The sequence below is a fragment of the Schaalia sp. JY-X169 genome, from assembly GCF_014069575.1.
Taxonomy (GTDB): domain Bacteria; phylum Actinomycetota; class Actinomycetes; order Actinomycetales; family Actinomycetaceae; genus Scrofimicrobium.
In genome coordinates this window covers 1034351-1092021 of record NZ_CP059675.1, presented here as the reverse complement: position 1 = coordinate 1092021, position 57671 = coordinate 1034351, and the positions used below count along the sequence as shown (strand labels likewise).

The 57671-nt window shown below is 58.9% G+C and carries 50 protein-coding genes (2 of these 50 running past the window's edge); 19 read left to right on the top strand and 31 right to left on the bottom strand.

The window, feature by feature from the left end; translation table 11 throughout:
* From argB to H2O65_RS04720, 5 genes are all read left to right on the top strand, one after another.
* Window positions 1-24, top strand: partial view of an acetylglutamate kinase gene (argB, locus tag H2O65_RS04740; protein WP_182142498.1) — the 3' portion only. The gene continues 888 nt to the left of window position 1, outside the view; 24 of the gene's 912 nt are visible here — the last part of the coding sequence; its start codon lies off the left edge, out of view; the stop codon is at window positions 22-24.
* Window positions 17-1207 (top strand): acetylornithine transaminase, encoded by a 1191-nt coding sequence (locus H2O65_RS04735; RefSeq protein WP_182142497.1) that lies wholly within the window; start codon window positions 17-19, stop codon window positions 1205-1207. The genes argB and H2O65_RS04735 overlap by 8 nt, the downstream gene beginning before the upstream one ends.
* 304 nt (window positions 1208-1511) lie before the next feature.
* Window positions 1512-2021, top strand: coding sequence for a hypothetical protein (locus H2O65_RS04730; protein WP_220458797.1), 510 nt, complete (start codon window positions 1512-1514; stop codon window positions 2019-2021).
* A 97-nt stretch (window positions 2022-2118) separates the two neighbouring features.
* Window positions 2119-3354, top strand: coding sequence for a hypothetical protein (locus tag H2O65_RS04725; RefSeq protein WP_182142496.1), 1236 nt, complete (start codon window positions 2119-2121; stop codon window positions 3352-3354).
* A 33-nt stretch (window positions 3355-3387) separates the two neighbouring features.
* Window positions 3388-4329 (top strand): DUF4349 domain-containing protein, encoded by a 942-nt coding sequence (locus H2O65_RS04720; RefSeq protein WP_182142495.1) that lies wholly within the window; start codon window positions 3388-3390, stop codon window positions 4327-4329.
* Here H2O65_RS04720 and H2O65_RS04715 read toward each other — a convergent pair.
* Window positions 4326-4841 (bottom strand): MarR family winged helix-turn-helix transcriptional regulator, encoded by a 516-nt coding sequence (locus H2O65_RS04715; RefSeq protein WP_182142494.1) that lies wholly within the window; start codon window positions 4839-4841, stop codon window positions 4326-4328. The two genes, H2O65_RS04720 and H2O65_RS04715, sit on opposite strands and share 4 nt — an antisense overlap.
* 192 nt (window positions 4842-5033) lie before the next feature.
* Here H2O65_RS04715 and H2O65_RS04710 point away from each other — a divergent pair, with 192 nt between their 5' ends.
* Window positions 5034-6356, top strand: coding sequence for an AI-2E family transporter (locus H2O65_RS04710; protein WP_182142493.1), 1323 nt, complete (start codon window positions 5034-5036; stop codon window positions 6354-6356).
* A gap of 292 nt (window positions 6357-6648) precedes the next feature.
* On the opposite strand, the gene H2O65_RS04705 is transcribed toward H2O65_RS04710, so the two are convergent.
* The 4 genes from H2O65_RS04705 to H2O65_RS04690 form a co-directional block, all read right to left on the bottom strand.
* Complete coding sequence (locus tag H2O65_RS04705; RefSeq protein WP_182142492.1) at window positions 6649-9810, bottom strand: error-prone DNA polymerase; 3162 nt, start codon at window positions 9808-9810, stop codon at window positions 6649-6651.
* Between the two features lie 80 nt (window positions 9811-9890).
* Window positions 9891-10517, bottom strand: a complete 627-nt coding sequence (locus H2O65_RS04700; protein WP_182142491.1) for a thymidine kinase — start codon at window positions 10515-10517, stop codon at window positions 9891-9893.
* On the bottom strand, window positions 10484-12193 hold the full coding sequence (locus H2O65_RS04695; RefSeq protein ID WP_182142490.1) for a hypothetical protein: 1710 nt from the start codon (window positions 12191-12193) through the stop codon (window positions 10484-10486). The genes H2O65_RS04700 and H2O65_RS04695 overlap by 34 nt, the downstream gene beginning before the upstream one ends.
* Complete coding sequence (locus H2O65_RS04690) at window positions 12190-12753, bottom strand: hypothetical protein (RefSeq protein WP_182142489.1); 564 nt, start codon at window positions 12751-12753, stop codon at window positions 12190-12192. The genes H2O65_RS04695 and H2O65_RS04690 overlap by 4 nt, the downstream gene beginning before the upstream one ends.
* A gap of 153 nt (window positions 12754-12906) precedes the next feature.
* Here H2O65_RS04690 and H2O65_RS04685 point away from each other — a divergent pair, with 153 nt between their 5' ends.
* Window positions 12907-13368 carry a tRNA (cytidine(34)-2'-O)-methyltransferase gene (locus H2O65_RS04685; protein ID WP_182142488.1) on the top strand — a complete coding sequence of 154 codons (462 nt, stop codon included), beginning with the start codon at window positions 12907-12909 and terminating at the stop codon, window positions 13366-13368.
* A gap of 14 nt (window positions 13369-13382) precedes the next feature.
* Here H2O65_RS04685 and H2O65_RS04680 read toward each other — a convergent pair whose 3' ends face one another.
* Complete coding sequence (locus H2O65_RS04680; RefSeq protein ID WP_259349585.1) at window positions 13383-13940, bottom strand: hypothetical protein; 558 nt, start codon at window positions 13938-13940, stop codon at window positions 13383-13385.
* 206 nt (window positions 13941-14146) lie between these two features.
* Between H2O65_RS04680 and lpdA the strand changes: the two genes are divergently transcribed.
* Window positions 14147-15523, top strand: a complete 1377-nt coding sequence (gene lpdA, locus H2O65_RS04675) for a dihydrolipoyl dehydrogenase (RefSeq protein WP_182142487.1) — start codon at window positions 14147-14149, stop codon at window positions 15521-15523.
* Window positions 15524-15548: 25 nt separating this feature from the next.
* Window positions 15549-17384: a 2-oxoglutarate dehydrogenase, E2 component, dihydrolipoamide succinyltransferase gene (sucB, locus tag H2O65_RS04670; RefSeq protein ID WP_182142486.1), complete on the top strand. Its 1836-nt coding sequence runs from the start codon at window positions 15549-15551 to the stop codon at window positions 17382-17384.
* Between the two features lie 140 nt (window positions 17385-17524).
* Here sucB and H2O65_RS04665 read toward each other — a convergent pair whose 3' ends face one another.
* The gene (locus H2O65_RS04665; RefSeq protein ID WP_182142485.1) at window positions 17525-18361 is read right to left on the bottom strand and encodes a hypothetical protein; all 837 of its coding nucleotides are present in this window, start codon (window positions 18359-18361) and stop codon (window positions 17525-17527) included.
* Window positions 18362-18987: 626 nt separating this feature from the next.
* Here H2O65_RS04665 and H2O65_RS04660 point away from each other — a divergent pair.
* The 5 genes from H2O65_RS04660 to H2O65_RS04640 all read left to right on the top strand — a co-directional run bounded on the left by H2O65_RS04660 (window position 18988) and on the right by H2O65_RS04640 (window position 24029).
* A complete protein-coding gene (locus H2O65_RS04660; protein ID WP_182142484.1) occupies window positions 18988-20217 on the top strand; it encodes an MFS transporter in 1230 nt (409 codons plus the stop codon).
* A gap of 23 nt (window positions 20218-20240) precedes the next feature.
* Window positions 20241-20948, top strand: coding sequence for a DUF4191 domain-containing protein (locus H2O65_RS04655; RefSeq protein WP_182142483.1), 708 nt, complete (start codon window positions 20241-20243; stop codon window positions 20946-20948).
* A 404-nt stretch (window positions 20949-21352) separates the two neighbouring features.
* Window positions 21353-22282 (top strand): ABC transporter substrate-binding protein, encoded by a 930-nt coding sequence (locus H2O65_RS04650; RefSeq protein WP_182142482.1) that lies wholly within the window; start codon window positions 21353-21355, stop codon window positions 22280-22282.
* A 14-nt stretch (window positions 22283-22296) separates the two neighbouring features.
* Complete coding sequence (locus H2O65_RS04645) at window positions 22297-23238, top strand: amino acid ABC transporter permease (protein WP_182142481.1); 942 nt, start codon at window positions 22297-22299, stop codon at window positions 23236-23238.
* Window positions 23235-24029, top strand: a complete 795-nt coding sequence (locus H2O65_RS04640) for an amino acid ABC transporter ATP-binding protein (RefSeq protein WP_310649246.1) — start codon at window positions 23235-23237, stop codon at window positions 24027-24029. The genes H2O65_RS04645 and H2O65_RS04640 overlap by 4 nt, the downstream gene beginning before the upstream one ends.
* Before the next feature lie 73 nt (window positions 24030-24102).
* On the opposite strand, the gene H2O65_RS04635 is transcribed toward H2O65_RS04640, so the two are convergent.
* The 4 genes from H2O65_RS04635 to glgA all read right to left on the bottom strand — a co-directional run bounded on the left by H2O65_RS04635 (window position 24103) and on the right by glgA (window position 27612).
* Window positions 24103-24993 carry an SPFH domain-containing protein gene (locus H2O65_RS04635; protein WP_182142480.1) on the bottom strand — a complete coding sequence of 297 codons (891 nt, stop codon included), beginning with the start codon at window positions 24991-24993 and terminating at the stop codon, window positions 24103-24105.
* A gap of 66 nt (window positions 24994-25059) precedes the next feature.
* Complete coding sequence (locus tag H2O65_RS04630; protein ID WP_182142479.1) at window positions 25060-25530, bottom strand: NfeD family protein; 471 nt, start codon at window positions 25528-25530, stop codon at window positions 25060-25062.
* Between the two features lie 60 nt (window positions 25531-25590).
* Window positions 25591-26388 carry an ABC transporter ATP-binding protein gene (locus H2O65_RS04625; RefSeq protein WP_259349584.1) on the bottom strand — a complete coding sequence of 266 codons (798 nt, stop codon included), beginning with the start codon at window positions 26386-26388 and terminating at the stop codon, window positions 25591-25593.
* Complete coding sequence (glgA, locus tag H2O65_RS04620) at window positions 26389-27612, bottom strand: glycogen synthase (protein ID WP_182142478.1); 1224 nt, start codon at window positions 27610-27612, stop codon at window positions 26389-26391.
* Between the two features lie 196 nt (window positions 27613-27808).
* On the opposite strand from glgA, the gene glgC reads away from it, so the two are divergent.
* Both glgC and serB read left to right on the top strand, forming a co-directional pair.
* Window positions 27809-29047, top strand: coding sequence for a glucose-1-phosphate adenylyltransferase (gene glgC, locus H2O65_RS04615; RefSeq protein WP_182142477.1), 1239 nt, complete (start codon window positions 27809-27811; stop codon window positions 29045-29047).
* Between the two features lie 26 nt (window positions 29048-29073).
* Complete coding sequence (serB, locus tag H2O65_RS04610; RefSeq protein ID WP_310649245.1) at window positions 29074-29937, top strand: phosphoserine phosphatase SerB; 864 nt, start codon at window positions 29074-29076, stop codon at window positions 29935-29937.
* On the opposite strand, the gene H2O65_RS04605 is transcribed toward serB, so the two are convergent.
* Window positions 29934-30443, bottom strand: a complete 510-nt coding sequence (locus H2O65_RS04605) for a histidine phosphatase family protein (protein WP_182142476.1) — start codon at window positions 30441-30443, stop codon at window positions 29934-29936. The genes serB and H2O65_RS04605 overlap by 4 nt on opposite strands.
* A gap of 44 nt (window positions 30444-30487) precedes the next feature.
* On the opposite strand from H2O65_RS04605, the gene H2O65_RS04600 reads away from it, so the two are divergent.
* The gene (locus tag H2O65_RS04600) at window positions 30488-30763 is read left to right on the top strand and encodes a hypothetical protein (protein WP_182142475.1); all 276 of its coding nucleotides are present in this window, start codon (window positions 30488-30490) and stop codon (window positions 30761-30763) included.
* Here H2O65_RS04600 and H2O65_RS04595 read toward each other — a convergent pair.
* Window positions 30760-32370, bottom strand: coding sequence for an ABC-F family ATP-binding cassette domain-containing protein (locus H2O65_RS04595; protein ID WP_182142474.1), 1611 nt, complete (start codon window positions 32368-32370; stop codon window positions 30760-30762). The two genes, H2O65_RS04600 and H2O65_RS04595, sit on opposite strands and share 4 nt — an antisense overlap.
* Before the next feature lie 117 nt (window positions 32371-32487).
* On the opposite strand from H2O65_RS04595, the gene H2O65_RS04590 reads away from it, so the two are divergent.
* A complete protein-coding gene (locus tag H2O65_RS04590) occupies window positions 32488-33135 on the top strand; it encodes a queuosine precursor transporter (RefSeq protein WP_182142473.1) in 648 nt (215 codons plus the stop codon).
* Window positions 33128-34564, top strand: a complete 1437-nt coding sequence (gene tgt / locus H2O65_RS04585; RefSeq protein ID WP_259349583.1) for a tRNA guanosine(34) transglycosylase Tgt — start codon at window positions 33128-33130, stop codon at window positions 34562-34564. The genes H2O65_RS04590 and tgt overlap by 8 nt, the downstream gene beginning before the upstream one ends.
* Before the next feature lie 35 nt (window positions 34565-34599).
* Here the strand turns inward: tgt and H2O65_RS04580 are convergent, their stop codons facing one another.
* The 18 genes from H2O65_RS04580 to H2O65_RS04495 form a co-directional block, all read right to left on the bottom strand.
* Window positions 34600-36687, bottom strand: a complete 2088-nt coding sequence (locus H2O65_RS04580; protein WP_182142471.1) for a cell wall-binding repeat-containing protein — start codon at window positions 36685-36687, stop codon at window positions 34600-34602.
* Window positions 36688-37120: 433 nt separating this feature from the next.
* Window positions 37121-37567: a metal-sulfur cluster assembly factor gene (locus tag H2O65_RS04575; RefSeq protein WP_259349582.1), complete on the bottom strand. Its 447-nt coding sequence runs from the start codon at window positions 37565-37567 to the stop codon at window positions 37121-37123.
* Window positions 37568-37580: 13 nt separating this feature from the next.
* Window positions 37581-38108: a Fe-S cluster assembly sulfur transfer protein SufU gene (gene sufU, locus H2O65_RS04570; RefSeq protein ID WP_182142470.1), complete on the bottom strand. Its 528-nt coding sequence runs from the start codon at window positions 38106-38108 to the stop codon at window positions 37581-37583.
* On the bottom strand, window positions 38095-39477 hold the full coding sequence (locus tag H2O65_RS04565) for a SufS family cysteine desulfurase (protein ID WP_182142469.1): 1383 nt from the start codon (window positions 39475-39477) through the stop codon (window positions 38095-38097). The genes sufU and H2O65_RS04565 overlap by 14 nt, the downstream gene beginning before the upstream one ends.
* 106 nt (window positions 39478-39583) lie before the next feature.
* Window positions 39584-40354, bottom strand: coding sequence for a Fe-S cluster assembly ATPase SufC (sufC, locus tag H2O65_RS04560; protein ID WP_182142468.1), 771 nt, complete (start codon window positions 40352-40354; stop codon window positions 39584-39586).
* Window positions 40355-40377: 23 nt separating this feature from the next.
* Window positions 40378-41553, bottom strand: a complete 1176-nt coding sequence (sufD, locus tag H2O65_RS04555) for a Fe-S cluster assembly protein SufD (protein ID WP_182142467.1) — start codon at window positions 41551-41553, stop codon at window positions 40378-40380.
* A 1-nt stretch (window position 41554) separates the two neighbouring features.
* A complete protein-coding gene (gene sufB / locus H2O65_RS04550) occupies window positions 41555-43000 on the bottom strand; it encodes a Fe-S cluster assembly protein SufB (RefSeq protein WP_182142466.1) in 1446 nt (481 codons plus the stop codon).
* Between the two features lie 51 nt (window positions 43001-43051).
* Entirely contained in the window at window positions 43052-43777 is a 726-nt protein-coding gene (locus H2O65_RS04545; protein ID WP_182142465.1) for a metalloregulator ArsR/SmtB family transcription factor, read from the bottom strand.
* Between the two features lie 179 nt (window positions 43778-43956).
* Window positions 43957-45663, bottom strand: a complete 1707-nt coding sequence (locus tag H2O65_RS04540; protein ID WP_182142464.1) for a CTP synthase — start codon at window positions 45661-45663, stop codon at window positions 43957-43959.
* Window positions 45664-45735: 72 nt separating this feature from the next.
* Complete coding sequence (locus H2O65_RS04535; protein ID WP_182142463.1) at window positions 45736-46671, bottom strand: copper transporter; 936 nt, start codon at window positions 46669-46671, stop codon at window positions 45736-45738.
* Window positions 46668-47885, bottom strand: coding sequence for a putative cytokinetic ring protein SteA (gene steA, locus H2O65_RS04530; RefSeq protein WP_182142462.1), 1218 nt, complete (start codon window positions 47883-47885; stop codon window positions 46668-46670). Before steA ends, H2O65_RS04535 begins: the two co-directional genes overlap by 4 nt.
* A complete protein-coding gene (gene recN, locus H2O65_RS04525; RefSeq protein ID WP_182142461.1) occupies window positions 47882-49558 on the bottom strand; it encodes a DNA repair protein RecN in 1677 nt (558 codons plus the stop codon). Before recN ends, steA begins: the two co-directional genes overlap by 4 nt.
* On the bottom strand, window positions 49548-50441 hold the full coding sequence (locus H2O65_RS04520; protein WP_182142460.1) for an NAD kinase: 894 nt from the start codon (window positions 50439-50441) through the stop codon (window positions 49548-49550). Before H2O65_RS04520 ends, recN begins: the two co-directional genes overlap by 11 nt.
* Complete coding sequence (locus tag H2O65_RS04515; protein WP_182142459.1) at window positions 50438-51301, bottom strand: TlyA family RNA methyltransferase; 864 nt, start codon at window positions 51299-51301, stop codon at window positions 50438-50440. The genes H2O65_RS04520 and H2O65_RS04515 overlap by 4 nt, the downstream gene beginning before the upstream one ends.
* On the bottom strand, window positions 51298-51465 hold the full coding sequence (locus H2O65_RS04510) for a hypothetical protein (protein ID WP_182142458.1): 168 nt from the start codon (window positions 51463-51465) through the stop codon (window positions 51298-51300). Before H2O65_RS04510 ends, H2O65_RS04515 begins: the two co-directional genes overlap by 4 nt.
* Entirely contained in the window at window positions 51458-53302 is a 1845-nt protein-coding gene (locus H2O65_RS04505) for an HAD-IIA family hydrolase (protein ID WP_259349581.1), read from the bottom strand. Before H2O65_RS04505 ends, H2O65_RS04510 begins: the two co-directional genes overlap by 8 nt.
* Window positions 53303-53385: 83 nt before the next feature.
* Window positions 53386-54174 (bottom strand): hypothetical protein, encoded by a 789-nt coding sequence (locus H2O65_RS04500; RefSeq protein ID WP_182142457.1) that lies wholly within the window; start codon window positions 54172-54174, stop codon window positions 53386-53388.
* Window positions 54175-55138: 964 nt separating this feature from the next.
* Window positions 55139-57671: the 3' portion of a cell wall-binding repeat-containing protein gene (locus tag H2O65_RS04495; RefSeq protein WP_182142456.1), read on the bottom strand. 737 nt of this gene lie beyond the right edge of the window; 2533 of the gene's 3270 nt are visible here — the last part of the coding sequence; its start codon lies beyond the right edge, outside the window; its stop codon occupies window positions 55139-55141.

Below are 57671 nucleotides of genomic sequence, written 5' to 3'. Positions count from 1 at the left end.
GAAGTGAGGACGGATGATGAGTGATGTTCTGGCTGGCTCGGACCTACTGACGAACAGTTATGGCGAGTCATTTGCACAGCTGGTGCGCGGCGAGGGTTGCCACGTGTGGGACGTCGACGGGAAGCGCTACCTGGACTTCCTTTCTGGCATCGCCGTCAACGCGCTGGGCCACGCCCACCCGGCATTCGTCGCTGCCGTCTGCGAGCAGGCTGCGACCCTGGCCCACGTCTCGAACTTCTTCGTGACGCCCCCGCAACTCAAACTAGCCAATACCCTGCTGCGACTGTCAGGAGCGGGCGAGGACGGACGGGTCTTCTTTGCAAACTCGGGCGCTGAAGCGAATGAGGCCGCCCTCAAGCTGGCCCGTTTGCACGGACAGGCCCAGGGCAAATCGACCATCCTGGCGCTGGGCGGTGGTTTCCACGGGCGCACAATGGGCGCGTTGGCGCTGACATCAAACCCGAAGTACCGGGAGCCTTTCGAGCCACTGCCCGGCGGGATTGAGCATATTGACCCGACAGTGGAAGCTTTGGAATCCGCCCTCGACGACACCATTGCTGCGCTCTTTGTCGAACCGATTCAGGGCGAGGTCGGCGTGAAGCCACTGTCGGAGGAGTTTTTGGTTCGGGCGCGCGAACTCACCGCGGAGCGGGGCGCGCTTCTGGTGATTGATGAAGTGCAGACAGGTATTGGGCGCGCGGGCGGATGGTTTGGCTTCCAGGCGGCAGGGATCCTGCCAGATGTTGTCACCCTGGCAAAGGGGCTTGGCGGCGGCGTTCCGATCGGTGCATGCATTGCCTACGAGCCCGCAGCAAGTCTTTTCTACCCGGGGTCACACGGAACCACCTTTGGCGGGAACCCCCTGTCCTGTCATGTTGCGCAAACCGTCCTCGACGTCATTGCTTCAGACAATCTGGTGGAGAACGCGCGGGTGCGCGGCGAGCAACTAACCGCTGCCATCCTGGAGCGCAGCCACCCGCTCATTCGCGGGGTTCGGGGCAAGGGACTACTGCTTGGCGTTCTACTAACTGAAGATGTGGCGCCCGCACTCGTCGCTGCGGCTCGAGAGCTGGGCTTGATCATCAACAGTCCCGCCCCGAATGTTGTTCGCATCGCTCCTCCCCTGATCATCGGAGACGAAGAGATCGAGGAGTTCCTGACACTCTTCTTTGCTGCAGCAGACAGGATTGTAGGAGACACACCCTAGGAGCTCCCACCACTGCAACACGCGGGACTAAGGCCCCTAGATTGAGGACGTTCGTCACACGACTGCGGTTCTAGGAGCAGAAAGGCAAATACCCCCACCCGTACTCGTTTAGCGATATTACGCCATTTGTGGGCGCACGTTGACTCTCTTGCGCGCGTTACAATTCGGTGACGGTTGGGACTTTCGCCCCCGAAAGGGCCTTCACGTGCGCGTTTCTTTCTCTATCCTTGTTGGACGCAACGTAACTCAATGTTCCGTGACCCCGCGGACTCGAGAAAAACCCAACGCCAAAAGGAATGCACACATGTCGCAACAGACAACCACCAAGAAGCCCGGACTCTACCGCACTATCTCAGCCTGGATCATGATCGTCATTGGCGCCCTCATGCTTATCGGTGGCGTCGTTGCATGGTTCGCCGTCTCCGCCAACCTGCGCGTTGAGAACATGACGGTTCCTGGCGACGCATCATCGAACGCTGGCAAGTCCGTTGCGGGACCGATGACTGCCTGGTCCATGCAGACAACCATCCACAAGCACGCCCTTGCCGCGACCGATGGCCTGACCTATGCGGAGCTCGGCGATTCCGTCAAAGCTGCCAAAGAAGAGTTCGGTGATGATTCGCCCGAGGCCGCGGCAGCACAGGGCCTTCGCAACACCGCAATGAACGCATCCTTCCTGCGCGGCTCACTCTTCACGTCAATCCTGGCGTTCGGTGTTTCTGCGCTGGCCGCAGGCACTGGCGTCATTGGCGTCTTGGGTGGCGCTGCGCTACTTCCCCGCAAGGAAGATGAGGCAAAGGCCCTCGAGGCCTAGTTTCTGGCCAGTTACCCCCAACCCTGTTTGAAGGGTTAGCATTTGCCCGGTCGATCCTTATCGGCCGGGTTTCTGCTCGCTGTAGAAAGAAAACCTCATGCCACGTCTTGTCGCGATTGACCTCGCCCGTTTCCTTGCCCTCATTGGCATGATGGCAGCACACCTTCTTGTTGGGTTTAATGAGGGCGGCTGGCTCGAACTGGCAACAGCAGGTTTTCCCTCGACGCTCTTTGCCGTCCTCGGAGGGTTTGGAGTGGTGTTTTCAACGCGTCGCTACCTCTCGGACGGGATGATCGGGAGGGCCATTGTTGGTGGTCTAACCCGCGGAGCCGTGGTGCTTGTAATAGGCCTCGTTCTGGATCTGCTACCAGAACACCCGATCGCAGTCATCCTGGTGTATTACGGGCTAGCGATCATGGTGGCGTCATTCCTGGTCCTCATACCGCAGCTACCACTCTTTGTCCTGCTGATTGTGGCTTCTGTCATCAGCCCCCTGCTTAACTTCTGGGTCGCCGGGGCCACAGAGGAGTTTGCCTCAGCGGGCACGCTCGACGACTCGGGACCGGGGCAGTTCCTCGTCACAGCGCTTTTCACTGGGACCTACCCTGCTCTGACATGGAGCATCTACCTCGGCTTCGGGATCGTCCTCGCACGCGCCATCCTGAACTCAGACACCCGCCCTCGGACTGCGCTGACGTGGGGAGGCGCAGCGGCTGGCGTCTGGGTCGTCGCCGAGGTCGTCAGTCGAATGCAGATCAGTCGAGTTGCCGAAGACCTCGCTACGCAGGGCTACGGCGGGGTTGAGGAAATCACTGAATCGCTGCGTGGAAGTTCCTTTGGAACACCCTATTTTGGGGGTTGGGATGCCCTGCTGATCGCGAGCCCCCATTCCGGCTCCACTGCGGACATCATGCGGACTGGCGGGGCATCAGTAGTCATCATCTGCATCCTCATACTTGCGTGCTCGAGAATGACCAACACTCCCGGACTTCTCAAGCCCGTCGCGAAGGTTGGAGCAACACCCCTAACCTCGTATGTCCTGCACATTGCAATGACCGCGTACGCCCTCGCTGCTCTAGGCGAACCGATGTACGGTGGCGACTACGGGAGGATATACAGCATGCTTAGCATCGCGTTCTGGTGGCAACTGGCAGTGATCCTCGCCCTCGGCATTGTTTTGACGATCATCGACAGGCGCGGACCCCTGGAAACACTGGTGTCATGGACGTCCAAGAGCATCGCCGCAATGGTGCCCGCCAAGACCGCGCAAGCAACCCAAGTCGCGGGCGGGACCGATTCATTACAGTTCGATTCCAACGGTGACAGCGCATAGGTTTTGGCCGGTCATTGCCCCTAATGTGGAGCCATGAAAAGCACATCTATTCGGGCAGCATCCCTGCCAGTCATTGCAGCGCTCACACTGGTCCTTGCCGGGTGCGGGTCGTCCTCGGGTGCAGACGGCACCGCAAGTTACGGGAACGTTGACATGGGTGCTGCCATGCCATCGGAACAGGCCGCGGCCGATATGGGTGCCGTAACCGAACAGGCACTTAGTGCGGAAGCCGGATCCCCTGCGGTTAACGCTTCAATCATCGTCAGCGGGGACGCTACCGTCATCACTGGTAACCCGCGGGATGCGGCAGCGAAGTTCACCGAACAGATTCTCGAGGTCGGGGGGCGCATTGAATGGAGCTCGACCTCGGAATACGACTCGCAACCCTACGCTTCGGTCACCGCGCGTATCCCCGCCGACAAGTTTGATGAGGTTCTGGCGGGCTTGGACCAGTACGGCACCGTGCAGAACACCTCGACATTCAACGAGGACGTCACCCAGCAGGTGACCGACTTGGACGCAAGAATCAAGGTACTTGAAGACTCAATCACCCGGCTTCAAAACCTCATGGATCAGGCAACTTCTGTCGATGAGCTCATCGCAGCCGAGAGTGGTTTAACTCAGCGCCAAGCAGAGTTGGACTCACTCACCGCACAACTTGAGTGGCTCGACAGTCAAGTTTCCATGTCCACCCTCAACGTTTCGTTCTCCACAGATGTTGATTCAACGGGCTTCTCGCTGGGGAAGGCGTGGCAGATCTTCCTGAAGTCGCTTGAAGTCGTGGGCTACGGGCTCCTCGTCGCACTACCCTGGCTGGTGATCGCGGCGATCATCTTCCTCCTGGTGCGCTGGATCCTCGCAAAGCGGCGGGCAAAGCTCGCGGCGGGTACTCCCAATGCGGACGAGGACGATGCTGCCAATAATGATCCGGAGACGCTCGATGTAGAAGTTGTGGAAGCCGAGGACGCGCCTTAGCCTCCGGAGGTCCCGCCCTGGATGTCGCGAGTACGCAGATCAAGGTGCTCAAAGGCCTCCACGATCTGGTCGATGTGGGCATCGGTTAGTTCGTCGAGCAGCAGCTCCCGAACGGTGGCCTGGTGGATCCGTGACGCCAACTCCGTGGCTTCAATTCCGGAAGGGGTCAGAACGGCCTCGTACCCACGGCGATCAGTACCACTGGGTCGCTTGTCCACCCACCCCTCTTTGATCAGCCCGCTAACAAGGTATGTCAGGCGTGATGGGATGAAACCAAGCCGTTCCGCTAACTCCCCCATACGCATTTTCTGCTCGGGAGATTCGTAGAGCATGAGGAGGATGTTGTAGTCGGACAGAGATAGGTTTGCGCCAGCCTTCAGCTGGGCCTCAAGGAGGCCTTGCAGACGAGTGCTGGCCTCAAAAAAGACGCGCCAAGCTAAGGAGCGCTTGTTGTCGCGATCCTCAATACCGTTAGTCGGTTCTATGGCCACTGCTTCGAAAAGGCCTCTCATCTTCCCTACCACATCGTGATTCCACGGCATGAACTAGGTGCCATTCTACGCGCTGGCAAGACCGTGGCTCTGTGGTAGCCACTACGTTCCAAGACGAAGCAGTTCCACACGGCCAGATGTCGGGGGGTGGACCTAGAATGTAGAAGGTGATCGATCGGTGGTCACAACGTCGGCAAAGATGGAGGGGGCCCAATGGGGTACAACATGAAGCCGAGGAAGGCTGTGTATCACTCCCCGAAGCGAACACGTCCCGAACCTGACGCAGTGCAAACGGTACCCGCTGGAAAACAAATCCCTAACTGGCTACGCAATGCAGGGGTCGGATCCTGGGCGATAATCGGCATCACGCTGGTTGTGGCCGGTGTCGTCTTCATTACTGCCAAAATCTCAGCCGTGTTCATCGCGGTGTTCGTTGCATTGGTCCTCACCGGTCTGCTCAACCCGTTGGTGAACCGCCTTAGTAAACACATGCCTCGGGGACTTGCCGTGGCAATCGCCCTCCTGGGCACGTTCCTTATCTTTGGCGGCATGCTCACCTTCGTTGTCACATCTGTAACCGGACAGTGGCAGAAGCTGGTTGAACAGCTGTCACATGGCGTCGACATGGTCGTAGATTTCATCGACACCTCTCCATTAGGCGTGTCCCTAACCAGCGACCAGGCCTATTCCTGGGTGAGCACGATGTTTGACCGCGGCGAAAAGTACCTGCTTGATAACTGGCAGAACATTGCCACCACGGCACTATCCAATGTTGGCGCTGTAACGCTCGCTATCACATCAGTTGCTCTGGCGATTTTTGTGACAGTCTTCTTCCTTCTTTCCGGCGCGCAAATGTGGCGCTGGTTCCTCAATCTTCTTCCTACAGATGCCCGGGCCAAATGGAATCATGGGGCTCAAGCAGGGTGGCGCACCTTCGCCGGATACGGCCGCGGAACGATCATCATTGCCTTCATTGATGGGGTCCTTGCGTGGATTTATCTGGAAATCCTGGGGATTCCCCTTGCGCCTGCCCTGGCTGTGCTGGTCATGATCGGTGCGTTGATCCCTATGGTTGGTGCCCCGGCGGCCATGGTTGTGGCCATGATCGTGGCCCTAGCAACAGAGGGTGTCATGAAGACCGTCCTCGTCGGGGTTGGTATTGCTTTGATCGGACAGTTCGAGGGTCACATCCTGCAGCCGTTCATCATGGGTAAGCAGGTGGCACTCAGTCCTGTCGTTGTTGGTATTGGTGTCATGGCGGGCACACTGGTCGCCGGCCTTCTCGGTGCCATCATTGCAATCCCCATCATCGCGGTGATCTGGGCCGTGTTCTCGTCTCTCTACCACCGTGATCCTCCGATAGAAGGGCCACTCCCCGATTTACCCAACAGGAATGGGACCGGCGCCCACGAGCATGACTCTGAGGATGAGGATGAGGATGAGGATGGCGTGCCTGCCATTAAGAAGATCCTTACCGACAAGCTGAGTATTGGTGGTAAAGACAAGGAAGATGAGGCCGGGGCTAAAGCAAGTTAGCACGGGCCCCCGTCCTGCCCCACGTCCCCGGCTCTGCCGGGCTGCCACCGCCGAACCCTGCCCCTGCCCATCCTGCCGCCGCTGCCCCCATTCCACCCGCCGCTACCCCCATTCCACCCGCCGCTACGCGAAATGTATACGTGGGGGTGGAATGCCCGTCTGGGGTGCGCACCCCGGACGCATATTTCGTCCCGACGTATACATTTCACGGGCATCGGCAGTGCCAACTGGCTGCGTCTGTTTCTATCAGGGTGGGGTCCGGCCTGAAGCCGAACATTCGTAGTCTCGAGCTCTAACGGAAGTCCCTCGACCTCGTCCTGAGGGGAACGTCTAGCGTCTCTAGACGGTCGGCAACTAGCGCCACCGCCCCATCACCTTTCTCGACACGTCCGCTGATCACCATGGCGTTTGCCTTAAGAGCAACCGAACGGTAGCGCCGCCACAGCCCTGGCGAACAGATAACGTTACCCAACCCTGTTTCGTCCTCCAACGACAAGAAAGTTGTCCCCCGAGCTGTTCCTGGGCGTTGTCTATGTGTTATCAAACCCGCCACAGAGATACGCCTATCACAAGGGGCATCTGGCAGGGCTGCCAAGGGAATGACCCCACGTTCATTCAAGTACTGGCGAGCAAAGTTCATGGGGTGTAGGTCTGGTGACAATCCCATACCGTCATAGTCCGCAACCAACTCCTCTTGAGCAGTCATCACGGGGAGGTTTGGGGCCTTCATCCCCAACTCGGTTCCAGGCAGAAATGGTTGGTGCCAGTCATCTGCAACCACAGCACCTGCAGCCCACAAGCCCTCACGTCGACTGATCCCAAGGTCCGCCAAAGCGCCTGCACTTGCGAGCTTCTCAACTTGAGATCGCGTGAGATTCGCACGCGCGGCTAACTCAGCGATGCTGGTAAAAGGTCCGCTTTCTCTAGCCTCGACAATCTGCTTAGCCCCACTTCCAAGGCCCTTTACTGTCTCTAATCCCAAGCGAACTTCAAGGTCGGGGTGGGGGTCAACCAGCGTTGTGCACTGCTTCGACATTCTTGTACTTGGCATCGGAGCGGTTTCAACCTTCGAGTGGGTCACACTAGGGGGTGTAACCGTAACCCCGTGCCTTCGAGCGTCCTCGACCAATGAAGACGGAGAATAAAAACCCATGGGTTGGCTTGCCAAGATTGACGCATAGAAGTGCTCAGGATAATGAACCTTCAACCAGGCAGAAGCGTAAACAAGGTAGGCAAAAGAGAAGGCGTGTGACTCGGGGAAGCCAAACTCCGCGAACCCTTGCAGTTGGGTAAAAACCTGCTCTTGCACCTCAAGTGACACGCCACGGGCACTCATTCCCTCAAACAGTTCTGGTTTCAATGCAGCCATTCGTTCAGCGCTTCGTTTAGCGCCAATGGCGCGCCTCAACTCGTCTGCCTGACCCGGGGTAAAACCAGCCACATCCACAGCTATCTGCATCAACTGTTCTTGGAAGAGGGGAACACCCAACGTCTTCTTGAGGGCGTCTTCCATGAGTGGATGCAGGTAAGTCACCTTCTCTTTGCCGTTCTTCCGGTTCAAGTAAGGATTTACGGCCTTACCTTGAATGGGACCTGGGCGAATAAGAGCAACCTCGATGACTATGTCGTAAAACTCGCGAGGCTTCAGTCGCGGCAACGTGTTCATCTGAGCTCTGGATTCCACTTGGAACACTCCAACAGTGTCCGCGTTGCACAGCAGGTCATAGACTCGCGGATCGTCCTCGGGAAGATTGTAGAGGTCCAGCGGGCGCCCGTTATGTTCCACACCCGAGGTATTGAGCCAGTCAAACGATCGACGCAAAGCTGTCAACATTCCCAGCCCTAGCAAATCAAACTTTACTAGCCCCGCGTCCGCGCAGTCTTCCTTATCCCACTGCAGGACGGTGCGTCCTTCCATTGCCCCCCACCTCACCGGACACACCTGTGACACGGGTGTCCGCGTCAAGACCATGCCGCCCGGATGAATCCCCATGTGACGCGGCATCTTCTGAAGTCTCTGCGCCACCTCTAGAACAGAATCAGGTGCAGAACTACCAGCCCTCTTGGACCACAGTTTCACCTGCCCTTCCGGAAATCCGAAAGCTCGTGCCGCATCCCTAATTGCTGATTTGGGGCGATAGGTGATGACGTTGGCAACCATTGCGGCATTGTGACGCCCGTACCGCTCATAGACATACTGGATTACCCTCTCCCGCTCTCGCGCTTCAATATCTAAGTCAATGTCGGGGGCTCCCGTGCGTTGCGGGGACAAAAATCTCTCGAAGAGCATCCTGTGCTTTACGGCATCAACCGCGGTAATCGACAACGCATAACAAACCGCGGAGTTAGCCGCCGAACCACGTCCCTGGCAAAGGATCCCACTGCGGAAGCAAAAGTCGACAATGTCTGTGACAATCAGAAAGTAACCGGGAAACTCTAACTGCTCAATAATCTCCAGTTCATGGTCAATTTGCTCCCAAGCTCGGGGGAAATCAGTTCTAGACCCGTAGCGTTCGCTTGCGCCCTGATACGTGAGATGACGCAGCCAGGTTTCCTCTGTGTGCCCATTGGGGACGGGATAATGCGGCAGGCCGGGTTCCAGGATGCGGAAGTCAAAAGTAAACTGCCGCCCCAGTTCCGCTGCATTTCTTACCGCCTCGGGGTGGCGCCGATGCAGGTAGAGCATTTCCTCATTTGAACGTAGGAAAGTCCGCCAAGCAGGAAGGTACGGTTCTGCTTGATCCAACGACAGATTTAGGCGTGTCGCACTGAAGACATCCGCCAGCTTTTGCTGCTCCGGGGTTGCACATCGCACTGCCCCCGTCGCTACTAGCGGTAAGTTACGTGCGTCCGCAAGCGTCGCCAATGCGTCCGCCAGTGAAGGTGGATTGTGGGGTTGGAGGCTGGCCTCCACCCCAACGTGTTCCGAGCCAACCGTGTCAATTAGCTGGTCTAGCACCCTGGCTGCTGCTGACATGCCACCGGCTGTTAGTGCGCGTCGTAGCGGTCCGTGAGCGGTTCCCGTCAAGATGAAGATGTCGTCATTGAAAGCATGGATCTCCTCAAGCGTGAGCGTGGCTTCACGCCTTCCTTCTTCAGCAAGGAAGTGGGTGCTAAGAATCTGGCAGAGGTTGTGGTAGCCCGTTTGCGAGGAGGCAAGAACGGGCAGACGCACGCCGAGGTCGTTATGATTTGCGGTAGCCTGCTGAGGCAGATCTTCAGGCAGCACACGATGGTCCAAGGTTAGTTCTGTGCCGTAAATGATTGGCAGTCCCACCTGTTCACCGGCGCGGGCTGTTTGCACGGCGGAGTACATTCCATCCACGTCAAGGACCGCGAGTCCCGACAGGCCCAATTTTTGGGCTTGGGTCACTAGCGCAGCGGGGGTATCGGTCCCTTCTAGGAACGTGTTTGCGCTGTGAGCGTGGAGTTCCGCGTACTCCGAAGTTTGCATCCCCCTATTCTATCGAACATATGTTCGATTCTAAAGTGTGGCCCGGTCCGAGGGCGCCACCGCGAACCGCCGGAGGCTAATCAGCCGAGGGCGCCACCGGATTCTTCCAGGTAGCACCCGGCACAGAGTGATTCGTAGGTGACGCCATCCCCATCGATGGACACCTGATCCCCATCGAAGATGAACTTTCCACCCACTTGACGTCCGTTGAGAATGGCCTTTTTCCCACAGCGACAAATGGTTTTCAGCTCTTCCAGAGTGTTCGCAATGGCCAACAACCTTTGCGAACCTGGGAAGATCTGCGTTTGAAAGTCTGTCCGCAGTCCATAAGTCAGAACTGGCACGCCATCAATAGTGGCTATCCGCAGAAGATCTTCAACTTGGTCCCCCGTGAGGAACTGGGCTTCATCTACGAGCAGCGCCGCGACCGGGGCGATCTCTGGGAGCACTGAGACGAGGGCGTCTGGATCTTCACCGCGTGCGTGCCTTGCAAACAGATCCCGCACGTTGTCACGGGGAGTTATGAGGAAATCCACCTCCCTGGTTACACCAAGACGGGAAACCACTTGGGAATCCCCTTTGGTGTCTACGGCAGGCTTCGCCAGAAGAACACGTTGTCCCCGTTCTTCATAGTTGTACGCCACCTGCAGTAGTGCTGTGGATTTGCCCGAGTTCATTGCCCCGTAGCGAAAATACAGTTTTGCCATTTTTCCTCCGTAGGCGAGTTTAGCTGCGCAATCTCATTCATTGGGTAAATCCCTTCTACCCACCACTGTGAACCTCTTTGGACTAGTAGAAGATCTGGACATTCCCGACGTGCAACACGCAGGTAGCATCGCGGTGAGTGTTCTTCACTTTCCGGCTTCCACCATCTTCCCCTCACCATCCACAACCCCCGCACGGCGCTCACAGGGTAGTCCCCTGCCTCAAGTTCAGGATGGTCACAACTAACAATCAGAGTTGTGGGGTTCCCATTTAGCAGTCCCCGACGATTAACCCAGATTCGTCCAAGCGTGCGATCACTTCTTTGCCCCATGAGTAATGCCGTGGGTGGCTTTACAAACAAGACGATTGGAAGCGAGCTAACCGCCCCATCCCACTCACCTTTTCGCGAAGTCACTACCCCCTTATTGTCATCACCGGAACTCTGCTCACTGCCCCAAGAAGTGAAGAAGGTTCTGGAGCGAGGGTCAAAACCCCCTTGAATGGTTGGTGTCACCGCAGCGTCTTCCCCCAGAAGTGATTGCACCTCTTCCACGGCCCGTGTTGCTTTACGACGGGTTTGCCCCCCACCCCACAGCGGGTCTGATTCTGGAACCGAGACGGGGTGGAGCGCAGCGACCCGGATCCACTGAACGGCCTGTTCTTCCCCACTATCGAGGGAGGACGTTAACCCTCCTGACATTCCTCTCAATTGCCACGTGATCCTCTTTCCTACCTGCGAGGGCGACATTGCATCAAGTAGTGTCCATGTCCTCTCATAAACACCACCCCCCACCTTTTCAACAGTGACCCTAATGGTTGAGGAGTACAAACCCTGGTGCACCAGGGCATCAGAGAGACTATTGGCAACCCTACGAACTGCCACGACACTTTGCTCCACCGTGAGGGCCGGCGGATCAAGTTCCACCTCTGCCACCACCTCACCACCAGTGCGCAAGGAAGCCTGCGGCGTCATCCCGGTTCCACAAATGAGATCCCATAAAATCTGTCCGCTGGCCCCAAATCTGGTGATAACCGCGGCCGCCCCCAAGCCACGCAGATCGCCTACATCACGCACACCCAGGGCCTTCAGGATTGGTAGCTCTTTGACAACACTTGCTTTGGAGCGAGGCGGAAGGTCTTCAACTACCTCTTCTAACACGTGTGAATCCAGGAATGCACGCGTTCCCTCCGAAGGGATAATCAGTCCCCGCCGACACGCCAATAGAACCCCCGTGAGGGTATCTGCGATCCCTACTTGACATTCCGCACTGGTTTGAAGAACAACTTGCTCAATGAGCTCGCCGGCCAGCTCAGCTTCCCCACCTGCCCATTTTGCTGGACCCCGCACAGGGGCGAACGCCAATCCCGGCCTGACCACAATCACTTCCGGAATGAAATCATCCACCACCTTCAAGACTGCTTCAAACGCCACGGTTTCCCTGCCCGGATCGGGCGGAAAAATCAGCAGTTCGGGACAGCAGTACTGCGCCATCACCTGACTCATCCCCACCTTTACACCACATTCTTGTGCTGCAGGCGTGACAACTTGAACCCGGAAACGGTCCACAACAGCCGCCGGAGCTCCGGGAGGAACCTCTACCACCAGGGAACTTAGCTCCCAGTTCGGTACCCACAGGGCAATGTAGCGAGGAGAATCCACAGCAATTCCACCACTCACGATGCTTCCTTCCGTTTCCTCAAAGGAGAAGGTGGCGTGGAAAGAACCGACCCACCCCGCGTCTCTTCCACGGATTCACCCGAGTCAAAGTCTGCAAGGGGAGCACTGACTGTCAACCAGGGGTGCATGGTCAAAATCGTCGCTTCAACAGCGCGAGCCCGGGCCGCCAAAGCACGCTGATGTCGCGGCGCCACCTCTACATCCCCAACAGCAACAAACGAAAACCCCTCTACCAGGCTGCCAATGACCTTCAATCCCCATTCGCCCACGGAACGGATGAGGACAATACGACTGAGATCAACCCCAAGCGCTTCAGCACCTTCCCACGCAACATCTTGAACCCCAACTACCGCAACAAACTGCTCCGGTTTCATCAACTTGGCAAGCGCCCTGACCACGCCTTCAATAGTCCCGTCCGTGTGGTAGACCCCGCGCCCTAAACCACTGCTATCACTAATGTTTGCAGCAACACCCGCAACATCCTGATGCATCTCTACCTGCGTCAAAACCGCCCGGGCACGACGTAACCTTTCTTCTTGCTGCACCGCTATCTTTGCCACAACCCACCCCCTAGTCGAACATATGTTCGATCATAAAGGTCCCCTCCGACATCTGCGACCCCCTCTGAGAAATCCGTGAAGTGCCGCGAATCTCACCCCCGAAAAACTCGCCGGACGTCCTCGTCCCCAACCGCGAGGTGGAAGAATGGCGCGGTGCTCCACATTGCCTTCTTTGAACCCCGCATTCCGGGAAACACCGGTGCCGCCATACGACTAGCCGCCTGTACTGGCGCCATGCTGCACCTGGTTGAACCCCTAGGTTTCGACATGGAAGACACAAAGCTGCGACGTGCCGGACTTGATTACCACGACCTTGCCCACGTCAAAACCCATCCCGACCTCGACTCTCTTTTGGCTGAAATACCCGGTCGCACGTGGGCTTTTACCGGTCGAACAACACGCACGTACACAGATGCGAAGTACGAGGACGGTGACTGCCTCCTCTTCGGCCCCGAACCGGATGGCCTACCCGGGTGGGTTATGGAAGACGACCGTATCCACGCCCTCGTCCGCATCAATATGCTGGAAGGTGCGCGCTCTCTGAACCTCGCGAATGCAGCCTCAATCGCAACTTACGAGGCGTGGCGCCAACTCGGTTTCACCGGGGGCAAGTAGAGACACAACTACAACTAGAGGCTACGACGTGAGGCCTTCTCAATTCCTTCGGCAAGTTCAACAATTCGCCGTGGATTTGACCACCACATCCACACAAAGCCAACTATCGGCAGCACCAAGGGGATAAACCAAGCCTCTACCCCAAACCCTTCCCACGGGGACCACAGCGCGGGACCTCGCTGACTCCCCACACCCAGCAGACCAACGATTACCGGCCCCGCCAGGGACACGCTGATGCACGCCCACGCGACCTTGCGCATCCGTCGCCCGTTGTGAGTCAATCCCACCGCTGCACCCACGTAGACCGCCCCGGCAAACACCGTTACCAACCGTGGACCAAGCGGCGGCGCAGAGTCAATAAATAGTTGAAACAGACCAATACCAACACAGCCGATCCCCGCTAGCCAGAATGCAGCCATGACAAGACGTCCCAACCCGTGGGAAGCTCCCCGATTATCGGCCAACCGTGGCGGCGCCGTCGACACACTGCCGGACAATGCGTGATCCGACTCGATGTCGCTCACAAGGTCGTCATCACCCAAACTGGGGACACCTGATGCATGGTCAGTCATTACGCCAGTCTACTTTCGAAAGAGTTCCCAAGGATCGCAATGATACGTCCTCGTCTTCCATAGCCCTGAAGACACCCCTAGGACCCATGTCCCAGAAAACGTGTCTGGTCTTGCAGCCTCTTTCCTTCGCGAGGACGTCGTAGCGTGGAACAATAGGGATCAACAACCATGGCGGTTGAAAGGCGATGCCAAGGAGTTGAGAGCACTTGAGTGAGTCAATCTACGACGTTGTAATCCTAGGGGCCGGATCGGGAGGCTACGCAGCAGCACTGCGGGCCGCTCAGCTGGGCCTCAAGGTAGCTTTGATCGAAGGGGACAAGGTCGGCGGCACATGCCTGCACCGCGGCTGTATCCCAACGAAGGCCTACCTGCACGTTGCTGAAACAGCAGATGCAATCCGCGAATCTGCACCAATCGGGATCGATGCGACACTGAACGGTATCGACATGGTCAAGGTGGGTGAGTACCGCGATGGCGTCGTCAACAAGCTGTACCGCGGTGTTGAAGGCCTGCTGGGTTCCCGCAAAGTTGAGGTCATCATCGGGTGGGGGCGCGTAACCAGCCCGACCACTGTAGAGGTCAACGGTGAGACCATCACGGGAAAGAACCTGATCCTCGCAACCGGTTCGTACTCCCGCACACTTCCGACGCTTCCCATTGAAGGGCGAGTCATCACGTCCGAGCAGGCGCTGCAGATGGAATGGATCCCCTCTCACGCAATCATCCTGGGTGGCGGTGTCATCGGTTCGGAGTTTGCTTCGGCATGGAAATCCTTTGGCTCCGAAGTGACAATCGTTGAGGGCCTTCCCCACCTTGTCCCTAATGAGGATGAGATCATTTCGAAGAACCTAGAGCGCGCATTCCGCAAGCGCGGCATCAAGTTCCACCTCAACACCCGTTTTGCTGGTGTAACCCAGGACGAGGGCGGTGTGCATGTCTCGACCGAAGACGGGAAGACCATTGATGGCGACCTCCTCCTCGTTGCCATTGGTCGCGGTCCCGTCACCCAGGATCTGGGCTTCGAAGCGATCGGGGTAACTCTGGATCGTGGCTTTGTCATCACAGATGACAAGTGCCGCACCGGCGTTCCTGGCGTCTACGCAGTTGGCGATATTGTTCCCGGACTGCAGTTGGCTCATCGCGGCTTTGTGCAGGGCATCATGGTGGCAGAAGAAATCGCGGGTTTGAACCCTGAACCGGTTGATGAGAACACCATTCCGCGCGTCACTTTCACCGAGCCTGAAATTGCTTCGGTCGGTCTCACAGAGGCACAGGCAAAAGAGCAGTACGGCGCCGACAAGATCAAGACCGTTGATTACAACCTGGCCGGAAACGGAAAGTCCAACATTCTTGGCACTGCGGGTCTCATTAAGCTTGTGGGTGTCGAGGACGGTCCGATCGTTGGTTTCCACGCTATTGGTTCACGCGTATCCGAGCAGATCGGTGAGGGTGAGCTGATTGTCGGATGGGAAGCCTATCCTGAAGACGTTGCGAAGCTCATTCACGCACACCCAACACAGAATGAGGCGATTGGCGAAGCCGCAATGGCTCTTGCCGGCAAGCCTCTGCACGCACACGACTAGAGACACAAAGAGGAAAAGGATAGAAATGGCACAGTCCATCAAAATGCCGGCGCTAGGTGAATCAGTCACCGAAGGTACCGTCTCGGCGTGGCTTAAGAACGTGGGCGACACTGTCGAAGCCGATGAGCCGATTGTTGAGGTTGCAACTGACAAGGTCGATTCGGAAGTTCCATCCCCCATCGCGGGTGTCCTCCTTGAGATTCTTGTTCAGGAGGACGACACGGTAGAGGTCGGAACAGAGATCGCACGTGTCGGAAGCCCAGACGAGGCCGGTTCGGGTGACACTTCGGAACCCGCGGCAGCGCCAGAACCTGCTGCGGTCTCGACGCCCGAACCCGCAGCGACTGAGGAGACTTCAGCTCCACAAGCTGGCTCTTCAGTCGAGTCGACTGGGGACATCACCGAGGTAAAGATGCCCGCTCTTGGCGAATCTGTTACCGAAGGCACTGTGTCCGCCTGGCTCAAGGAGGTCGGTGACAAGGTTGATGCTGATGAGCCTATCGTTGAGGTTGCAACTGACAAGGTGGATTCAGAAGTTCCTTCGCCAGTAGAGGGATACTTGGTAGAAGTGCTTGCTGACGAGGACGATACGGTTGAGGTCGGCACCGTCATCGCTCGTATCTCTTCGACACCTGGCGGCTCGGCGCCGGCAGCACCTGCAAAGGCTGCGGCTCCGGTCGCTCAGGCAGCTCCGGCAGCACCTGTTGCTCCTTCTGCGCCACCAGCACCCATGGCGCAGCGTCCACCTGCCCCTCCTGCTCCTCCGGCTCCCCCAGCACCTCCGGCCCCTCCTGCACCGGCACCGGCTCCCGCTCCCGCTCCGCCAGCGCCCGTTGATGCTGCGGAACGCCCAAGTGACGCGCTGACCCGCGCAGCAAGTTCAGGAACCGTCGTGCCGGACGCTCCGGGTACACCCGCAGGTGCTGGCTATGTCACCCCAATTGTTCGTAAGTTCGCCAAAGACAAGGGCGTGGACTTGGCGACTGTGACGGGGACAGGCATCGGCGGAAGGATCCGCAAGGAAGATGTGGTTGCCGCCGCAGAGGCCGCAGCTACAGCAGCACCCACTGAAGCACCATCAGCACCGGTGGTAGATGCCGGTGTCTCAGGGAAGATTGAAATCTCTCCTGAAGCAGCCGCGCTGCGGGGCACAACTGAGAAGATGTCACGCCTACGGCAGACCATCGCACGTCGCATGCTTGAGTCTCTGCAGTCATCTGCACAACTCACCACGGTCTTCGAGGTTGATGTAACCCGTATCTGGAACTTGCGCGCGAAGTACAAGGGCCAGTTTGAGCAGGTACACGGCACTCGCCTCACCTTCCTTCCGTTCTTCGTCAAAGCAGCTACAGAAGCACTTGCTGCACATCCAAAGTTGAACGCAACAATCAACGGCAACGAAGTCACCTACTTTGACCATGAGAACGTAGGAATTGCCGTTGACGCTCCGAAGGGCCTGATGGTCCCGGTCATCAAGAACGCCGGTGAACAGTCGATAGCTCAGATTGCAGAATCGATCAACACGTTGGCTTCCGATGTTCGCAATGGAACTGTTGGGCCGGATCAGTTGACGGGTTCAACATTCACGATAACCAACACGGGTTCTGGTGGCGCACTGTTCGACACCCCCGTGTTGAACATGCCAGAGACTGGAATCATGGGGGTTGGCACAATCGTCAAGCGCCCGGTCGTGGTCAAGGACAGCGATGGTGGAGAGTCGGTTGCGATCCGCTCGATGGTCTACCTGTCAATCACTTACGACCACAGGCTGGTTGATGGTGCCGACGCTTCCCGTTTCCTGACTTCCGTGAAGAAGCGTCTCGAAGAGGGCAACTTCCTGCCTGACCTGCAACTCGGGTAGTGAAAGCGTGGGCCGGTTGATTCTGATGACTCAATCGGTGACATAACATAAGGGGCCGGTACACAACTTATTTTGTGTACCGGCCCGCTGTGTATCCGGACCGCTGCACACCACATACGCGTGCGCTCCCGGCTACTTCATCATCCTCCCTCGACAGAGAGGATCCGAGGCGGAGCCGTTTGCACATCGAGGTGGACGACTGCGGGAGTCAGAACTCGAGGCGCCTCCCCCGCCTGCTGGGGAACCGCCGCGACTGTGGCAACTACCGATATAACGTCTTCGACACAGCGTAGAGAGTTGACTTCAACCAAGTAGGTCGGGGAAGCAAACTCTTCGCCGGTTTCAGTTCGTCGAACAATGTCGGCCGCATCAATCAGAGCCAAGTCCCACCTCTGGACACGCACCAACTCAGTGAACGCCCCCTGTTCGAGGGCGTCTCCACGAGCGTGCAACAGGTCGGCAACCAGGGTGGCTGTCTCTTCTAGTGAAGGACATGGCGGAGCATCCTCGACAGGTTTCGACGCACTTTGCGGTTCAGCCCCGCGAGACCCAAACGCATTGTCTAAGACTGGGTCCACCGCTGAGTGCAATGCCCCGACAAGAACCAGCAGGAGCGCTGTAAGAGTGGTGGCGACCAGTATCGGGCGTCCTCGCAGGCGGCCCCTGGTCTGTCTCCCCCTCCCGAGCCTTATCTTCGGCAGCTCGATCGTGTCAACATCACGCTGGCTCTCCTCAACCTCTACCGTACCGCCAGCACTCTTGTCCGACTCCGAACCGCCAGCGCCCCTGTCCACCTCCGGTCCGCCCTCGTTCTCAGTTCGAGCTCCCGCTACTCCTACGGGCTCGCTCCGACTCCCAGTTCGGCCCACGGTCCCCCAGTCTTCCGGGGTGTGACCCCAGGCTGGAGGCGAAAGGGGCACTGGCGACAGGAGCAGGACCGGCGGTCCAGCCGGGACCTCGGCCACTGCCCAACTCACAACGAGAGTTCCCGGTACTCCAGCCCCATCAAACAGAGCTCTGATCGAACCACCCCAGTCATGGACTTCCTGCCGTGTGGGAGGTCTGTGCCGCCCACTCGGGAAGTGAAGAAGTGGAGAGACCCACCCAGCTCGTGTTTCAGTGTCAAAACGGATGCGGGCCAGCCCAAACTCACTACCCGGGGGACATTTCAAGTCTGAGAGTGCCTCCCAGACGCCGAGTGTGTGCGAGGAGGACTGAGAAGAACCAGACCGGACTGGCGGAAACTCAAGCCACCTCTCGAAATCCGCCTTCCCGGTGGCACGTTCCCCACGAATGCCTATCCGGACCCAGACGACCCCGACCGGGGTAACCGCGTAGGGTTCACGAACCACCTCCTCTCCAAACATGCTCCAATCATGACTACGTTGCACACCGCGCGCCTCACGGCGCGAGCCAAACTGTGGACAACGCCGCTTCTCGCGCATTGGGGATACCCAATGGCTTGAAACTCACAGCTCACGAGGCTTCCTCAGGGCAAAAGTGCCAACTAGAATGTCTTCGGCGTCCTTTGACGCCCGCCTGCTGCGCCGCCAGACTCTTTAGAGAGCGGCCCCTGTAGGCAAGCACTCACTCAAGGAACACCTTGTCTCAGAACCCTTTGCGCGCGCTGCGCGACTACCGTGACCTGCCCCCTGCTTTCGGAACAGGCAAAATGATCTCCGCGGCTCTAGCCCGCGCTCCTTTTGCCATGCTGCCTCTCGGCATCATGACGGCCTTTACATTCTCTACCGGGGACATCGCAGTTGGCGGCCTCGCGACCGCCTTCTTCTCCATTGCGGTCGCAACCTGCTCACCACTCATCGGACGTGCGGCTGACATCTGGGGTCAACGCAGGGTTCTGCTCACAATCATGCCGATCAACGCGGTAGCACTCCTTGCTCTCTACTGGGCTGCCCTCAATAGTCCTTCCACAGCAACCATCTACCTAATCTGCTTGCTTGCGGGGCTTACGGCCTCGCCCATCGGCTCATTCACAAGGGCCCGGTGGGTGGCGATGCACCCCAAGCCACGCACTCTGATGGCAGCCTTCTCTTACGAATCAATGGCAGATGAGTTCGTCTTCGTCCTCGGACCCGCATTCGTGGGCATTGCCGCCACAGCCGCGGCCCCATCGGCCCCACTTCTCATCGCCTTCATCGTTCTTGTTCTAGCGGGATTTCCATTTGCGTTCACTGCTCCCACCGAACCGCTCGATGCGGTGTCTGGCGACGCGCCAGGAACTTCCCGCCCGTCGATTGGAAAGATCCTCGTCGCAGTTAGCCCAGCCATCATTGCTCTGATTTCCGTGGGAGCATTCTTCGGCTCATCCCAGGCAGCCGTAACAGTGCGCGCGGAAGAGCTCGGCAGTGCGGGCAGCGCCGGCCTGGTATACGCGGCCATGGGAATCTCTTCTGCGCTAATGGCGTTGTTGGTCGTTGTCCTCCCTGATCGATTCAAGCTGTATGCCCGCTTCATCACGTTCTCTGTAGCGGTCAGCGCGCTCACCATAATCACGTCGTACGCGCCGTCTCTGCCTCTGACTGCCCTAGCCCTGTTCGTCGCCGGCGCATTTGTCGGACCGACGCTAGTCACTGCGTTTACCCTGGCCGAAAAGCTCACGCCCGAGGGCGGAGTGGCTGTGGCCATGACCCTCATGTCGTCATCTGTCACCGTTGGGGTCTCTCTTGGAGCCGCAATCGGCGGCAGAGTTGCCGAATCCTCTGGTTCACACAACACATTCCTCCTCAGCGCAGGAGTCATTCTTGTTGCGGGTGTAATAGGACTAATACTTAAACTAAAATCGTCAACATCAGGGCGGGACCGGGTCGCCTAATCACCTTGTAGGATTGGTTCATTATGGCAAAGAAAGAAAAGACGCCGAAAGCTGCTGGCGCCCCCAAGAAGAAGCGCTTCTACCATACGCTCGTAGACGCGTATAAAGTCGTCAAGCGAACCTACTCGTGGATAGGCATCGCACTCATTGTACTGCCCATCATCATTATTGGGCTTGGCGTCCTCTTCGGAATCCTCTGGGACCGGCCGATCTTTCTTCCAATCACTGCGGTCCTTCTTGCAGGTACTTTGGACATGGTCCTTCTTGCGTACCTGATTCGTCCCGCAATGTACCGGCAGTTGGATGGCCGCGTTGGTTCGGTTTACGCGGTAATCAGTCAGATTCGCCGTGGATGGATTATCGAGGAAGAGCCGGTTGCTGCCAATAAGTCCCAAGACGTCGTTTGGCGGATCGTAGGGCGACCTGGAATTGTTCTTATCTCCGAAGGACCGTCCAGCCGCGTCCACCAGTTGTTAGTTACCGAGAAGCGGCGCATTAGCCGTTCCATATCTAACGTTCCAATCATCTTCATTGAGGTTGGCAGGGATGAAGGTCAGGTGCCTCTACCCAAGCTCAACCGCAAGATCAATAGCTTGAAGAAGGTTCTCACAAAGCAGGAAGTGCCGGCTGTTGCCAACCGCCTCACTGCGATCGGTAACCGCGGCATTCCGATTCCCAAGGGTGTTGATCCCACGAACACGCGTGCAAACCGGAAGGCACTTCGCGGGTAGTTCGGCCTTCCGTCACCAAGCAGTTGAGTAGCAAGAGGACCCTCGCGTATGCGGGGGTCCTCTAGTGTTTTCGGGTGCCTTCCGCGCATGACTGCACGGCGCACATATCGCCCCCACCTAAGGTTGCCGGAGTCGCCCAAGGTTGCCCGTAATTCGCAAGATCGGCGGCAACCTTAGGCGATCCCGGCAACCTTAGCGGTGGGGCGGCCGGAGGCGGGGGCCGAGGCGAGGACGGCGGCGGGCCTGAGGCGGGGGCGGCGGCGGCAGGCGGGGGCGGCCGGGCCAGTGTTCCCCTTCCCACACCCAGATAGTGAGACCCGATTATGTATATTATTCAACCTCGTGCATACTTTCATTTGTTCTTGTAGTTCAACTACCGACGCGCAACACCTTGGAGGCACCCAATGCGCAAGTTCCTCTCGCTGACCGCTACCGCTGCTGTCGCAGCCCTGGCCCTTGCAGCCTGCTCCGACCCTGGCACCTCAGCACCCGAAGAAGACACCACAACCCCCGAGTCCGGCGCGGCAGCCGAAGGCTTCGACGTCACGACAATCGAGCCCGTAGCCGACATCGCAGCGATGGTGCCCGACACCCTAGTCACCGCCGACCAACTGACCAACGGCGCGTCAACCGACTACCCACCCGGTGAGTTCCTCCTGGCAGACGGACAGACCCCAACCGGCTACGACGTTGACATCGTCAAAGCTCTTGCCGCAGTCATGGGTCTCTCCGATGGCGTTACCAACACCGCCGAGTTCCCCACCATCATTCCTGCGCTGGGGACCAAGTTTGACATTGGTGCGTCCTCGTTCACGATCACACCGGAACGCATCGAGCAGGCCAACATGGTTTCCTACCTCGAGGTCGGGTCGGCATTTGGCGTGGCGACAGGAAACCCAAATAACTTCACCCCCGAGGATCCCTGCGGCTTCTCAATAGGCGTGCAGAACGGCACTTTCCAGCAGGAGTACGCCGAAGAGCTGTCCGCCCAGTGTGAAGCAGAAGGCAAGGAACCAATCACCATCCAGCCCCTGTCTCTGCAATCAGACATCACCACCAAGGTTGTCGGTGGTCAGTATGACGCAACCTTCGCAGATGCCCCCGTCATTGGGTTCGCATCCGTACAGTCCGGTGGCAAGATCGAGCAGATTGGCGACGTCATCGAGTCGGCTCCCCAGGGGATCGCCATTGCAAAGTCTGACGAGCAGCTCACTGCAGCCATCCAAGCAGCAATGCAGCACCTGATGGATGAGGGCTACCTTACGCAGATCCTCGCCGTCTACGGTGCTGAAGGCTCAGCCCTCACCCAGGCCCGAGTCAACCCCGAGGTTTAGAAAGCAACTATTCAATGAGCCCCTCAACCGGACCCGTTGACCTCATCCACGCCCGGCCGGTCCCCCGGCCGGGTCGCTGGCTGGGAGCAGCCGTTGTCGCTGTCCTAGTGGCGATGGCGATCAACGCCCTCATCACCAACCCAGCATGGCAATGGCACCTAGTTGGCCAGTGGATCTTCTCAAAGTCCATCATGACGGGTGTTCTCTACACCCTGCTACTCACCGTCGGCGCCATGCTGCTTGGCACAGTCCTTGCAATCACCATGGCCGTGATGCGCCAGTCCACGAACCCCATCCTGCGCTACGTCGCGACCTTCTACATCTGGTTCTTCCGTGGTACACCGGTCTACACGCAGCTGATCTTCTGGTCGCTGCTTCCCGTCCTCTACCCGCAACTCTCCATAGGTATTCCCTTCGGCTATGAGTTCGTTCAGTTCAACACGCTGACCCTCATCACTCCCCTGTGGATGGCCGTCCTCGGCCTCGGTTTCAACGAGGGCGCCTACCTAGCAGAGATCATTCGCGCGGGCATCAACTCCGTTGACAAGGGGCAACGTGAAGCAGCGCAGGCCCTGGGAATGTCCAACGCCCAAATCATGGCGCGCATCATCCTCCCTCAAGCCATGCGCGTGATCATGCCGCCGCTTGGCAACGAAACGATCTCGATGCTCAAGACCACCTCCCTGGTCTCCGCTATCCCCTTCACGTTGGAACTGACCTACCAGGCTTCAAACATTGGCCAACGCCTCTTTGCCCCCATCCCACTGCTTGTGAGCGCGGCGATCTGGTATCTGGTGATCACTTCCATCCTCATGGTTGTGCAGCACTACATTGAGTCCTACTACGGTCGCGGATTTGATTTCGAAACCGGTGAAAAGAAGCTCACCGCCAAGCAGAAGTCAATTTCCGAGGCCGATCCCGGCCAATCCAACATGTTCCTGGACGTGACACCATGACAAAGGCACCAGACGGCGAACCCATGGTGAAGGCACGCGGCGTGCACAAGTTCTTTGGGGACCTGCACGTCCTCAGGGGCGTCGACCTCACCGTTAAGCCGGGCGAAGTGTGCGTCATCCTGGGTCCCTCAGGGTCCGGCAAATCCACACTTCTGCGCTGCATCAACGAGCTTGAAACCATCTCAGCCGGCCGCATCTGGGTAGATGGCGAGTTGATGGGATTCCGCACCACCACTGGCAGAGAGGGGCAGGAAATCCTGCACCGTCTCAAGGACTCAACCATCGCCAAGCAACGCAGTCGCATCGGCATGGTTTTCCAGCGCTTCAACCTGTTCCCGCACCGCACCGCCCTCGAAAATGTCACCGAAGCACCGATCAACGTCAAGAAGGTGCCCAAGAAGGCTGCCAGGAAGCGCGCTTCCGAACTCCTGGAACGCGTTGGCCTTTCCGACCGGAGCGACCACTACCCAAGCCAGCTTTCAGGTGGACAACAGCAACGCGTGGCAATTGCTCGCGCAATGGCGATGGATCCTGAACTGATGCTGTTCGACGAACCCACCTCCGCCCTCGACCCAGAACTTGTTGGCGAAGTTCTGGCGGTTATCCAGGATCTGGCTCAATCAGGAATGACCATGGTTGTCGTCACCCACGAGGTCGGGTTTGCACGCCAAGTCGCCGACCAGGTGGTGTTCATGGACGAGGGCGTCATCGTTGAGCGCGGCACGCCCGAACAGGTCATCGATAACCCTCGCGAGGCCCGCACCCAGGAGTTCTTCTCCAAAGTTCTCTAAACCAGACAAACGTGGGGGTTGTGTTGACCAAGAAAATGCTCAACACAACCCCCACATCACTCGGAAGTAAGTGCTACTCCGACTTTGTCTTACCGCTGAACCCCTCAGTCACCGCATTCAGCGCCGCGGTGAGCTCCGTTGGGAGAACCCAAATCTTCGAGGCCGTACCGTTGGCAATGTTGGGCAGTACCCTCAGGTACTCATATGACAACAGATCCGGGGTGGGCCTGCCCTCATGGATTGCCGTAAACACTGTGTCAATAGCTTTCGCTTCACCGTCTGCCCGGGTCACGGCCGCTTCGGCAGCGCCTTGGGCCTGAAGGATAGCCGACTGCTTCTCACCTTCTGCGCGCAGAATCTGCGACTGGCGCACGCCCTCGGCCTGCAAGATGGTGGCTCGCTTGTCGCGATCGGCGCGCAACTGCTGCTCCATGGCTTGCTGAATGGTTGGAGGCGGATCAATGGACTTCAGTTCAACACGGTTGATGCGAATCCCCCACTTGCCCGTCGCCTCATCAAGGACGCCACGTAACCGCGCGTTGATCTCATCACGGCTGGTCAAAGTCTGTTCCAGATCCATTGAACCAATGACGTTACGCAGGGTAGTGATCGTCAACTGCTCGATCGCAGTAATGTAATCAGCGATTTCATAGGTGGCGGCCATCGGGTCATTGACCTGGTAGTAGATCACCGAGTCGATCGACACCACGACGTTGTCCGCAGTGATGACCGGCTGCGGTTGAAAAGTTGTCACCTGTTCGCGCAGATCAACGCGTGCGGCAACCCGGTCCACGAATGGGATCAGCAGGTGCAGTCCCGCATACATGACAGAGTGGAACTTCCCGAGGCGTTCAACCACAAGCGCCCTCGACTGAGGAACGACCTGGATCGCCCGGACAACAACAATGACGACCAGGAGAATGAGTAGTAGTAGAACGATGGTTACCCAAAGTGATGAGTCCATTTTTTCCTTCCGCGCTCAATGTGAACGCTGCAACTTAGACACGGCAGGGACGGACCCCGCCGCCAATTAATCGTTGGGCGGCTCGCGGTCCGGAGGGGTTGGGACAGGTTCGTCAGAGGGCCCAACAACCGCCGTAGCACCCTCGATGCCAACTACGGTCACCTGGCTACCAACCGGGAACACCCTCCCGTCAAAGCTTCGAGCTGACCAGATGCCACCCTCGAGGCGAACTCGCCCCTCACTTCCCATAAGCGGAGCCGTCACAACCGCACGCTTGCCAACCAAGCCCTGGGCGTTTGTTGCGATGTTTGGGGTTGACTTCTGGAGCAGATTACGCGCCCACGGCCTCACAAAAGCAAGGAGCAGAATAGAAACGCCGACGAAAACGCCAAGCTGTATCCAGAATGAACCACCTACTGCCCCCGCACCACCAGCTGCGAGAGCCGCCAAAGCCAAGGTGAGGAAGAACAAGTCAACCGTTGCCAACTCAACGATCCCAAGGAGAAGTGCTGCACCAATCCAGATTAACCAGCCCATGCCTACCCCTCACCGTGCGTTGAACGTACTCTCCTTAGCCTACCGCACCCGAAAAGACGCCTAGCGGGCGCGGGCCCACCACCGTTCGTCCTCGTGCGTCACCTCAAGGGGCAAACCAAACGCCTCAGAAAGCCCCTGCGACGTCAAGACCTCACTGATCGGACCGGCTTTCATGACTTCCCCACCAACGATGAGGGCGGCGTGGGTGAAGCCCGGCGCAATCTCTTCAATCTCATGGGTGATGAGCAAGACCGACGGGGCGTTGCGCCCCGCCATGATCTCAGACAGGGCCAAGACCAATGTCTCACGCGCTCCCAGATCAAGGCCCGCGGTTGGTTCGTCAAGAATGACAATCTCTGGGTCCGGCATCAGAGCTCGAGCAATCGACACCCTCTGCCTCTCGCCCTCGGACAGCGTGCTAAATCGACGGTCAGCAAGATTGCCGACCCCAAGCGCAGCCAACAGATCGTTCGCACGTTGCCGATCAGCGTCCTCGTACTCTTCCCCAAACTGGACCGTCTGGCCCCAACCCGCGGCCAAAACAATGTCGGCGGCGGTATCAGCCCCTGAGACTCGGTCGCGGGTCTCTTGTGAAGCGACCCCAACGCGAGACGCAATGTACGTTGCGTCTTCACCCGAAGTATCAACGCCGAGGACGCTCGCGGAGCCAGTGGTTGGATAATCACGAGCCGCGACTAGGCGAGCCAACGTTGTCTTACCCGCGCCGTTTGGCCCCAGCAGCACCCAGTTCTCACCGGGTTCCACCTTGAAACTTACGTTATTGAGGATTTCGGTTCGACCCCGCTTGAAAGAGACTTCCCGAAGATCGATGAGGGGCTGCATATTTGGTGAAACCACCTATTTCACTAGCGTCTTGTACAGTTCTACAGTTTGTTCGCCGATGGCCTGCCAGGAGAACTTCTCTCTGGCCCGCTCCAGTCCCGCCTGCCCCATCTTCTTGGCGAGGGCGGGATTCTCGAGGAGTTCCGTCAGTTTCTCAGCAAAATCCGCCTCAAACTTCTGCGGATTAAGCGGAGTTCCCGTCCCATCCTGCATCTGTTCGATAGGTACAAGGTACCCCGTTTCACCGTCCACGATCACATCGGGGATCCCACCCGTCGCGGTCCCCACCACGGGGAGCTCCATCGCCATGGCCTCAAGATTGACGATCCCTAAGGGTTCATAGATCGAGGGCGTAGCGAAGACATCAGACCCGGAGAGGATCGCTTTTACTTCCTCATTGGGCAGCATTTCGGAAATGTTGATGACGCCCGTGCGCTTCTCCTGCAGCTTCTTGACGAGGCCGTCGACCTCCGCGGCAATTTCCGGGGTGTCCGGGGCCCCTGCAAGAAGGACGATCTGCACGCCATCGGGCAGTAGTTCGCATGCACGAAGGAAGCCGGGCAGTCCCTTCTGCCTTGTTATCCGCCCAACGAAAACCACAGTGGGACGGTCCGGGTCCATCCCGTGCTTCTCCCGAATCGCGGCTGCCCGTTCAAGTGCTTCCTCGCCCACGGGCCTGTGCCACTTGTTCAAATCGATTCCGTTGTGGATGACATGGACACGGCTCTCCTCAACCTCCGGGTACGACTTGAGAATGTCAGCCTTCATGCCGTTAGAAACCGCGACGATAGCATCAGCATTCTCATACGCGACCCTCTCAACAAAGGAGGAAACGCGATACCCGCCACCCAACTGTTCAATTTTCCACGGCCGCAGTGGCTCCAAGGAGTGGGCCGAAATCACCAAGGGGATGTCGTAGAGGAGTTTGGAAAGATATCCGGCCATGCAGGCATACCACGTGTGAGCGTGGACCAGGTCCGAGCCCTCCACGCCCTCGAGCATTTCAAGGTTCACCCCGAGAGTCTGGATAGCGGCATTGGCTTCCGAGAGTTCAGGAAGGTTGGCATACCCGATTACCCCCGCTTCCGACCCGACCTCACCCGGGGTGCGCGGTCCATCGAAGGCCTCCACACGTAGGTCGACAAGGTTGCGAAGAACACCTGCCAACTCTTCGACGTGCACACCTGCACCGCCGTAAACAAAGGGGGGATACTCACGGGTTAACAAGTCTACGCGCATTGCTGAAATCCTTAATCCGGCGGGACGGGCCACACCCTTGGGCCCAGCTACCAGCATACCTAGCGCCGCCCTCGAAACCGTGAAATACCGAGCCGCGAAAGAAGAAATGCCGAGTTGCGAAGGAAATGGGGTCAAGAAGTCTTGCGACACTGCAAAAATAGCTCCCAGGTCTGAAACAGACGGTAGGCTATGACACATGGCGATGAAGCGAACTCTGGCAATTGTGTTGGCAGGCGGCGAAGGCAAACGGCTGATGCCCCTTACTGAGGACCGCGCGAAACCAGCGGTCCCCTTTGGCGGTAGCTACCGCCTCATTGACTTCTCTCTTTCAAATATGGTCAACTCCGGCTATCTGAAGATAGTGGTCCTCACGCAGTACAAATCCCACTCCCTAGACACTCACATCGCGCGCTCGTGGCGCCTGTCGGGCCTGCTGGGTAACTTTGTGGCACCAATGCCGGCCCAGCAAAGACGCGGGCCCCACTGGTACCTCGGCTCAGCGGACGCGATTTACCAGTCCTTGAACATTGTTTACGATGAGCGCCCCGACTACGTCGTTATCACCGGCGCCGACAACATCTACCGTATGGACTTCAGCCAGATGGTGGAGTACCACATTGCTTCCGGCGCACCCGCCACGATTGCGGGGATCCGCCAGCCCATCGAACTTGCCGATCAGTTTGGTGTCATCAAAGAGAAAGATGGCATGGTCGATGAGTTCCTGGAGAAGCCGAAGAACGCTGAGGGCCTAGAGGACGACCCCAGTGTCGTCCTCGCATCCATGGGCAACTATGTCTTCAACACTTCGGCGTTGATTGAGGCACTGCGGAAAGATGCCGCAAACCCCGACTCAAAGCACGACATGGGCGGGGACATCGTCCCCTACTTCGTCGACCGTGGCGAATGCGCTGTCTACGACTTCAAGGACAACGTGGTGCCCGGGTCAACAGAGCGCGACCGCAGCTACTGGCGTGACGTCGGCACACTGGACGCCTACTACGACGCAAATATGGACCTCATCAGTGTCGTCCCAATCTTCAACCTCTACAACTACGACTGGCCATTGCTAACCGGCCAAGCCGACGCGTTGCCACCGGCAAAGTTTGTTCACGGCGACCAGGGTTCACGCATGGGTCACGCTGTCGACTCGCTGGTTTCCGAGGCCGTAATCGTCTCGGGCGCCGAAGTCTCCCGTTCGGTGCTCTCCCCCAAGGTGGCTGTCCACTCGTGGGCGCAGGTCTCCGACTCGGTGATCATGCACAACACCATCATCAACCGCAGGGCACGCATCAACCGCGCCATTGTGGACAAGAATGTTGTGGTCGAAGAGAATGCGTCGATCGGATTCGACCGGGAACTGGACCTGAGCCGCGGGTTCACCGTTACTGAGTCCGGCATCACAGTCGTCCCGAAGGATGCCATCGTCACCGCATAATCAGTTGAACTTTGTAACCTAGGACCATGAGTCCACAAGAAGCGGTCGTTCCCGCAGCACATAGCGGGGCGGCCGCTTTTCCTTGCCCCCAGTCCTGGCTTTTGTACGAGGGCGAAGTTCCCCTTGCACTTTCTAAGGTCGCCGCCACGGGGCGAGGCTGGTGGTCTGTTGAGGCATCTGCCCTCGAACAAATCCACGTCCCCGCTGAACGGCTGGAACCCGTCGGGAAGTCGTGTGTTGGGCCCGAACTGGCAGATACCTTCCCAACCCTGGTCATGACCGATGCGGACTCGACCCTCCTTGAGGGTGAGGTCATCGATGAGTTGGCGGAACTTGCCGGGGTACGCGATGAGGTCGAAGCAATTACCGCAGCTGCGATGCGCGGCGAAATCGACTTTTCCCAGTCTTTGCGCCGACGTGTCAATCTGCTGGCCGGATTGCCTGCAACAGCGATCGAGGACGTCGGGGCAAGTCTCTCCCTTATGCCCGGGGCCGGTGACCTGATTATCTGGGCACATGAGGTGGGCGCAAAATTCGGTGTAGTCTCGGGTGGCTTCGCGGAGGTGTTGGGCCCTCTGGCTGATGCCCTCGGCATCGATTTCCTCCTGGCCAACCGCCTTGAGGTTGACGGCGGCGTGCTGACCGGACGCACTGTTGGCCCAGTGGTAGATGCGCGGGCCAAAGTTGACGCACTCAACACTTGGAGTGGCGGGCAGCCAGGACTCGTGGTCGCGGCCGGGGATGGCTCTAACGATATTGCCATGCTTCGTAGTGCGGGAATGGGCGTGGCGTTTTGCGCGAAACCTGCTGTGCGTGAAGCGACTTCAAGCAGGCTTGACCTGCGAAGACTCGATGCAGTGGTCGGGCTTCTGGGCCACAGTCTTCCCTAGTGGCGGACGTGGACGAAGTCCGCCAGGATCGCACAGTGGGAATGCCACTCTTTCCAATCGCGCTCCCACTCCACAATCGCGGCAGAACCAGTCGGCATTCCCACCTCGACCTCGGATGCCTGCCCATCCTTGGTAAGTAGCACCGCAAGTGATGACACGGTTGGCTCGTGGCCAACCAGGATGGAAGTGATCCCGTTCGACCCCATGCGCACCGCTTCCATCATCTGCATTGATGAGCCACTATAAATGACTTCATCCGTGATAACTTCCGGCATCGTTTCTTCCGTGAGCCCGGCGCCCTTGGCCATGTTCTGCCAGGTTTCCTGCGCCCTGAGGGCAGGGGAAACGAACACCGTGTCTGCCGCCTTGATCACTGCGGATAACTTGCGTCCCAGTTCCTGGGCCTGGGCACGCCCCGAATCTGCGAGTGGGCGTTTGGCGTCTGTTCCTGGAGAATAGGAAACGGCTTTTGCGTGGCGAACTATAACGACTCTGTGTGTGGACATGACGCTATTGTAGTGGTTGGCATCCGTTGGGAAGGAAGTGCGCGATGGCTCTGGGCCGTGGACCAAAAGACCTGGTGTGCTCTAATCGGGGATGCGAAAATGCGGCAACCTTTGCGATCACCTGGTCTAACCCCACGCTACCGTTCGGGCGCCCCAAAAACTGGTTGACCTGCGATGAACACCGCGTCACCCTAGAGAAGTATCTGGGCTACCGTGACTTTCCGCAGAGCACAAGGCCGCTCGCGGAGTTCCTGGCTTCCCAGCAGCCACTAGAGTCGAAGTCCACCGGAATAGGACTGGACGAGGACGAAACGCTCTAGCGCACCTCCACCAGTTCCAGGTAGCTGTCATCCCACAGGTCTTCGTCGCCATCCGGCAGAAGCAGGACACGGTCCGGGTGCAGCGCCGACACCGCTCCAGGGTCGTGGCTGACGAGGACAACTGCGCCCTCGAACGAATCCAGCGCAGCAAGCACCTCTTCGCGTGATGCGGGATCCAGGTTGTTGGTCGGCTCATCAAGCAGGAGTACGTTGGCGGCTGAAACAACCAGGGTGGCAAGCGCAAGCCGTGTCTTCTCCCCACCGGAGAGAACCCCTACCGGTTTCTGGATGTCGTCGGCGGCGAAGAGGAACTGCCCCAGGACGGACCGCAACTGCGTGTCATCCAGCTCGGGGGCCGCAGAACGCATGTTTTCTTCCACGGTCCGCTGCGGATCCAGGGTTTCATGCTCCTGAGCGTAATACCCAAGCTTCAACCCGTACCCGGGCACGACCTCGCCCAAATCAGGGGTTTCAAGGCCGGCAAGAATGCGCAGAAGTGTGGTTTTACCCGCGCCGTTCTCACCGAGGATAACGACCTTCGCCCCGCGGTCAATCGCCAGGTCAACGTCGGTGAAAACCTCTAGGGAGCCGTACGACTTCGAGAGGTGTTCCGCCGTCAAAGGCACCTTGCCACAGGGGGCAGGGTCTGGGAAGCGAAGCCTCGCAACCTTCTCAGCTGCCCGTTCCTGCCCGGCTGCCTCGCGAAGTTCGGCAGCTCTGCGCAACATCTGCTGGGCGGCCACCGCCTTGGTTGCTTTTGCCCGCATCTTGGTGCCCTGAGCTTCCAGGACCTCTGCTTTACGCAGTGCATTCTGGCGTTCTTTACGACGGCGGCGCTCATCGTCCGCCCTCGTCTTCAGGTAGGCATCCCAGCCCATCCGGTAGATCTCAATCTCCGCGCGGTTGGCATCCAGGTAAAACACCTGATTGACGACGTCTCTAACCAAACCGACGTCGTGACTGATGACAATTAGTGCACCCGAGTATGTTTTCAGCCAGTCCCGCAGCCAGATGATGGAGTCGTGATCCAAGTGGTTGGTTGGCTCATCTAGAAGCAACGTGTCTGCTTCAGAAAAGAGCACCCGTGACAGTTCAACGCGGCGGCGCTGTCCGCCGGAAAGAGTGTGGAGGGGCTGGGCAAGGATGCGTTCATCCAGCTTGAGGGCAGAAGCGATTTGGGCCGCTTGAGCGTTGGCTGCCCAACCGCCCTTTTGGGTGAACTCCTCGTCAAGGCGCACGTAGCGTTCCATTGCCTTGACCTGTTTGGCGCCGGTGGCTGTGGACATTTCACGTTCAGCCTTGCGGATACGGTTCAGAAGTGCGTCAATGCCTCGGACGGAGAGAATACGTTCCTGGGCGGTTTGCTCCAGGTCACCCTCAGTTGTGTCCTGGGGCAAGTAGCCGATCTCACCTGTGCGACTGATTTTCCCTGTCGACTCAGCCGACCCGTTGTCCGGTTCACCCGCAAGAAGGCGCATCATGGTGGTTTTTCCTGCGCCATTTCGACCCACCAGGCCAACCCGTGCACCAGCGCCCACAGAAAAAGAGACCTGATTAATCAGTTCTCTAGCACCAATACGGAGAGAAAAATCTTGGACGCTTATCACCACGTGATTCTACCGAAGACATGTGGCCGTTCAGACGCGTCTTCCCTCACAGCCCTTGTTGGTTCCATGGTGGAACCAGGCACAATGGGACACGTGCAAGAAGACTCTCACTCCAAGATGACCACCGCAGATGCGTTCACGATCATCGCAGTCACCTTTGTTGCGATGCTCTTGATCTCTAATATCGCGGCGACCAAACTGTTCGGGATCACCGTTGGGCCAGCCCATTTCATCTTTGATGGCGGCGCGCTGCTGTTCCCCTTCACGTATGTTCTGGGTGACGTCCTCGCCGAGGTCTACGGGTTTGCGAAAGCGCGTATGGTCATCCTCATGGGGTTCGCGGCCTCGGTCCTGGCCGCCGGTGTCTTCCTGATTGTCCAGGCCATGCCGCCCGCCGAAGAGTACGCCAACCAGGAGGCGTTCGAGGCCGTCCTCGGCTTCGTCCCCCGAATCGTCGCCGCTTCCCTACTGGCGTTCTTAGTTGGGCAACTACTCAACGCCTACGTCCTCGTCAAAATCAAGGAACGCTACGGTCCGAAGCGCCTCTGGGTCCGCTTGCTCGGCTCGAGCATCGTGGGGGAAGCCGCGGACACAATAGTATTTTGCACAGTTGCCTTCCTCGGCGTGCTAACCGGCGCCAACTTCTGGAACTATGTCCTGGTGGGATTCGTTTACAAGATGGCCTTTGAGGTGATCCTGATCCCAGTTTCCTACTTTGTGATCGCAAGAGTGCGTCGCCTCGATGAAAGGGCCCAAGTTGCCTGAGTGGATTTCCAAACCCGTTGACCAGGTTCCGTCCCGAGGCTGGCCGGGCCCTCTCGCCCCATTTCCGGGGCGACACACTGCCGGCGGCACCGGCGCATCTCCGCAGGGCCCGACACCTGACGCGTCGTCCCGACCGGACCGCGGATTCGACATTGAAGCGGATTCGCAGGAGGGGCGCGGGCTTGGCCGAGCAGGCGTAATCCACACGGCGCACGGCGACATCCGCACCCCGGCATTCATCCCGGTTGGCACCAAAGCGGACGTGAAGGGGCTTGTCCCCGAAATGATTGCTGGCACCGGCGCTCAAGCCGTCCTCGCCAACGCGTATCACCTATACCTGCAGCCCGGCTCGGACATTGTGGACGAGGCCGGAGGGTTCGGCGCCTTCATGCATTGGCCCGGACCAACGTTCACGGACTCCGGAGGGTTCCAAGTTCTGTCTATGGGGGCGGGCTTCAAGAAAGTCCTCACCGCGGAGTTCGCCGGCGGTTCGATGAGCTCCGAGGGGGCTTCCGCCCTCGCCGGCAACGGTGGACAAGGGCAGGTTCCCGCCGAGTTTGTGCGACGTCAACGCGAGGCCGTGAAGCAGTCCAAAGCCGTAGTTGACGATGATGGGGTTGTCTTCTCTTCCCACATTGACGGCAGCAAACACCGCTTCAACCCGGAGGTTTCCCTGCGTATCCAGCATCAACTGGGCGCCGACATCATGTTCGCGTTTGACGAGCTCACATCCCTGTCTCATCCGCGTTCCTACCAGTTGGAGTCGCTGGACCGCACGGAAGCGTGGGCTCGCCGCTGCCTAGTCGAACACAAGGCTCTAACTGAGGCTCGGACTCACCGTCCCTACCAGCAGTTGTGGGGCGTCATCCAGGGTGCCGACTATCAGGACTTGCGGATCCGCGCCGCCGGGACCCTTGGGGAAATGGAAGAGGACGGTCAGAGCTTTGACGGCTTCGGCATCGGTGGGGCACTACGAAAGGACCAGTTGGGCGAGATCGTTTCCTGGGCGACCTCGGAACTCCCCGACAACAAGGGACGCCACCTGCTGGGCATTTCGGAACCCTTCGATTTGTTCGAGGCCGTTGACGCCGGGATCGACACATTTGACTGTGTGAACCCATCCCGAGTAGCCCGCAACGCCGCAATCTACACGCCGCAGGGTCGCTTCAACCTGACGAATGCTCGCTACGCCCGTGACTTTGCCCCACTCGTTGAGGGATGTGGGTGCTATACCTGCCAGAATTTCACGAGGGCGTATGTGCGTCACCTCTTCAAGGCCAAGGAGATCCTAGCGGCAACCCTCGCGACCATTCATAACGAGTGGTTCACCGTGCGTCTGGTTGACGCGATCCGCACCGCCCTCGTCGACGGTCGCCTAGGGGACTTTCGCGAGGAGATGCTGGGGACGTTCTACGGCCGCGGCGTCTAGCACCCGCCCACCCGCACCCGAAGGCAGCTCGTGACTCAGTAGGTCGGGGCCGCCGGGTAACCCAGGTACTGCTCAAGGGTGGTTATCCCCCGGTTCCGCATGTTCGTCGCGACCTCGACGCCGACGTAGCGGAAGTGCCAGGGCTCGTAGATGTATCCAACGATGTGCTGTTTGCCCTGGTCGTAACGCAGAATGTATCCGTACTTGTGCGCGTTGTTTCGCAGCCACTGTCCGGGCGCAGTTCCGCCAAAACAGGAACCCTGACAGTAGCCGTGCGCGTAGATGTCTGCGGCAAGGCCAGTCTGATGTTCCGAGTAGCCGGGGCGAGCTGAGAACGTTTCGGCTGCAGCCCGCCCGCTGCTTCTCACATAGCTGTCAAACAGGTACTGCTGCGTCGTGTAGCTCCTGTACCCACTCATCAAGTACAGGGAATAGCCCGCACCACGAGCTCCAGCCACCATGTTCTCCAAAGCCTTACCAGCCACGTACTTCATCGGATGGTTGTTGCTATTGGGCACATTCGGGTGATAGAGGTCCGAGGGCGCAAACCGCAGCGGCTTCAAGGGGTTCTTCTTGTTCACCAAGACAAGAGTTGAGTTGGGGTCAGTCACTGACGCCGGATCGAAAACGGTCACCGCTTTGCTAGCAACCGTTGTGGGGGCCAGTCCCGACAGTCTTCCTGTTACCCGTACGGAGACGGCCTTTCCACCGTCAGCCTTCACCAGTCTGTAGGTTGTGGCAGTCGCAGAAGGTATCGCGGATCCACCCCGATACCACTGGTAGGTGTACGAGGACGGTTGCGGAGACCAAGCCTTAGTTGACGCAGTCAGAGTTGACCCCACCTTGGCTGTCCCCGAGATTGTTGGAGCCGGAGTGCTGGCGAAGCACTCCAGTCCCTGCAGGACGCTGTCTGAAAGCACCGCGGGCCCGCCGAGTGTGACACTGCTAGAGGCACCCAACCTCTTCGACTGCTGGGAAACCGCTGGTGGAACACACTGTTGTTTGGACAGTGCTAGGGCAGACTTTGTCGCACCCGCAGCAGCTGCTCCGGCTATTGCATCCGGGAAGTTCTGACCACTGGCCCAGTAGATTGCCGGGGTCCCTGTCGTGAAGTGCGCTTTGATGAGGAGTGCAGAAGTTTCATATCTATCGGCACCCCCGTAGCGCACGGTGTTGACTGCAGTAGATCTCACCAGCGCGCTCACCACTGCATTCGATACGGCTCCGGTTCCGCCGGCAATGTGAATCGTGGTTGCCCCACTCCCCCGCAGCACGGTTTGCGCCGGGACCAGTCCCGTTCCAGTAGCGGTTGGCACCAGCACAAGTGGTGCGTCAAGGATGCTGGCGACGGGGCTGGCTGACAGCGCATCCGCGTACTGCGCTCCAGTAGCAACTACGATGTCTGAGGACCCTTCGGGCCAGCCAAACTGAGCGATCTTCTGGGCAGTTTCGTAGCGGTTGGCTCCACCCAACCGAGTCACACTCTTTGCCAGGACCTGCAGTTCGTTCACGACTGTGGCGCTGACAGCTCCTGTTCCACCAACCACAATCACCTGAGCCGGCTGAAGACGGCGAATCTCTGCTGCGGCTCCTGGGTCAAGGCGCGACGCGGGGGTGAGGAGCAGCGGTGCTTGGAGCTTCGCAGCCAAAGGTGCCGCAGCCAATCCGTCCGGAAAGGAAGCACCAGATGCAATTACCACTGTGTCCGCGCCATCTGGATAGGTGGAGGCCGAGAGCGCAACCGCAGTTGCGTAGCGGTTCTGGCCGAAGATGCGGTGCAAACCCGGCGCCGGCGGAAGCGCGCTCTTCCCCGAGGTTTCTGAAGCCTCCACTGGCTCTGATGGCTCCGGAGCAGGTTCTGGCACTTCCGCACCGCCACCATCTGGAGGGCCGTCGCCCTCGCCGTCGCCCTCGCCGTCGCCCTCGCCGTCGCCGTCGCCCGGCACTTCCGTACCCGGACCACTGGTATCGGGCACCTCCACGTCGCCCTCACCGGGATCCCCGGAACCGGGGGTCTCTTCTTCGACCTCGACGGGGTCTCCCGTAGCGGGCGCCTCGACCCCGCTACCTTCCAGGTCCGCTCCAGACGCAGCCGTAAGGAAGCCCGAACTGAACACGAGCACTAGTGCTAGCAACCCCGCAGAAACACCACGCCATGAATGTGAGGTAGATCTCGTCATAAGGTTAGGGTATCAAAACATGGTCCTACACCTGCTACCGGAGCGCGTTCCGCCTAACGGAGCGCGTTTGGTCCGATTTTAGGACATATTACGTCGTTATCTTTGTCAAACACGCTCCGTTAGACAAAACCCGCACCCGAACGCAGCAGGCGGGGGCGTTTGAGCAGGCGTTGGGCTACGCCAATGTTGCGGCCCCCGATGCCCAAGGTCGCCAAAGTCAGCGTAGGTCGCCGACAATTCGCCCAAACAACGGCGACCTGTGTCGACATCGGCGACATTGGCTTGGTTTGGTGTCGACATCGGCGACATTGGCTTGGTTTGGTGTCGACATCGGCGACATTGGCTTGGTTTGGTGTCGACATCGGCGACGTTGGTTCTAAATGTTGAAGCCGATTGCCCTCAGCTGGTCGCGACCATCGGGCGTAATGCACTCGGGGCCCCACGGCGGCAGCCACACCCAGTTGATGCGGACCTCATCCGTGAACGATCCCAAAACCATTTGCGCCTGACGTTCAATAACGTCAGTAAGAGGACATGCCGCTGATGTCAGCGTCATGTCGATGTCTACGGAGTTGTCCTCGTTGATCTTCACGCCATAAAGCAGGCCCAAGTCAACGATATTGATCCCCAGTTCCGGGTCAATGACATCCTTGAGCGATTCAACAACATCTTCCGCAGGATACGTGCCATTCTCAATAACCGTCACGCCTGCTTGGTCCGGGCTCGGCTGCGGTTCAAAGGGTTTGAACTGCTGAACAGGTTGTTCCTCTTGCGGGATCGGACGTGCTGCCATGGGGTTGTTGGCGGCGTTGTAGTCGGACATTTTCGCCTCCGTCTCAGTTCGTTGTTTGAGTCTGCTCGTGCGCGGCCGTGGATTCTGCTTCTTCAGATCCGGCCTCGCCACCACTTGCTGTCAGATCGATTCCTGCTTGCGCCAAAGCATCGCGCAGCGCGTACCAGCCAAGAAGTGAGCACTTCACCCGGTTGGCAAACATTGAGGTTCCCTCGAGTGCGGCAGCGTCCTCAAGTTCATCAAGGACTTCCTCATCCACACCTTTGCCACGCGAGTGCATCATTTCTTCCATCGCGGCGAACTTACGTCGCACCAGGTCAAGGTCCTGTCCGTCGACCATCTCACTCATAATCGACAGCGATGCCTGTGAGATAGAGCAGCCACTGCCATCCCAAGCAAGCGCGTGAATGTGCCCGGCGTCGTCAACTTCCACACCCAACGTCACCTCATCACCACAGGTTGGGTTCGCCTGAAATGAGGTGAGGTCGAAGCCGTCAATTGGCCCCGCACCGGTGCGGAGCTTCGCGTGATCTAGGATGACCTGTTGGTAAAGAGCATCAAGCCCGCTCACTGGCGCCCCCAAAATACTTCTGGACCTTGTGCAGTCCTTCGATAAACTGTTCGATTTCTTCTGCCGTGGTTGTCAGCGCCACGGTAACGCGCGAGGACGCCTTCACACCAAAGAAGCGGTGCAACGGGATGGCGCAGTGGTGGCCAACCCTGATCGCAACATCCTCAAAATCCAGGACTTGGCCAACATCGTGAGGGTGGACGCCCTCGACCTCAAAAGCCACAACGCCAAGGCGGTGGGCCATGTCTGTCGGCCCGAGGACCCGCACGCCATCGATCCCCGCCATCCGCTCAAGCAACAGCTTTGTCATTGCTTCTTCGTGGAGGGCAACGCGGTCCATTCCCAACTCTCTCAAGTAGTCAAGGGCGACCGCCCAGGCCACAGCCTGAGCAACCGGCTGAGAACCCGCCTCAAACTTGGCGGGTGGCGGCAGGTACTTGGTGGTCTCCATGTCGACGTCGGCCACCACAGATCCGCCGGTGAGGACGGGAGGCATGGCCTCCAATAGTTCCGCCCTGCCCCACAGTGCCCCAATCCCTGTTGGGCCAAGCATCTTGTGGGAAGAGAACACGGCAAAATCAACGTCCAGCGCAGCAACGTCGACTGGCGTGTGAGCACTCGACTGGCAGGTGTCCAAGACCGTGATCGCGCCGACCCGGTTCGCGGCCTCCACTATCTGCTCGACGGGTGAAATGGCGCCGGTGACATTGGACGCGTGCGTGAATGCGACAACCTTGGTGGCATCGTCAATCACGTCTAGGGTGTCGAGGTCGATGCGTCCATCGGGAGTCAGGTCAAGCCACGCTAGGCTCGCCCCCGTCTTGGCGGCCAACTGTTGCCACGGCACCAGGTTGGAGTGGTGCTCAGCGCGCGTCACAACAATGCGATCACCGGGGCGAAGCCGGAAACGTGACGCGGGGTCCAGTGTGTGGCCCGGGTTCGCTGCACCCTGCGTGCTTACGGGGTTGTCCAAGTGCGCAGACCCGAGGGCGGACGCCGATCCATCAGGCATTATCCCCGCACTGGCATTAGCGAAGGCGCTAGCCACCAGGTTGAGCGCCTCGGTGGCGTTCTTCGTCCAAACGATCTCTTCGGCGCGAGCCCCAACAAAGTCGGCAAGCGTCTCCCGAGCATCTTCAAACTGCACGGTTGCCTGGTCACCCAGCAGGTGGGTGTTGCGGTGCACCGCACCGTTGGAATCGCGGTAGAACTCGGCCTCGGCATCAATCACGCACGAGGGCTTCTGGCTGGTTGCCCCAGAGTCCAAGTAAACAATGGGTCGACCACCACGACCAACCTTTTCGAGCACAGGAAAGTCGCGACGGATGGCACTCAGTTCCGCCGCGGAGAAATCTGTAACCTCGTCCACGATTCCCTCTCCTTTCCTGCTCGGCGCGGGCGCGGTCCCCCGCGGCCCACACTCAGAGAACACGATTCCTTGGGGAGCCTACCCACCCGGGTGGCTCCCCAACGGATCAAGACGCTACGGGAGCCAAATAGCTGTCGTAGCCTTCTTCTTCCAGCTTGTCAGCCAGTTCCGGCCCGCCCTGGTCAGCGATGCGACCATCAACAAAGACGTGAACGAAATCCGGCTTGATGTAGCGCAGGATGCGCGTGTAGTGGGTGATCAGGAGGATGCCCATGTGGTCCTTTGCGTGAGCTCGGTTGACGCCCTCGGAGACAATGCGTAGCGCATCAACGTCAAGGCCCGAGTCTGTCTCGTCAAGGATCGCGTAAGCGGGCTCCAGCAGTTCCATCTGCAGGATCTCCAGGCGCTTCTTCTCACCACCGGAGAATCCAACATTGACGTCACGTTCAGCAAAGTCAGCGGGCATACGCAGGCGTTCCATTGCTGCCTTGACCTCTTTGACCCAGTGGCGAATAGCCGGAGCTTTCCCATCAATGGCGGTCTTCGCGGTGCGCAGCAGGTTGGACACGGAAACACCCGCAACCTCAACCGGGTACTGCATGGCCAGGAACAGACCCGCCTGGGCGCGTTGGTCAACGCTCATGGCGAGGACGTCCTCGCCGTCAAGCAGCACTTCACCCTCTGTTACCTCATAGTTCGGGTGACCGGCCAATGCGTAGGCCAGCGTCGACTTGCCCGAACCATTCGGACCCATTACCGCGTGAATCTCACCGGGCTTGATTGTCAGGTCAACACCCTTGAGGATCTGCTTGGGACCATCTGGCGTTCCCACTGTGACGTGGAAGTTCCTGATAACCAGTTCTTTTGCTTCGCTCATTTTTCCGTTCTTTTCAGTGAGTTTCACTTCGAATCAGCCGACTGATCCGGTGCGTAGTCGTAGTCCTTCAGTTCTTGCTCAATCTGGCCAATCAGCCGGTCCTGCAACTCCGGGATACCCACGGAGTTGAGGATCTCCGCGAAGAATCCGCGGATCACCAGGCGGCGCGCCTCCAGTGGCGGAACGCCACGGCTCATCAGGTAGAACAGCTGCTCGTCATCAAAACGACCGGTCGCAGATGCGTGTCCCGCGCCCTCGATCTCCCCGTTCTCAATCTCCAGGTTGGGGACGGAGTCGGCCTTCGCGCCCTCGGTGAGAATCAGGTTGCGGTTCAGTTCATAGGTATCTGTGTTGTCTGCATCCACGCCTATCAGGCAGTCGCCAATCCAAACGGAACGCGCATCTTTACCCTGCAGTGCACCCTTGTAGGCAACACGCGAGTAGCAGTCGGGCTGCGAATGGTAAACAAACACGCGGTGCTCGAGGTGCTGGCCGCGATCCACAAAGTACAGTCCGTTGAGGCGGATGTCGGCGCCGGGTCCGGTGAAGTCCGTGTCGACGTTGATCCGCACGGTGTCGCCACCAAGCGTGACAATCATGTGCTGAAGCGTTGCGTTACGGGCCGCCCGAACGCGGTGCGAGGACGCGTGCACACCATCGCGATCCCACTCGTGAACTGCGACAATGGAGAGCTGCGCGCCCTCGCCCGCCTCAATCTCTACTGTCTCATCAAAGAGTGCGGGGCCGTTATGAAGGATCACAACCGTGCCCTTCGACATGGTCTCAGCCTTGACGACAATGCGCCCGGCCTTGAGATCCGGACCTGCCGTGACAGTGACGTAGACGGGCTCATCCAGCTCGACCTCTCGAGGGATGATGACCTCTGTCGTCTCCTCAAACTTTTCCCACGCCAAAGCAGCCAGGTAGTCACCGGGCGCCAGAACGACAGGATCCACCAGTTCTTCCCGGCTCACCGTTGCGACGATGACGTTTTCCGGGCCCCGAACATCAATCTGCGGCGCGCCCGCGTATGCGTCGGCCTCAAACAGGGGGCGGATCCGCCGCATCGGGGTGAAACGCCATTCCTCTTCACGACCCTGGGGGCGACCAAAGTCAGCACTCGCGAAAGAGGTGAAACGGTCCGCACGCGAAACCTTTGACGGCTCCAGTACGTTTGTTGATTGCTTCTGAGTTGTCATATCAGCCGACGGACCCTTCCATCTGCAGTTCGATCAGGCGGTTTAGTTCAAGCGCGTATTCCATCGGCAGGTGCTTAGCAATCGGCTCAATGAAGCCACGCACAATGGTGGCCATCGCTTCGTTTTCGTCCAGACCGCGGCTCATCAGGTAGAACAGCTGGTCTTCGTTCACCTTAGAAACCGTTGCCTCGTGCCCCATTTCGACGTCCTCGGTACGAACGTCGACGTAAGGGTAGGTGTCGGTGCGGGAAATCTTGTCGACAAGCAGCGCGTCGCAAAGCACGTTTGATTTCGACTTGGTGGCACGCGAATGCACCTCAACCAAACCGCGGTACGAAGTTCGTCCCCCAGCGCGGGAAACGGACTTGGCAACAATGGACGAGGACGTCTTGGGCGCCATGTGAACCATCTTCGCGCCCGTGTCCTGGTGCTGACCGGTGCCGGCAAAACCGATGGACAAGGTTTCCCCGCGGGCATTCTCTCCCATCAGGTAGCAGGCCGGGTACTTCATGGTGATAGCGGACCCGATGTTGCCATCAATCCACTCCATGGTCCCGCCCTCTTCCACAATGGCGCGCTGTGTCACCAGGTTGAGGACGTTGTTCGACCAGTTTTGGATGGTGGTGTAACGAACGCGTGCATCCTTCAAAACGAAGATCTCCACGATTGCGGAGTGCAGCGAGTTCGTGTCGTAGATCGGCGCGGTACAACCCTCAACGTAGTGAACGTAAGAGCCTTCATCAGCGATGATCAGTGTGCGCTCAAACTGCCCCATGGCTTCCGTGTTGATACGGAAGTAGGCCTGAAGTGGGATCTCCACATGTACGCCCGGTGGCACATAGATAAAGGAGCCACCCGACCAGGCTGCGGTGTTCAGCGAGGCAAACTTGTTGTCACCTGCTGGAACCGACTTGCCAAAGTACTTCTGGAACAGTTCCGGGTACTCACGAAGACCACTGTCGGTATCGAGGAAGATAACGCCCTGGGCTTCGAGGTCTTCCTGAATCTGCTGGTAAACGACCTCGGACTCATACTGGGCGGCAACGCCCGCGACCAGGCGCTTCTTCTCAGCGTCCGGGATCCCCAGGCGGTCGTAGGTGTTGCGAATGTCCTCAGGAAGGTCTTCCCACGACTGCACCTGACGGTCAGTTGAACGCACAAAGTACTTGAAGTCGTCAAAGTTGATGCTGCTGAGGTCGGGACCCCATGTCGGCATTGGCTTGCGCTCAAAGAGATTGAGAGCCTTCAGACGCCGCTCCAGCATCCATTCAGGCTCACCCTTGGTCTCCGAAATGTAGCGGACAATGCCCTCATTGATTCCCTTGGGAACGCCCTGAGAGTAGTCGTCACTGTCGCGCCACCCGTACTCGTAAGCGCCAATACTGTCGATGATCTCATCATCAGACAGCGGCGCCTTAGGAGCGAGGGTCTCGATTGACTGCGTCATAGATTCCTTCTTTTCGATTCTGTTTCAGTTACCCAAGTCGTCTCTTGAGGTTCACGTTTGCCTCAATGCCATGTTTTTCCGAGGGCGAGCCGCCGGCATGCCGATCGGAATGTGTGTTGTGCAGACATGTCCGCCCTGCGCCAAGGTCGACAGTCTCTGGACGTGGACGTCAAGGATGCGGCTGAATGCGGCCAGTTCTGCGTCGCACATTTGCGGGAAGTCAGCTGCAACATGCTCAATCGGGCAGTGCCCCTGGCACAGTTGGATCGCAAAGTCGCCGCTACCGATGGGGCGGATGCTTGCGGCATACCCGTCCTCGGTAAGGGCCGAAGCAAGCGCCTCTGCCCGCAGGCGTGGATTGGTTCCAGCAGCGCGAACCACAGGGGTGTAGCGCCGCTCAATCTCACGGGAACGAGATGCCGCAAAACCGTCAATCAGCTCTTCCCCAGCGGCCTTCGACATGTACGACAGGGCCTTCGTGGCTAGTTCCATGTAGCCATCTTGGAGGCATTCCCGTCCCCCGTCGGTTGCCACGTAGTGGCGCGCAGGGCGCCCTCGTCCACGCTTCGAGAGGGAAGCAACTTCGTGTTCGCGAATCTCCCCGGACTCTTCCAACGACGTGATGTGCCTGCGCACGGCAGCCGTGGTGAGCCCGAGGAACCTTGAGATGGCTCCAGCCGTAACTGGCCCGTTCTCAATCACCAGGTTGCGGACCATTTGCCTCGTGCCCGTGTCCCGGGCTGCATCGCGGGTCTTTGTAGTCGAGTCTTCACCCATCATGGCCCCCGTTCGCGCAATCGTTCTGCCAAGCCACCACAGGATGCAGTCATCTAAGACCGCTGTGTAGGCTTCCGAAACAGTCTAGCCGATTTTCGAAACACAGCTATTGGCAAAACCTCACGTTTGACCACATTGTGGCAAGGGACCTCTGACTCAGGACCGCGGAACCATGCGGATTACTCCGCCTTGGCCGGGCTTTCGAGGGCGGAAGCCTGCCGCTTTATGGCGGCCTTCACAAATTCCGTAAATAGTGGATGCGGGCTAGTAGGACGCGACTTAAACTCCGGGCGCGCCTGGGTTCCAATGTAGAAAGGATGCTGCTCTTCATCCATCTCCACGAACTCAACCAGCGAGCCATCCGGAGAGAAGCCGCTGAAGCGCAGGCCAACGCCAGCTAGGGCGTCCTCGTACTCCCGGTTGATTTCAGCACTCTGGTGGTGCCGTTCGCTGATCAAAGTCTCACCGTAAATGCGCTGCACGCGCGAACCTTCAACAAGGGCAGCCGGATAGGCTCCCGCCCTCATCCCCGTCTTCCGGTTGGTGCCGTCCTCAGCCTGCTGGACAACCACTTCGTTCTCAATGATGAGCGGGTGGTCTGCTGCATCTCCCGAAACCGGAACGTCAGCCAGAACTCCCTTCGCAGCATCAATGACCATGCACTGAGCGCCAAGCCCAATCCCCAGAACAGGAACGTTGTTCTTTCGCGCCCACTCCAACGCGCCGAGGACGCCCCCGATCTTTTCATTCCCGAATGTTCCGGGAAGGAGGATGCCGTCAACATCAGCCAGCGCCTTCGCAGCAGCTTCTGGGGTAGCGCACTTGTCGGCGCGGATCCACCGGGTCTTCACGCGGCAGTCATTCGCAAAACCGCCAGCCTTGAGCGCTTCCGTAGCGGACAGGTAGGCATCTTGAAGTTCGGTGTACTTGCCAACCAGGGCAATCTCTACCTGATGCAGGGGTGAATTGACGCGTCGCAACAGGTCATCCCAGCGCGTCCAGTCGACGTCGTGGAAGAGCAGGTCAAGGCGTCGCACCACAAACGCATCCAAACCCTGCCGGTGCAGGACCTTGGGGACCGCGTACAGGGACGAAGCATCCGGGCAGAGGATGACGCCCTCAAGGTCGACGTCGCACATCATTGAGACTTTGCGCTTGATGGAATCTGGAACCTCAACCTCGGTACGCAACACGATGACGTCCGGCTGGATACCCACGGACCGTAGTGTCGCGACGGAATGCTGGGTGGGCTTTGTCTTGATCTCTCCCGCAGCCTGCACGTACGGCAACAGGGAAACGTGGATGAACATGCAGTTGTCGCGACCTAGTTCACGTCGCACCTGGCGGGCCGCCTCAAGGTAGGGCGCCTCCTCAATGTCGCCGACCGTTCCACCAATCTCCGTAATGATGACGTCGGGGGCTGGGCTCCCGTCGGTGGGCTCAGCCTGGATACGCATACGGCGGGCAATCTCATTGGTGACGTGAGGAATGACCTGCACGGTCTCTCCCCCATAGAATCCGCGTCGGTCATTGGCGAGGACGGAAGAGTAAACCTTCCCCGTCGTCGCGTTGGCTCCCCCGGACAGTGAGACGTTGAGGAAACGTTCGTAGTGGCCGATGTCGAGGTCGGTTTCAGACCCGTCCTCGGTCACAAATACTTCACCGTGCTGGAAGGGGTCCATCAGTCCGGGATCAACGTTGAGGTATGGGTCAAGTTTCTGCATCACCACGTGCAGGCCACGGGCGCGAAGAAGCATACCTAAAGATGAGGCAGTGAGTCCCTTACCCAGGGAGGAAACAACACCCCCGGTAACAAAAATCTGTTTTGTGACGTGATTATTGCCTGAAGAAAGCCCGTTGGAGGGCCGGGGAGAGTCATTGACCATGGACCCTAATTCTACGCTGTGACCAGGGGGCAAAACGACTCGCTTCAAGCCCAGTCCGTCACGTTGTGGCGACTATGGAAGAGGTGCTAGCACTTCGAGCGCGCCAGATTGCGTTCCATATGATCCCGTAGCACCCGAAGCTAGGGCCAGGACAGCGTTGAGGGCACCCATTGGGCTTCCTCCCCTATCAGCTGTCGCCAGCGGGGAACCCGCTTCGCGGAGAACTGCGATGAACTGATCGGCCGTGGCGGCCTGTCCCACAGCTACCGCTGGCACACTCGCGTCAGCAAATGCGGTGCCGAGGGCGATCCACCCGTCACGGGTCAGGGGCGCCACGGAGACGGCCGCATCCCCACCGGCCTCGTTCCCTGACTGAGTTTGATCAACCCCGGCAGGGCGTTCGCTTCCGGCTCCCACCAGCATGAGCCCATCCGCGAGCTCGGTCGACAGGGCGACCACCAGGGGCGTGGCCTCATCGGTCAGCATCCCACCGATAAGTTCCGCGTCGGGGCTGTCCACTGTCAACGTTTCTACCAAGCCTGTCGCGAGCACTGCGGCTGGAGATGGATCCGCGGGCCGCCCTGCTAGGTACGAAGAGACTGGAGACGCCAGGGTTTCTCGGTAGGTATTGGCATCCTGAGAGACGAAGGCCTCCGTGAGTTCAACGGGACCCAACACTTGCGCGCCAGCCTGCTCAAGCGCGCTTGTTGCAACATCAACATCTGCGCTGGTCGCGTCCGGGAGCACAACCACCGCGATGTTCTTGCCAGACATGGTCCCCGGGAGGACCTGCTCGGCCAGAGCAGAAGCAAGCTCCTGCCCTGCCTCACCTTCCGCCGAGGCCGCTGCCAGTTCCTCTTGAAGATCGGCAACCGAGGCCACAGCCGCCTCATCTGAGCCGACGTTGCTAATAGCATTTTGCAGTGGGCCAGCCCCAAGAACAACCCCAACTGCAAGCGCCAAGAACACGCCAATCAGTGAAACCAGATGGTAGCGAAAGTTGATCATGAGCGGACCTTCCGAGCGGTGACTTTCGTGATTTGGGGCTGGCTATCGTGGCCGTGCAGGCCTGCCATCACCCGCGGAGATAGGAGGGATCGGCCCAACATTGGAAGGACGCCGGCGACCCCGATGAGTCCGGAACCAAGTGGGGTAAACAGGAAGGCTGCGACCCCGGCCAGGAGGGCGGCAACAAGCAGCAGTGCAAGCCACCATCCGGACAGACGAGGACGGTAGACGGCAAGCAGTGCGTCGAGGGAGAGGAGTCGGTCCCGCAGCTGCGCTGCGACAAGCACGCTGCCCGTGGTTTCGAGGCCACTTCGGTCGATGAACTGGGTGAGGGTGCGCGGCGCGGAGCAGTCCACGACCGCCGCTGCACCGTTGCTGGCTGCGAACAGCATCGCGACGTCGGTGCCTGACAGGCCCGTGAGAACCGCGTCGAAGTCAACGGAGTGTCGTTTCAGCATTTCTCGTGCCGGAACGACTTCGTCCGTGCTGGGTACCACTACTTGACGGACCTTTTTCAGGAGGCGCGCCTCAACGTCCCTTGGGTCACCAACCAGGACCGTTGGTTTCAAACCTACCTGCGCCAGCGCATTTGCTCCCGTTCCAACAGCGATGATGACGGGGTTGTGGTCGCCAACGAACTGGCGTAGCTGCGTCTTTTGAGCGGTGAAGTCGGATGTGGGGGTGGCGATCAGGGCAATCCTTCCCTCCATCTTGACTCGGGATGAAGGTAGCCCCACTCCGTCAACAATCAGGGGCTGTTCGGATGCGAAGTCGCGTGATGCAGATAGGGCGTAGGCGCCAACCTTACTCACGAGCCGCTCTTGCACGCCTGTTGCGTCCTCGTTTGCGTCGCGAGTGCTGACCCGTCTTCCGGAAGCGAGTAGGCCCTCCTTCGTTGAGACGTCCGCATCTGTAATGTCGAGGACGGCTCCATCTCGGACATCCAAAATGTCGTTGCCGAGGTCGTCAATGACCGTCACTCCGCGGTCTAGGAGGGCTGCGGTCCCTGTTGCGAGGGCGCGACCCGTTGACCCCTTCGCCGCATTGAGGACGGCCCTTGGGTTGTAAGAGAGGAGTGTGTGCGCGGCTTCAAAGTCTAAGTCGGGTGCGTCGACGATGAGGATCGTGCCGGGTGGGGGCGCTTGAAGGAAGCGTCCGTGGCGGTCGGCGACCTGAGCGCGGGCAGAGAACGATTGGGGGGATGCCGTAGTCACGATGTCGATTCTTCCACGTTGCCTGCTCTTTCCAGTTTGAGGGCGTGTCGGCGTGCCGCGCCCTCCTTGTCGTCACCGCCCAGCATTCGCACAATCTCATCGGTCTTGTCTTCATTGCTGACGGGGCGCACCCTTGCGGTTCCATCACTTTTCTCGACGACGAAGTTGGCGTCGGCGAGGGCGGCCACCTGGGGCAGGTGAGTGACGACGATGACCTGATGAAAATCGGCTAGGGCCTTGAGTCGCGCCCCAACCTGGTTTGCTGTCAGGCCACCGATTCCGGCATCCACCTCGTCAAACACCATGGTTTGTGGTGTTTGATCGGTGGCGAGGACGACCTCGATGGCAAGCATGATGCGTGACAGTTCCCCGCCGGAGGCGCCCTCGTCCAAAGGAGTTGCTGGAGCATTGGGGTGGGGCTGCAGCAGCATCTGTACGCGGTCTTGCCCCGAAGCGGAAAGTTCAGTCGTGCTGACTTCAACAATGACGCGAGCATTGGCGAGTGCCAGTGCAGTAAGTTCCCCGTTGACCTTCTTCCCGAGGTCTTCGGCGGCAAGCCGCCTTGATGCCGACAGGTTTTCAGCGAGTTTTTGAAGCTCCTGCTCAGCCGCTTCTAGGGCAAGGCGGGCGGCCTGCGGATCCCCTTCAACCCCCTCAAGTTCACCGATGCGCGTCTTGGCGGTTTCGCACCAGGCAAGCAGTTCCGCCGCGTCACGCGCGCGCCCTCGGCACAGTTCCGTCAGGGTTGCTCGACGTTCATGGAGGCGCGCAAGTTCGTCTGGATCATCAAAGAGAACTTCACCGTAGTCACGTAAATCAGAGATCAGCTCATTGATCTCCGCGTCCATGGACTGCGCCCTCCGACTGTATTCCTCCAGTTGCGGATCGAGGTAGGAGGCCTTGAGGAGAACGTCAACAACGGAACCCAGCAGGTCAGCCACGGCCGCTTCGGATCCAAATCCCTCACCCGTCAGTGTCGCAAGTGCCCCACCCGATGCGGACCTCAACTGTTCAACGTTGGAGAGCCTGTCGATTGCTGAATCCAGCTGCACCTCCTCGTCCGGGGACGGATCCAACGCTGCGACCTCGTCGGTGACTTCACGCAGGTAGCGCAGTTCCACTTCGAGGCGATCCTTATCGGCTTCCAGTTGTGCGGTGCGGGCCCGCAGGTTTGTGACTGTGGCCCACTGCCGCTGATAGGCGGCTAACTGGTGGTCGTGTGGTGGCGGGGCATAACGGTCCAGCAGCTCCCTCTGGTGGGTCGGTGATTTGAGGCGCCACTGGTCGGCCTGCCCGTGGATCGTGATCAGGCTACCTGCCGTGTCGGCCAGGGTCCTGGCCGGAACGGGTCGCCCGGAAATTGCAGCGCGTGACCGCGTGGGGGTGACAGTGCGCGCGAAGGCCACTTCGCCCTCGTCGACCTGGAATCCCGCTTCCTCCAAGTCGTTTGCAACAGCGGTGGGAACGGAGATTACTGCGTCAACTTCAGTGCGGCCGCGCCCCGTCTTGATGATTCTGGGTTCGGCGCGCCCGCCCGTGAGGAGGCGAAGGGCCGTGAGGAGCATGGTCTTCCCCGCACCGGTTTCACCCGTTATTGCAGTGAGTCCGCCCCCCAGTTCCAGGTCACAGTCTTCAAGCAACGCCAAACCAGAAACGCGCAGATCAGTCAGCATTGAGATGTTCCGTTGTCGCCACGCCCTCGGCACGCCAGCCGACCACCGGTAGGTTGAACTTGCTGACGAGGCGTGCGGCGAAAGGCGTGTTGTCGAGGCGCACCAGCTTGATGGGCTGTGATCCCGCGGTGACTTCAATACGTGACCCTGGCGGGGCGACCACTTCGCGACGCCCGTCCAACCACACGGTTGGGGCAACGCGGTTGGATTCGAGGACGCCCACCTCCAAGTGTGAGGTGGGGGCGACAACCAGCGGCCTCGTAAACAACCCGTGAGCAGCGAGCGGAGCCATGACGATTGCCTGCGTTTCCGGCCAAACCACGGGACCACCGGAAGAGAACGCGTAAGCTGTCGAACCCGTTGGCGTCGCCAAAATGATGCCGTCCGCAGCGTAGGTGGAAACAACCTGTCCGTCGACCACGAACGCGAACTCTGCTGGGTGGGCGTTGTCAGAATGTAGAACGACGGCGTCGTTGAGCGCCCAGTCATCGCGGACGGTTCCGTCGGGGCTGACTATCCGCACTTCCAAAGTCATGCGGGGATCAATTCCGTAGTCACCAGCGGCAATCTGCCGCAAAACGAACCCGATTGAATCAGCAGTAGTTTCAGTGAGGAAACCCATGTGCCCAAAGTTGATGCCCAGCAGGGGCACGTCCTCCCGGTAAGCAATCTCAGCGGCTTTCAGTAGCGTCCCATCCCCACCAAGCGTCAGGATGAGGTCTGGCTTTTCCTCAAGGACGAGGGCGTCAAAGTTGGCGTCACCATCCATGATGTCGGCAGCATCGATTAGTTCGATGTCTAGTTCTTCGGCGTGACGATGCAACCGCTTCGCGGCCTTGCGGACATCGTCGCGGTGCATATGGCGAACTACAAGGATCCTCATTGTGTCGACTCAATCCCTTCTTGGGGGCCATTTTCCACGGCCGCGCGGATCGCTTCTGCAAGGTCACTACCGTTTATTGGCGTCAGCGCCCCGTCTTTGACTACCGTATCGGGGGCTAATGCCAGAAAGTACTCCACGTTACCGGCGGGACCTGGCAGTGGCGATGGCGCTACCCCCACCACGTGAAGGCCAACGCCCTCGGCAAACTCTGCGACCTGGGTGACTGCCTCGATGCGCAGTTCTGGGTCACGGACCACTCCCCCGGGACCAACGCGGCCTTTGCCGACCTCGAACTGGGGTTTCACCATGAGGACCTGCAGCGCATCGGGGGCGCATCGGGCCAGGTTGTCGATCACTTTGGTCAGGGAAATGAACGACAGGTCTGAAACCACCAGCGTGGGGGCAGCGCCGCTTTCGGACAGCACCTGTTCGGGGGTGAGGTGGCGAATATTTGTGCGCTCGAAGACTTCCACCCGGGGGTCTTCACGCAGTTTCCACGCTAGTTGTCCGTAACCCACGTCGACTGCAACCACGGACTGCACGCCCCGGCTCAGCAGCACTTCGGTGAAACCGCCGGTGGATGCTCCAGCATCCAAACAGCGTTGCCCGTCAAGTGGCGGCAGTATTCCCTCAAATGCGTCGAGGGCACCCAGTAGTTTGTGCGCCCCCCTGGAAACCCAATCCTGTTCGGGGGCAGCAACTACTTCGAGTGCAACGGAGTCCTCAACTTGTGTGGCCGGTTTGGTTGCGGTCATCCCGGCGACTGTGACGCGGCCAGACGCAATCAACTGCTGCGCAACCGTCCTCGACTCTGCGAGGTGGCGGCGCACCAGTTCTGCATCTAGCCGGCGTCTGGTCATTGCACCTTCAGCGACGCGAGTTCTTCACGCAGCTCTTTCTCAAGGGCGCGCAGACCTCCCAGCTCACTGTTGAGGCGCTGTAGAACATCCGTGCCTTCAGGCGCACGAAGCGCTTCGACAGGCAGCGGATTCTCCAGCGCTTCAGCGAGGCTGTTTTCAGTCATCGCTACCGTCGCCGTCCTCGACAGTGTCTTTGGCGGCTTCCGCGGCCTCGTCAGTAATCGCCTCGGCCTCTTCAACGACCTCGGCCTCTTCAACCAACGCGTCCTCGGCTGCGACCTCTTCAGCGATGGCTTCCTCAAGTACTGCATCTTCACCGGACGTTTCTTCTTCCGGCTCAGGCTCCTTGAAGTTGGGTTCGGTGATGATTCCGGCAAGATCGGCGTTGTCCACAACGATCAGTTCTGGAATGCGCACCTTGTGGTCGGCATCCGTGGCTTCCCATCCGGCAGCTGCTGCCGCGCGGTAGGTATCAAGGTTGATGGTGACAGGATCACCATCAGAACGAAGTTCAATACCGTCGACAACCATGTATCCCCAGCGGGTAAATGACACAGGCTGGGAGACACCTGCAGTCCACGTTCCATCCCTGTGGTGTTTGGGTTGCGGATGCGTCTCCTGAAGACCACGCAGGTCAAGCGCTAGGTAAGCGGGACGTTCACCACGCTTGGCGCGTACAACGTCTGCTGCACTACTGACGCCTGTGAGGACATGCAGGGAAGGCATGCGAGCCGCGAACGCAGCTGCGGTATCCGTTTCCAAGCGGTCACCAACGCTAAGCGGATTCTCAGCTTTGACAGTTGCTGCAGCGCGAACCATGATTTCAGGATGGGGCTTGCCCGTTGCCTCAGCGCGGCGGTTCGTGGCCCTAGAGACTGCGGCTACAAGTGAACCGTTGCCAAGCGCCATGCCACGCTCGGTTGGGAGCGTGGTGTCCAGGTTGGTCGCGTAGAAGCGTGCCCCATTATTGATGGCGTAGGCCGCTTCAGAAAGCTCCGCCCACCCCACATTGGCGGCGTAACCCTGCACCACGGCGTCAACTTCACCCTTAGCATCACGAACGGCAACAAACCCTGCCTCTTTCACCAGATCTTCAAGTGGCTGTGATCCAACGACGAGGACGGTAGAGCCTGGCTCAAGCTGCTCTTTGATGAGGTAGACACAGTCCATAGCCGAGGTCATGATGTGCTGAGCCTCTGCGGGAATACCGAATCCAGCCAACTTCTCAACAACCTCTTGGGCCGATCGCGAGGCATTGTTTGTCGCGTAGGACAGGCTCACGCCATCGTCTGCGACTTCGTTGAGAACTTCGGAGGCGTGGTCGATTGGATTCGCTCCCTCGAAGCAAACACCGTCCAAGTCGAGCACCAGGGCGTCGTAGATCTCAGACAGTGCCTGCGTACTACCTCGAAGTGGGGTTCGCGTGTGGTCAACGTCCGCATCAAGAAGTTCACCAAGGTCGGTGATCTCCATGACCTCTTCCTCAACCGGCATAGCCTCTTCAACTGCGACGGCTTCTTCTTCACGTCCGAGGACGCGCAACAGGTCAGCTTGCATGCTCATGAGCCGAGCGCGCTGCTCATCAACGCCTTCGGCGGGAATGGCGCGAAGTGCATCTTCAACCAGGACCAGACTCAGTTCGGTCTGACCTAGGTCTTGACGAGCTCCTGCTGCAACCAAGATAACTTCAACCTGCTCGTCAAGAGGCATCTTGGAGGTGTCCGCAGCCTCAATGACTTCAAGGGCTTTCTCTGGGCGTCCCAGCCCGCGCTCACTATCTGCCTCAATGGCGCGGAGGGACTCGTCGCCCCGCATCCGTCGGACTGCGCGCACCTCACGAAGAGCTTCTTCGTAGCGCCCGGTGGCGTAAGCGGTCAGTGCAGCCGCTTCGCGAACCACATCGACTCGACCCGCGCGCTTCACTGCGGCCTGTGCGTGTTCATATGCCTTGTCGGCATCGACATCCAGCAGCTGGCCAGCCATCACCAGGTGGCGAGCCACAATTTCCTTGTTGGCGCCGGCAAGGGTGTCCAGCGCATTGAGAACTTCTTCCCCGATCTCATCTGCAACGACACCTGCGGGAATTACGGGCTCGTTAGGGTCTGCTGAACGGTATTCAGCCTGGTGTGACTTCGGCTTCTTGCTGCCAAATCTGTCATCGCGGCGATCTTGGTTACGCCCATCTGAGCGCTGCCCGGCAAACCGTGGCTGCTCGTCGCGCCTATCCCGACTATCGCCCTTTCGATTATCGCGACGGTCATCCCGGCGATCATCCCGACGACCACGGTTGTCCCGCTGGTTGCGGTCCCGATCACGATCACCATACGAACGGTTATCCCGGCGATCATCACGCTGCCCACGATTGTCCCGGCGATCATCACGCTGGTTCCGATCACGATCACCATACGAACGGTTATCCCGACGATCATCACGCTGCCCACGGTTATCCCGGCGATCATCACGCTGATTCCGATCACGATCACCATACGAACGGTTATCCCGACGATCATCCCGCTGCCCACGGTTATCCCGGCGATCATCCCGCTGATTTCGATCACGATCCCGGTCACCATAGGAACGATTGTCCCGGCGGTCGTCACGCTGCCCACGGTTATCCCGACGATCATCACGCTGCCCACGGTTATCCCGACGATCATCACGCTGATTTCGATCACGATCCCGATCACCATAGGAACGATTGTCCCGGCGATCATCACGCTGGTTCCGATCCCGATCACCATAGGAACGATTGTCCCGGCGATCATCACGCTGATTCCGATCCCGATCATTGGAACGCGGCGCCCGGCTTCCACCTTGTCCGCCGCGGCCAGCGTTGTTGTCCCGCCTGTCACCGCGTGGGCGGCCTTGGTCATTTGACCGATTTTCGTACGCCACGTTGCCTCTTTCACTCTGCAGAAATACTGCGACCAGTCTACCCGTGGCCTCCAGCAGAGTAAGCACACCCTGGTACGCAACACGTCACGCTCACCCATTGGGCTTGTGGGTCATGGTCTGCGGGGACAGCGTGCGCGCCTAAGGTTGCCGCAGTCGCCTAAGGTTGCCTGCAATTCGCAAGGACGCAGGCAACCTTAGGTGATACCGGCAACCTTAGGTTGCTCTTCATAAGAGGGCTGTAGGTGGTGTTTGAATCCTCCGGTGCGGAGGAGGCTTTGGTGGATGTTGTTTTGCAGGTTTCGAAATCCCTGGGGCGATGCAGCGGAGATGGTCGAGGAGCCAGTTCGGGAACCCCGGGGCGCCTTGTACTTGGGGTGCCCCACCCACGTCGGGGGTGCCCCACCCACATCGGCGGCACTCACGCCCACCCCCGCGGCACCCACGCCTCCGCGAGATCGAATATTATCGACAGTTTCGGGTCCAATAACAGTGTAATGTGTCGATACTATTCGATCTCGCGGTTTGAGGCGGGTAGTGACGGCAACGGTTCGCTGTCGTAGAGGCGAGAAGGATACCCACAGTCTCTTCTGCGGAGAGGCGCCCTTGGTTTGGGAGGCTGTTGGGGGCGCGGTGAAAACCTGCCACATCAGTGTAGTTAGGTACGGCGCCCCCGCGGCGAACGCGAAACCCTGAAGTTTAGACACCAATAATGGCCGCATCCCCCCAATAATGGCCGGTATCCCAGGCGTGCGCGCATTGGTCCCTTAAACAGCGACCGGCGGCCCGACCCTTCCGAGTCTGACCGCCGGCTCACCGACTATTGGTTCGTGACTACCTCTCGCCTCTTGCCGATTCCCACCCACTGGTGGTGCTCATTATCTGAGCCTCACCCTGAGCAGTTAGCAGCCACCAACCTCCTACCTTTGGATGTTCCAAAGGCTCCTACTTGCACTCCGGCAGCTTCATGAGAGCGTTAGGTAGTACGCCGACGCCACCAACGAGAGTGGTCATCTCAACCTGTGAATCCGCACCGGTGATCCACTCAGAGACCACTGGCTTCGGAATGCACTTCCCATTGCTCAGAACCAGACGCTGTGTCGGGTCACCTGCAGCAGGAGCAGCAGACAGAGCATCCGGGAAGTCTGTACCCGTTGCTACCCAAACACCGGTCATTGCAGTGTCCCCAACATTTGCGCTCACATAGTTGTTCACAGCAATGTTGGTTGCATACCTATCCGCACCTGACACACGGGTGACGGTCGAGAAGTCCTTCTTCAAGTTCGACTCGATCTTTGCGTTGACTGCACCCACACCGCCCGCGATCACAACATTATCGGTTCCGAGGCGCTTCAGAAGCGCTGTGGACTCCGACATGAGGTTCGAACCCGAACTACCGTTGACCAGCAGCACCGGAGCGTCGAACGCACCCGCAGCTGCCGAAGCAGACAGACCATCCGGGTATGACAGACCGGTCGCAATGAACGCCCGATCAACATCTCGGCCACTGAAGAAGGTCTGGAAGACCTTCGCGCTAGTCTCGTAGCGGTCCTCTCCACCGATTCGCAGCGGGAACACACCGGTTGCATTGCGCAACTGTGCCACCACGTTCGACGAAACAACACCGCTACCACCGATCACGTACACCTTGCTTGGCGCAAGACTCTTGATCTTTGCCAGGCTCTGTGCAGGAAGGGCACCCTTTGCAGTGAGGAACAAAGAACCATCGTTCACCGTTACCGCGGGTGATACAGACAGTGCATCCGCGAAGCCGGTACCTGACGCAACGAACACCACTCCACCCTTTTCGTGGTCGAGGGCGTTGATGACTGCCAGGTTGGTCGAATAGCGGTTGTCACCAGCGACGCGACGAACGTTGGGCTCAACTGGCTCCGGGCTGCTGCCTGAACGCGCAGGCACAATAACCTCTGTGCCCGTCGGAGTAGCAGTAGCAACAAGGTTGCCTTCGCCGCCAAAGCCCGCCGGAACAGTGAATTTCACGGTTGCCGAATCAGTCCAGTTGCCGTCCTCAAGTTTGGACTCGTTGATGGCGAACGTTCCAATCTCAGTTCCTGCAAGAGACACCTTCAACTCAGTGTTCTTCGGAGCTCCCACAGCCTGAACATTGATGTCACGGAATGTCAGGGTAACTTCCTGACCCGCTACCAAACCTTCTTCTGGCATGCCTTCAACCGCAACACCCCGACGTGAGAAGTCTGGGGCAATCGGGGTCTCAAACACGATTGTTTCGTCGGCGCCAGCTGTCGCGCCAGACGCGACCGATAGGTACTCCAGCCACGACTCCCAGTCAACAAGACCTGTGTCGATAACGGTTGCATCCCTGAATGCGAAGAAGTTGTCTCCACCAGCAGCCAGGAACTCGAATGTACCGACGTTGTACGTCTGGTCCATTTCAAGAGCCTTCCCGTCAAGCGTGACCGAATCAATTACGCCGAGCTTGAAGTCGGGGTGAGCTGGATCAGTGTACTCGTGGTAGGTGTACGAGATATTGTCCGACAGACCCAACTGCAGGTAGGAACGTGAAGGAACTGCACCAGTTGCATCACGCTGCCACTGCTGTTCCAACATCTTCACAATCTGTTCCCCAGTCATCTGGGCAACTGAGAGGTTGTTGTTGAACGGCAGGACTGCGCGGGCACCGGCGACCGTGATGGTTCCATCTGCTCCGTACTCGAAGTCTGTCCGCAGGCCACCCGGGTTCGTCACACCAAAGTCAGGTGCAACCGGGAGAGTAGCCATCTGTCCATCACGGAGCATGTTGCCGACCAGAGTGCCCATCGGGGATTCGCCGTCACGGTTGTTTGCCGCCCCGGTTGTGCCCTTCTGCCACTTGCCGTCAACGTACTCACCCAAGGTGTAGTCACGGGAAAGGGTCTGCGTGATCTTACCGACCGGAACAGCACCTTCCGCGTCTGCAACCTGCAATGCTTCCAGGGTGATTCCGTAGATTTCCTCCATGGTTTGGTTACCATCGACCATGTCTTCAATGCTCTTGCCAGCGGCGAAGCCAGCGACATTGACGATCTCCATCGAGTAGTCCTCGAGGACGCCAGAATCACGACCAACGGAGAGGACAACCTTACCGACGTTGGTACCGTACTGACCCGTCGAAACGATGGGGCGAGTAGCGCCATCAACGCCGGGAACCGGACCATTCCATGTGTACACCCGGTGGGTGTGACCGTTGAAGATCACGTCCACTGCAGCTGAGGTCTCAGTAACGATGCGAGCAAAGATTCCGCCCTCTTCGATCTTCTCCTGAAGCGTGGTGTCCGCGCTCACTGCAGCAGCACCTTCGTGGTACTCAGCAATGATGATGTCCGGGCGGTACGAGGCCGGGAGGGACTCGAGACGCTCAGCGACACGGTTTACCGCGTCGACCGGATCACCAAATGTCAGGCCAGCTACGTTATCCGGGTTTACCAGCGTGGGAGTATCTTCAGTCACCACTCCGATA

What these genes read in the sequence shown, in the direction of transcription:
- H2O65_RS04735 (WP_182142497.1), top strand. Translation starts at nt 17, where the DNA reads ATGAGTGATGTTCTGGCTGGCTCGGACCTACTGACGAACAGTTATGGC.
- H2O65_RS04730 (WP_220458797.1), top strand. Translation starts at nt 1,512, where the DNA reads ATGTCGCAACAGACAACCACCAAGAAGCCCGGACTCTACCGCACTATC.
- H2O65_RS04725 (WP_182142496.1), top strand. Translation starts at nt 2,119, where the DNA reads ATGCCACGTCTTGTCGCGATTGACCTCGCCCGTTTCCTTGCCCTCATT.
- H2O65_RS04720 (WP_182142495.1), top strand. Translation starts at nt 3,388, where the DNA reads ATGAAAAGCACATCTATTCGGGCAGCATCCCTGCCAGTCATTGCAGCG.
- H2O65_RS04715 (WP_182142494.1), bottom strand. Translation starts at nt 4,841, where the DNA reads ATGAGAGGCCTTTTCGAAGCAGTGGCCATAGAACCGACTAACGGTATT.
- H2O65_RS04710 (WP_182142493.1), top strand. Translation starts at nt 5,034, where the DNA reads ATGGGGTACAACATGAAGCCGAGGAAGGCTGTGTATCACTCCCCGAAG.
- H2O65_RS04705 (WP_182142492.1), bottom strand. Translation starts at nt 9,810, where the DNA reads ATGCAAACTTCGGAGTACGCGGAACTCCACGCTCACAGCGCAAACACG.
- H2O65_RS04700 (WP_182142491.1), bottom strand. Translation starts at nt 10,517, where the DNA reads ATGGCAAAACTGTATTTTCGCTACGGGGCAATGAACTCGGGCAAATCC.
- H2O65_RS04680 (WP_259349585.1), bottom strand. Translation starts at nt 13,940, where the DNA reads ATGACTGACCATGCATCAGGTGTCCCCAGTTTGGGTGATGACGACCTT.
- sucB (WP_182142486.1), top strand. Translation starts at nt 15,549, where the DNA reads ATGGCACAGTCCATCAAAATGCCGGCGCTAGGTGAATCAGTCACCGAA.
- H2O65_RS04655 (WP_182142483.1), top strand. Translation starts at nt 20,241, where the DNA reads ATGGCAAAGAAAGAAAAGACGCCGAAAGCTGCTGGCGCCCCCAAGAAG.
- H2O65_RS04650 (WP_182142482.1), top strand. Translation starts at nt 21,353, where the DNA reads ATGCGCAAGTTCCTCTCGCTGACCGCTACCGCTGCTGTCGCAGCCCTG.
- H2O65_RS04645 (WP_182142481.1), top strand. Translation starts at nt 22,297, where the DNA reads ATGAGCCCCTCAACCGGACCCGTTGACCTCATCCACGCCCGGCCGGTC.
- H2O65_RS04640 (WP_310649246.1), top strand. Translation starts at nt 23,235, where the DNA reads ATGACAAAGGCACCAGACGGCGAACCCATGGTGAAGGCACGCGGCGTG.
- H2O65_RS04635 (WP_182142480.1), bottom strand. Translation starts at nt 24,993, where the DNA reads ATGGACTCATCACTTTGGGTAACCATCGTTCTACTACTACTCATTCTC.
- H2O65_RS04630 (WP_182142479.1), bottom strand. Translation starts at nt 25,530, where the DNA reads ATGGGCTGGTTAATCTGGATTGGTGCAGCACTTCTCCTTGGGATCGTT.
- glgA (WP_182142478.1), bottom strand. Translation starts at nt 27,612, where the DNA reads ATGCGCGTAGACTTGTTAACCCGTGAGTATCCCCCCTTTGTTTACGGC.
- glgC (WP_182142477.1), top strand. Translation starts at nt 27,809, where the DNA reads ATGGCGATGAAGCGAACTCTGGCAATTGTGTTGGCAGGCGGCGAAGGC.
- serB (WP_310649245.1), top strand. Translation starts at nt 29,074, where the DNA reads ATGAGTCCACAAGAAGCGGTCGTTCCCGCAGCACATAGCGGGGCGGCC.
- H2O65_RS04605 (WP_182142476.1), bottom strand. Translation starts at nt 30,443, where the DNA reads ATGTCCACACACAGAGTCGTTATAGTTCGCCACGCAAAAGCCGTTTCC.
- H2O65_RS04600 (WP_182142475.1), top strand. Translation starts at nt 30,488, where the DNA reads ATGGCTCTGGGCCGTGGACCAAAAGACCTGGTGTGCTCTAATCGGGGA.
- H2O65_RS04590 (WP_182142473.1), top strand. Translation starts at nt 32,488, where the DNA reads ATGACCACCGCAGATGCGTTCACGATCATCGCAGTCACCTTTGTTGCG.
- H2O65_RS04575 (WP_259349582.1), bottom strand. Translation starts at nt 37,567, where the DNA reads ATGTCCGACTACAACGCCGCCAACAACCCCATGGCAGCACGTCCGATC.
- sufC (WP_182142468.1), bottom strand. Translation starts at nt 40,354, where the DNA reads ATGAGCGAAGCAAAAGAACTGGTTATCAGGAACTTCCACGTCACAGTG.
- sufD (WP_182142467.1), bottom strand. Translation starts at nt 41,553, where the DNA reads ATGACAACTCAGAAGCAATCAACAAACGTACTGGAGCCGTCAAAGGTT.
- sufB (WP_182142466.1), bottom strand. Translation starts at nt 43,000, where the DNA reads ATGACGCAGTCAATCGAGACCCTCGCTCCTAAGGCGCCGCTGTCTGAT.
- H2O65_RS04545 (WP_182142465.1), bottom strand. Translation starts at nt 43,777, where the DNA reads ATGGGTGAAGACTCGACTACAAAGACCCGCGATGCAGCCCGGGACACG.
- H2O65_RS04540 (WP_182142464.1), bottom strand. Translation starts at nt 45,663, where the DNA reads ATGGTCAATGACTCTCCCCGGCCCTCCAACGGGCTTTCTTCAGGCAAT.
- H2O65_RS04535 (WP_182142463.1), bottom strand. Translation starts at nt 46,671, where the DNA reads ATGATCAACTTTCGCTACCATCTGGTTTCACTGATTGGCGTGTTCTTG.
- recN (WP_182142461.1), bottom strand. Translation starts at nt 49,558, where the DNA reads ATGCTGACTGATCTGCGCGTTTCTGGTTTGGCGTTGCTTGAAGACTGT.
- H2O65_RS04520 (WP_182142460.1), bottom strand. Translation starts at nt 50,441, where the DNA reads ATGAGGATCCTTGTAGTTCGCCATATGCACCGCGACGATGTCCGCAAG.
- H2O65_RS04515 (WP_182142459.1), bottom strand. Translation starts at nt 51,301, where the DNA reads ATGACCAGACGCCGGCTAGATGCAGAACTGGTGCGCCGCCACCTCGCA.
- H2O65_RS04510 (WP_182142458.1), bottom strand. Translation starts at nt 51,465, where the DNA reads ATGACTGAAAACAGCCTCGCTGAAGCGCTGGAGAATCCGCTGCCTGTC.
- H2O65_RS04500 (WP_182142457.1), bottom strand. Translation starts at nt 54,174, where the DNA reads ATGACCAAGGCCGCCCACGCGGTGACAGGCGGGACAACAACGCTGGCC.